Origin of the sequence: Flavobacterium hercynium, assembly GCF_002217285.1 — a bacterium.
In the GTDB taxonomy this organism is placed as follows: Bacteria; Bacteroidota; Bacteroidia; order Flavobacteriales; family Flavobacteriaceae; genus Flavobacterium; species Flavobacterium hercynium.
On sequence record NZ_MUGW01000035.1, the window covers coordinates 1 to 57,671 of the forward strand.

The following is a 57,671-nucleotide window of genomic DNA, read 5'->3' on the forward strand; positions in this document are numbered from 1 at the left end:
ACAATAAACTAGTTTATTGTTTTACAAATGTGCAGTATTATGAATCTCTAGTGTTTATGAGTTTTAATGACAAAGAATATCTTTATTTGTATCCTCATTATTATGGTCGTGTTGGCCCATATATATGGTACGGATTAGGAACCTTGATTGAAATTAAAAAGACTCCAATCATAAAAGAAAAGATAGATCATTTCGATGAAGAAGAACTTGATCAGGCAATTAAATTCAAGAAGTATAAATTAAAAACAACAACAAAAATAGCGTGTAAAAGCTAATTTTTATTCATAAAGCAAGGCTCAACTTATTGGTTGAGCCTTTTCTTTTTTTGAACATCCCGATTTCCTAACAGGTTTCCAAAACCTGTTAGGTATAAAATTAATACAGCTTTCATTCAAAAATTAAATCTTCTAAATTACGATTAAGCAATTCTAATTTTTAAACCACTCCGAAAAAAAAAAGTCTCCATTAGTGGAAAAAATAAAATCTTCAGGTTTTGTTCTAGCTATCTGTAGCGCATGTGGCTGTTAAATAAATGTTTATTTCTTGTTAAAGAATGCTAAAAGCTAAAATAAATACTATTTATTTAAAAAATATTAGCCAATGTTGATGATTATAAGACCAAAGAAATATGCGTATATTGATAGTAGAAGATGACAGCCGAATCGCTAAATTGATTTCCCGAGGATTAGAAGAAAATGATTTTGAAACAACAATTGCCTATGATGGAATGCAGGCCATAACGTTGTTAAGGCAAATTAGTTTTGATTTGCTAATTACCGATATTATCTTACCTCAAATGGATGGTGTCGATTTGTGTAAACAAATTAGAAACGTTAATCAGGATATTCCGGTTTTAATGCTCAGTGCTTTAGGAGAAATTGACAATAAAATGAGGGGTTTCGATGCCGGAGCAGATGATTATATTGTGAAACCTTTTGAGCTCAGAGAGTTGGTGGCGCGTATAAGAGTGCTGCTTAAAAGAAACAGTAATGCCGGCAAGTCGATGGGGAGTACATTGGTTTATGATGATCTGACCTTGTGCTTAGATTCTAAAATTGTAAAAAGAAACGAGCAGAATATCAATTTAACCCCAAAAGAATTTAAACTGCTTGAATACATGTTGCGCAATGCAGAGCGAGTACTTTCTCGAAATGAAATTGCCGAAAACGTCTGGAAGATTGCTCATGATACCGGAACGAACTTTATTGATGTGTATATAAATTATTTAAGAAAAAAAATCGATAAAGAATTCGATCGAAAATTAATTCATACCCGTGCGGGATTAGGTTTTATCTTAAGTAAAGACTAATGAAAATAAGAACACGTCTAACGCTTATTTACTTGTTTAATACGATCCTTATTTTACTCACTTTTTCATTTTTTGTGTATCATTCAGAAAAGACAAACAGAGAAAAAGAATTCTTTATACTCTTAGAAAAAGAGGCTTATTCCAGAGCCAGGATTTTTTTTAACAAGCAGATAATCCCTGAAATACAGCAACAATTTTATCACAACAACAGGAAATTTATCCCCGATGCAAAAGTTGCTATATACAAAACAGATCTTCAGCTTATTTATCATGATACAGTAAAGTCCGATGTTTTAAAAGAGCATAAGCTGATGCTTAAAAACTTTTATGAAGGAGTAGAAAATTATTCAGTCGAAGATGGAAGACAATTAGTAGGAGTTCGCTATAATGTTGGTGATAAAAATTATATTGTTACTGCAATCGCGTACGATGAATACGGTTTGAATAAATTGAGATACTTAAAAGAGAATATCATTAAATACTTTCTGATTTCGATTGTATTCATTTTAGTGGTTGGTCATTATTTTTCAGATAGTGCGTTTGCATTAATTAGAGAAATCATAAAAGATGTCAAGAATATTTCGGCATCGAATCTGCACTCGAGATTGAAAGTAAAAAAAAGCAAAGACGAATTGTTTGAGTTGACCCAAACATTTAACAAAATGTTAGATCGCTTAGAAGATTCTTTTATGGCACAAAAACACTTTGTTGCCAATACTTCCCATGAACTCAGAACGCCGCTTACCAGATTATCCGGTGAATTAGAGATTGCATTGCAAAAGAAACGAAAGAAGAAAGAGTACGTAACAGTTTTGCAAGTCCTTTTTAATGATACTCAAAAATTAATCAGACTTACGAATAGTTTGCTCAGTTTAGCCAAAGTTAGTGGTGATAATTCTGAGCTTTCTTTTGGTGCTGTCAGGATTGATGAAGTTCTGTTAGATGTGCAATATCAGGTTCAGCAAAAAAATGAAGCGTATCAGGTTTGTATTAGTTTTGAAAAGGAAATGGAGAACGAATGCGAAGTAATGGTTTATGGTAATGAAGAATTACTGCAAATCGCTTTTTTAAACATAGTAGAGAATAGTTGCAAATTCTCTCCAGATAGAAAAGCAGAGGTTACGATATCAAAAACGTTGCAGGGAATCGAATTGTGTTTTTCTGATAAGGGAATAGGAATAGCACAGGAAGATTTAAAAGCTGTTTTTACTCCTTTCTACAGAGGAAATAACAGGTATTTTGCCGAAGGGAGCGGAATAGGTCTTGCGCTTACGCAAAAAATAATAAAGTTGCATAAAGGTGCTATAAAAGTAGATTCACAACTACAAATAGGAACGATATTTACCATAACCATGCCTTGGACTTACAAGGTATAATAAGGTTTTATTTCTTTTTCTAATTTTTTTCTAATTTTTTTTTATAGGATTTCTAATACAGTTGCTTTGGGTAATTAGGCATCTTTGTTTGAACAAGTTAAAACAAAACTTTGTAAGAGGTTAATATTTTTATTTGTTTAAAGGGATAAGCCGAAACCCTCAAAAGTAGGTATAACTAAAAAAACCAAAAAAATATGAAAAGAAAAATTACCAGTTATTATTTATTAGTGGTTATTGCGTCGTCATTATTAGTGTCGTGTAGTAATGATGAGGAAGTTACGCCAGTAAATAGCGAAATTCCTAAAGAAAAAAAGTTTGAAAATGTTGTTCTTGAAAAAACTACATTAAGAGAGTTGGGTTTTAATTCTATTGAAGAATTTCTGGCGAGTGAAATGGTTAAAGAAAAATTAAGTGTGACACCTACTGCTTCGCAAAAAAAATCAACAACTGGAAAATCAGCTGGTTTTTATGTTCCCGGAGAACCTACCTTTGGAGCAGATGCTGGATCAAATTCTGGATCAAATTCTGGATCAGGTGAAAATTTTAAGCAAAGAGAATTAATGACCTCTGCTCAAGTAGAGCAATTGCATCTAGGTCATTCGAAAATAAAAGAGCTCTATAAATTAAATGGAAATACACCAGATGGAGTTACGATTAATAAATTTACAACCAGGGGTGCGTTTTCAGAATATAATCTTTCTGACGAATATGGCTGGTATACTTATGTACAAGCTGGAAGTCCTAAAGTAACTGAATTAGACAGGTTAAAAGAGGATGATTATCATGTATATAAATTTCAAGTTTATAATTATAGTAGCGTAGACGATAGTGCTTGGCGTACTTTTGGTTACAGTAAAGGAACTACTATTTCTACTAGTATAAGTTTTTCAACAGGTTTAAATGTTAAAGGAACGTTAGGAGTTGAAGGTGTTGCTTCTGCGAGTGTTGAGCGCACTTTTCAACTTACTCTTGGTGCTGAATATTCTCAATCAACTATTGTGAATCACGAGGAAAGATATGTTGCTACATTACCTGCTCATTCTAAAAGGACGATATATGTTATTCAAAGAAAGATAAAAAGTCAGTTTGAATATAAGGTTCCAGTGGTAATTGATGGCTTAGTGGGGGTTAATTTTGCAAAAAAAGTAAATGGTCATTATTTTTGGAGTCTTCCTGCTTCGTGGTTAATGCAAGGTAAGGATATGGCTGAGTTAGGAGACATATTTGTTAATGAATATTTTGATATAACAATTTATGGAGGGCCAGACGAGAAAATAACTGATCCTTTGCCTTTTGACAAATAATTTATAGCGTAAAATGAGCAATTGATTTTTTAATATTATTGCTAGTCGAAAAAAGACCGAGTTGGATTATGTTAATCTAACTCGGTTTTTGGTTGTAATAATTTGTAAGTTAATAATTATAATTTAACGCAAAATACAAACGTTATATAATTTAAAATAAGTACTTTAGATTTTAATTTAAAAATTTGTGCTGTTTAGTGAAAACTACAAAATGAAATTGTACGTAAATTAAGAAGACAAGAGGGTATAAAATAGTAATAAGTAAGACTTATTACCACTGTAAAAAAAATAGCAGTTTATTACAAAGGTTTTTTTATTTAAAAAATTGTAATTGTGTGAAAATCTTATACATTTGCCAAATAATTAAGTGTAAAGACTTGTTTTTGTGCGAATTATAGTAGTGATCAATAAATTTAACAACCTACCTTGTTGTATTTCAACATGTTAAAATTATGAAAAGAATAAAATCCGTTTTTTTAGTATTTTTTGTATCCTTGATTTTTGTATCAAGTTTCGCTGCCGCTCCAACTCCGCCGGAGCCAATGACGTCTCAAGCTGTATCAGCTGCAGCATGTGATGATTGTCCGCCGCCGCCGCCGCCGAAAGATACACCTATTAATGCAAACATAATTTTATTGCTGGTTGGAGGATTAACTCTCGGAATGTCTGTTATATATAAAAATAAAACAAAAAAAGCTTTAATTTAATTAAAGCTTTTTTTGTGTCTGGTTTATTTCTTCTTTATTTGTTAATGGAGTAAAGACGTGAAATGTATTTACCCACAACATCAAATTCCAGATTTACTTTTGTTCCCGTTTTGAAGTTTTTGAAATTGGTATTTTCAAAAGTATAAGGAATAATAGAAACGCTAAACTGATCTGTTTTAGAGTTTACTACAGTAAGACTTACTCCGTTTACCGTTATCGATCCTTTTTCAATAGTAATATTGTTTAAGCTTTTGTCATACTCAAAAGTATAATTCCAGCTGCCATGAGCTTCCTCAATAGCGATACAGGTAGCCGTTTGGTCTACGTGACCTTGTACAATATGTCCGTCAAGGCGATCACCAAGCTTCATTCCTCTTTCCAGATTTACAATATCGCCCTCTTTCCAGTCACCAATATTGGTTTTTAAAATTGTTTCCTCAATAGCCGTTACGGTATAGAAAGAATCTTTTATAGCGACAACTGTTAAGCATATTCCGTTATGCGAAACACTTTGGTCGATTTTTAATTCGTTTGTAAAAGCAGACGCTACTGTAACATGCAGATTGTTTTGATCTTTTCGTATTTCATGAACCCTTCCCAGGGTTTCTATAATTCCTGTAAACATTGTTGTTTTATTTTACTAAATTTGCACATCAAAATTACTAATAAATAATTTGAGCTCATGAGTAAAAAGGCAGAAAATATAATTGTTGGAATTTCTATAGGAGATTTAAACGGTATTGGAAGCGAAGTTATAGTAAAAACATTCGAAGATCCTCGCATGTTAGAACTGTGTACGCCGGTTATTTTCGCAAATGCCAAAATACTTTCCTTTGTTAGAAAGAGCTTTCCTTCGACAGTTCAATTTCATGGAATTGATAAATTAGATCAAATTGTACCGGGAAAAGTCAATGTGTTTAATCTTTGGAGAGAAGGCGTTGATATTAATTTAGGGAAAAATGACGAAAAAATAGGAGCTTATGCTATTAAATCTTTCGTAGCAGCGACCAAAGCTTTAAAAGAAGATTTGATAGATGTTTTGGTAACGGCACCTATTAATAAATACAATATTCAGTCAGACGATTTTAAATTTCCGGGACATACTGATTACCTTGATCAGGAATTAGAAGGAAATGCTTTGATGATGATGGTTCAGGACAACTTAAGAGTTGGTTTGCTAACAGATCATGTGCCCTTAAATGAAGTAGCTTCTCATTTAACAGAAGAGCTTATTGTTCGAAAAATAGAAACGATACGAAAATCCTTAATAGAAGATTTTAGTATTGTGAAGCCAAAAATTGCAGTTTTAGGACTAAATCCACATTGTGGAGACGGCGGCGTTATCGGAAAAGAAGATGATTTGGTTTTGAAACCGGCATTAAAGAAAATTTTTGACGGAGGAACAATGGTTTTTGGACCTTTTCCTGCTGATGGCTTTTTTGGAAGCGGTCAGTACGAAAAATACGATGCTGTTGTGGCAACTTACCACGATCAGGGATTGATTCCGTTCAAAACATTGTCGTTTGGAAAAGGTGTTAACTACACAGCAGGTTTAAATAAGGTACGAACATCTCCGGATCACGGAACAGCCTATGATATTGCAGGAAAAGATATGGCAGATTTCAATTCATTTAAAGAAGCTGTATATCTGGCAATTGACGTTTTTCGTTCCCGAAATGTGTACGAAGAGATCAGTAAAAAACCTCTTAAAATAAAAGAAAAACAGTTATAAACAAAAAAAGGTGAATAAGATTATTAGTTTTATAATAATTTTATATCTTTGCACCCCAATTCAGATATCTATATTTAGATGTGAATGAGGCAAATTGATGTTGAAATGAGCAAAACAAAAGAATTTTTAATTCCATTTATTGGGTTAAAGCTAGGAAAACACCATTTTGAGTATCAAATAAGTAATACGTTCTTTACGAACTTTGATTACGATGAATTTCAAAGTTCAGATATCAAAGTGAGTTTGGTTTTAGATAAGAAAAGCAACATGTTAGAGTTGGAATTCAAACACAAAGGAACTGTAAATGTACCTTGTGATCTAACAAGCGAAGATTTTGATTTACCATTGAAGGGTAAAATGAAATTGATTGTTCGTTTTGGAGATGAATTCAATAATGATAACGAAGAGTTACTGATCTTACCACACGGAGAGCATGAAATAGATGTAGCACAATACATTTATGAAATGATTGCACTTTCGGTACCATTAAAAAGAATTCATCCAGGAGTGTTAGACGGAAGTTTACAGACAGAAGCCTTAACAAAACTAAATGAGTTAACAGTAAAAGAACAAAAAGAAGAGAGTAAACAAGAAGAAGATATTGACCCGCGCTGGGATAAATTAAAGAAACTATTAACGGATAAATAATATAGTAAAATGGCACATCCTAAGAGAAAAATCTCGAAAACAAGAAGAGATAAGAGAAGAACACATTACAAAGCTACTGTAGCTCAAATCGCTACATGTCCTATTACTGGAGAAGCGCATTTATACCACAGAGCTTACTGGCATGAAGGTAAAATGTATTACAGAGGGCAAGTTGTTATCGATAAATCTGTAGCGGTTGCTTAATACGTTTTTGTAAATGATACTGGAACTCTCACATAGTGAGAGTTTTTTTTGTTGGTTATAATTTTCTTTTTTTAAGAAATTATCTACAAATTAATTTCGTTTTTTTTTGTAATTTTCAAGTCTTTTAAAAATTTTTCGAATACGCTGTATTTGAAAGGAAATAATAAAATATAATGAATACAATCACAGCCGCAATAACCGCTGTTGGAGCCTATGTTCCGGATTATGTACTTTCAAACAAAGTACTGGAAACTATGGTCGATACTAATGACGAGTGGATTACCACCCGTACAGGAATCAAAGAAAGAAGGATTCTAAAAGATACTGATAAAGGAACATCGTTTCTTGCTATAAAAGCAGCTCAGGATCTAATTGCTAAAGCCAATATTGATCCTTTAGAAATTGATATGATTATTATGGCAACAGCAACAGCTGATATGCCAGTAGCAGCAACAGGAGTTTATGTTGCAACAGAAATTGGTGCTACAAATGCTTTTGCATACGATTTGCAGGCAGCATGTTCTAGTTTCTTATATGGTATGTCTACCGCTGCAGCTTATGTGCAGTCAGGACGTTACAAAAAAGTATTACTAATTGGTGCAGATAAAATGTCATCGATTGTAGATTATAAGGACAGAGCAACTTGTATTATTTTTGGAGATGGAGCGGGTGCCGTTTTATTCGAACCAAATAACGAAGGCTTAGGTCTGCAAGACGAATACTTGCGAAGTGATGGTGTAGGACGCGATTTTCTTAAAATTCCTGCCGGAGGTTCTCTAATACCTACTACAGAAGAGACCGTAAAAAACAGACAGCACAATATTATGCAGGACGGTAAAACCGTTTTTAAATATGCAGTAACCAATATGGCTGATGCAAGTGAATTGATCTTAAAAAGAAATAACCTGACGAATGAAGATGTTAATTGGTTAGTTCCGCATCAGGCAAACAAACGTATCATCGATGCTACTGCCAGCAGAATGAACCTTGAAGATTCAAAAGTATTAGTAAATATTGAAAAATATGGCAATACTACTTCAGCAACGTTACCATTAGTGTTAAATGACTTTGAACACTTATTCAAAAAAGGAGATAATATTATTTTTGCCGCTTTTGGTGGAGGATTCACTTGGGGATCTATTTACCTAAAATGGGCTTACGATAAAAAATAAATTAAAACTAAAAACGAATCATTATGGATTTAAAAGAAATTCAAAACCTAATCAAATTTGTAGCAAATTCGGGAGTTGCAGAGGTAAAGTTAGAAATGGATGATGTAAAAATCACGATTAGAACAACTTTAGAAGGAAACGTTACTGAAACTACTTATGTACAACAATTACCTGCTCAGGCTGCATTGCCACAAGCAGTTGCTCCTCAACAAGCAGCGCCAGTAGTTGTAAACGTAAATAATGAAGCTACAGCTGCTGCTGAAGATTCGAAATATATTACTATAAAATCACCAATCATTGGAACTTTTTATAGAAAACCATCTCCGGACAAACCAGTATTTACTGAAGTAGGAAGTACTATTGCTAAAGGTGATGTTCTTTGTGTTATTGAAGCAATGAAATTATTTAACGAAATTGAATCAGAAGTTTCAGGTAAAATTGTAAAAATTCTAGTAGACGATATGTCTCCTGTAGAATTTGATCAGCCTTTATTCTTAGTTGATCCATCATAATTTTAGATCGTTAGATTGTTAGATTTTCAGACTTTTTTGAAAGTGTTTAAAATCTAATCATCCAATTGTCTAATTATCTAATTATCTAATTTTAAAAAGATGTTTAAAAAAATATTAATTGCGAATAGAGGAGAAATTGCACTTCGTGTAATTCGTACATGTAAAGAGATGGGAATCAAAACTGTAGCAGTTTACTCTACAGCTGATGCAGAAAGTCTACATGTTAAGTTTGCTGACGAAGCGGTCTGTATTGGTCCTCCTCCAAGTAACTTATCGTATTTGAAAATGTCAAATATTATTGCAGCTGCAGAAATTACAAATGCAGATGCAATTCATCCAGGATATGGATTTCTTTCAGAGAATGCTAAATTCTCTAAAATTTGTCAGGAACACGGAATCAAATTTATTGGTGCTGCCCCTGAAATGATTGATAGAATGGGAGATAAAGCTTCTGCAAAAGCAACAATGAAAGCGGCAGGAGTTCCATGTGTACCAGGTTCAGACGGATTATTAGAGTCTTTTGAGCAAACACAAAAATTAGCTAAAGAATTTGGTTACCCGGTAATGCTTAAAGCTACTGCTGGTGGTGGTGGAAAAGGAATGCGTGCGGTTTGGAAAGAAGAAGAACTATTGAAAGCATGGGAAAGTGCGCGTCAGGAAGCTGCTGCTGCATTTGGAAATGACGGAATGTACATGGAGAAACTTATTGAAGAACCACGTCATATCGAAATTCAGGTAGTTGGAGATTCTTACGGAAAAGCATGTCACCTTTCTGAAAGAGATTGTTCTGTACAACGTCGTCACCAAAAACTGACTGAAGAAACACCTTCGCCTTTCATGACAGACGAATTACGTACTGCAATGGGAGCGGCGGCTGTAAAAGCAGCAGAGTTTATTAAATATGAAGGAGCTGGAACTGTAGAGTTTTTAGTAGACAAACACAGAAACTTCTATTTCATGGAAATGAACACCCGTATTCAGGTAGAGCACCCAATTACGGAACAAGTAATTGATTACGATTTAATTCGTGAGCAAATTATGGTAGCAGCCGGAATTCCAATTTCAGGTAAAAACTATTTACCGGAATTACACGCTATCGAATGTCGTATCAATGCCGAAGATCCTTATAATGATTTTCGCCCTTCACCAGGAAAAATTACGACACTTCACATGCCAGGAGGTCACGGAGTACGTTTAGATACTCACGTATATTCTGGTTATACTATTCCTCCAAATTACGACTCAATGATTGCGAAGTTAATTACGACTGCACAATCACGTGAAGAAGCAATAAGCAAAATGCGCAGAGCTTTGGATGAATTTGTAATCGAAGGTGTGAAAACTACAATACCTTTCCACAGACAATTAATGGATGATCCAAGATACATTGCAGGAGATTATACTACTGCATTTATGGATACTTTTAAGATGAATCCAATAGAATAATACTAAGGCTGCCTTTTTAGGTAGCCTTTTTTAGTTTTTACAATATTTAAAACCCGATAAGTTGATAAAACTTGTCGGGTTTGTTTTTTTTTAAAACACCTCCAGGTAACACAATTGTGTTTACTTTTTACACACTATTTCAGTGAATTACACACTTTTTTCAATTTTTCAATTTTGGCATAATATGTCCTAATCTATTATAAAATAAGCTTTTAAAGGGTTATTCGGGTCTATATTCGATTACGGCATAATAATTTCATTATCTAAAGCGTAAACAACTATTAACAATTTTAAATATATACACGTTATGAAAAATTTATTTTTATCAGCCGCAATCGTTTTGGGAAGTTTAACAACATTTGCTTCTACTTCACCAATATCTAATACAATCGTAAAATCTATTTCTATTGTAGAAGAATATACTGAAATTCAACTTTCAGAAGTACCAGCTCCAATTAATGAAGCTTTGAAAAAAGCATATCCGGATGCTGTAATTGACAAAGCATACAAAAATGAAAAAGCAGAGTATAAAATTGAAATCACAGTAGGAGACAAAGTAGGTTCTCTTTACGCTAATGCAGATGGAAGCTGGATTAAAAAATAATCCAATAGCAAATATTCAATTTTACAATACTAATTAACTAAATACAACTATTATGAAAAATTTATTTTTATCAGCCGCAATCGTTTTGGGAGGTCTAACAACATTTGCTTCGACTTCACCAGTTTCAAATACAATCGTTAACACAATTTCTTTTCAGGAAGAATATACTGAAGTAAAAGTTGTAGAAGTTCCTGTAGCAATTACAGATGCACTTAAAAAAGCATACCCGGATGCAATCCTTACGAAAGCATTCAAAAATGCAAAATCAGAATATAAATTAGAGGTTACAGTAGGAGACAAAGTAGGTTCTCTTTATGCTAATGCAGATGGATCTTGGATTAAAAAATAGGCATTAGATAATCTAAGACAGTAATCAAAAAATTATTCGAATTAACCAAAAAACTATTATTATGAAAAATTTATTTTTATCAGCCGCAATCGTATTGGGAGGTTTTACAGCAGTTGCTTCAACTTCGCCAATTTCAAATACAATCGTAAACACAATTCCTTTTCAGGAAGAATATACTGAAGTACAACTTTCAGAAATACCTGCTCCTATCACAGAAGCGCTTAAAAAAGCGTATCCGGATGCAGTAGTTACAAAAGCATATAAAAATGCAAGTTCACAATATAAGCTGGATGTTACCGTTGGAGATAAAGTAGGTTCTCTTTTCGCAAACGCAGATGGATCTTGGATCAAGAAATAATCTGTCTGGTAACAGTCTAATTTATTAAATAACAATTTAAAATTTACTATTATGAAAAAGTTAATCTTATCAGTGGCAATCGTTTTAGGAGGTTTGTCAATGCACGCAGGAACTACTGATGAAACAAATCAATCAGTAGTAAAATTTCAGGATGATTATAAAGAAGTAGATGCTGTTCCGGCAGCAATCAAAACTTCACTAGATAACGAATATCCAGGTGTTAAACTTGAAAAAGCGTATGTAAACGCTAAAAAGGAATATAAAATTGAGATCAGTGTAAGAGATGTAAAATCTGTTGTGTACACAGATGTTCAGGGTAAAATCCTTAAAAAGTAATTTAATCCTTTAAAAACATAATACTATGAAAAAGCTAATTTTATCAGCTGCAATTCTTTTGGGAGGTTTAACCGCTCAGGCAGCAACAAGTACAGAGGTAATAGTTAAGACACAAACAGTTGTGGCGCAAGACGGATTTACTGAAGTTACATTAGATGCTGTTCCGGCAGCAGTGAAGTCAACTGTTGAAAAATCTTTTCCGGGTACGAAATTAGAAAAAGCGTACAAAAACGATAAGAACGAGTTCAAATTAGAAATCGCAACAGGCGACAAAAAGTATACTGTATTTACAGATGCTTCAGGAAACATTATCAAAAAATAATCCTTAATTTTATCAGCTAATAGTAATTAAAAAAAATCTATTCATTATGAAAAATTTAATCTTATCAGCTGTTATTATTTTAGGAGGTTTATTTATGAATGCAGAAGCTGCAACAGCAGAGAAGTCAATTTCGGCTGTTGTTAGTTTTCAGGATACATATAAAGAGATTAAACCTGAAGCGCTTCCTGCAGAGGTAAAAGCTACTCTGAAAGAGTCTTTTCCAAATGCAAAGCTTTTAAAAGCTTATGTTAATGCAAAAAAGCAATATAAATTAGAATTAAATTCTGGAGGAGAGCTTGATAGACACTTTGTTTTCACGGATGCAAAAGGAGTTATCGCCGAGAAATTTTAAAAAAAGAAATTATGAAAAAATTAATGTTATTGACAGTTATTGCTTTTAGTAGTATGTCAACTTATGCGATTTCAACTCCGGCTGCTAACCATGTACAAAGTGTTGCGAATGTTCAGAATGACTATACAGAAGTAAGTGTTGAAGCTGTTCCGGCAGCCATCAAAACTGCTTTGCAAACTGCTTATCCAGGTGTAAAACTGGAGAAAGCGTATGTAAATGAAAAAAAAGAATACAAATTAGATATATCAGTTGGTGACCAAAAGGCTACTGTGTATTCAGATGTCAATGGCAATTGGTTGAAAATATAATTAGGTGAATTAGATTTATGTTTTGGTAAAAAAGAGATTGTTGTCCGACAATCTCTTTTTTTTTGCAAAATTTTGTGAAAATAAAACTTTAATAGTGTTAATTTAGCAAAAAAGACTACTACACGAAATAATGCCAAAGATACTACTAATAGAAGACGATATTTCATTTTGCAAATTGTTAGAAAAATTTCTAATTAAGAAAGCCTATGAAGTAACTATCGCATTTTCAGCAGCCGAAGCAAGATTAGCCATCAAAAAAGAATCGTTTGATTTGATTTTGACAGATCTTCGTTTGCCTGATTCTGACGGTATCGTTTTAATGTCTGAAATTAAGAGTTCTTTTCCGCAAACACCCGTTATATTGATGACTGGTTATTCTGATGTAAATACGGCCGTAAAAGCGATCAAAAACGGTGCATCAGATTATATTTCGAAACCGTTTAATCCGGATGAGGTTTTGCTCGTAATTACGAATGCACTGCAAGCCGAACAAATTGAAGAGAAAGAACAAGCCCCTGTCAAAGGAAAAAAAGCCGTTAAAAAGCAAGCTAGCGCTGAAAACGAATTTGTAAAAGGTATTTCGGTAGCTTCAAAAAAATTACTCGATCATATTCAGCTGGTAAGTCCTACGGATATGTCGGTTCTAATTATTGGTGAAAGTGGAACAGGAAAAGAAATCATTGCAAAAAGCATTCACCAGCAGAGTAATAGAAAAGACAATAATTTTATTGCAGTCGATTGTGGAGCCATTCCAAAAGAATTGGCAGCAAGTGAATTCTTCGGTCACTTAAAAGGATCTTTCACAGGAGCTATTAGCGATAAAATGGGTTATTTTGAGGCTGCTAACGGAGGAACACTGTTTTTAGATGAAATAGGAAATCTTTCGTATGAAAATCAGATACAGTTGCTGCGTGCGCTTCAGGAACGAAAAATCAAACCTGTTGGAAGCAATAAAGAAATAGATGTTGATATTAGAATTATTACGGCAACCAACGAAGATTTAAGAGGAGCAGTAAGCAACGGAGATTTTCGTGAAGACTTATACCACAGGATCAACGAATTTTCGATTCAGTCACCATCTCTTACCGAGAGAGAAGAAGATTTAATGGTTTTCGCTGATTATTTTTTAGAAAAAGCCAATCAGCAGCTTAATAAAGATATCATTGGATTTTCTCCGGAAGTGGTAACGATTTTTCAAAACTACAATTGGCCCGGAAATTTACGTGAACTTCAAAATTGCGTAAAACGTGCTACTTTATTATCACGAGGAAATTTTATCGAAAGCGATGTTTTGCCTGCAGAATTTTTTCAGATTCAAAAACAAAACACAAGAGGTGACTTTTCTTTATCAGAAAACGAAAAAGAAGCTATTATTCATGCCTTATCAAAAGCACAGAATAACAAATCTGAGGCAGCAAAACTACTTAAGATCACCAGAAAAACACTTTACAATAAGCTTAAGCAATACAATATAGACTAAGCGATTTCTTGTTTCAATGATTTGAAAAGTACTTTTGTTTGGGTTTTTAAACTATCGTACATGTTGTCCAGATCATCGTTTTCAAATTCGTTACGCTCTAAATCCTTTAATATTTTACCAATTTCATTTGCTTGTATTTGCTTAAACATTGGCGCAATTCTGTGTGCAATTGCATTTATTTCAGCGATATTTCTTTCTGCTATCGCTTTTTTCATAAATACCAGATTTTCTTTAGTGCTGTCTATAAACGATCTTATAACGTCGTGCAACGCAACGGTATCATTTCCTAAAAATTCTTTCAGCGTATCCAGTGAATACAGTTTTGAAGATAAAACTTCCTCATCGTCCTGTATGTTGATACTTGGTATTGCTTCATTTTCAATAATATGATGAATGGTTTCCAATAATACTTTAGGAGAATAAGGTTTTTTGATAACAGTTGTAAAACCAGCTTCGGTATAAACCGAAAAATCCAGATCAGTACGTCCTGTAAGCGCTATTATAGGCTGGTTCTTGTAAGTTGAATTTTTAGCTTTTCGCAGATTTTCAACAAACATAAAACCATCCATTTCCGGCATTTGTATGTCTGTAATAATAAAATCAAAAGGAGTTTGTATAATAACTTCTAATGCTTTTGCTGCACGGTCAAAAGATAATACCTGATGTTTTTCCTGTTTTAAAACACCGCTTGTAAGGTTTAGTAAATTGATATCATCATCAATTACAATAAAAGTGTAAGTGTTGTTATTTACAAAAGTTGTTGTTTTAGTTTCTGAAACCGAATTGTCACTCGTATCAAACAATAACGGAAGCGTGATTTCAAATGTACTTCCTTTTCCGTACGTACTTTCAAGTTGCAATGAACCTCCCAAAATGGAAATTATTTTCTGGCATATCGATAATCCAAGACCTGTTCCTCCGTATTTTTTTTCAATGTTTTCATTGGCTTGTGCAAATTCTTCAAAGACCAGTTTTTGATTTTCTTTTTCAATACCAATTCCGCTATCTTCGATCGTAATCACAAAAGAGTTGTTGTCTGCAGAATAAGCACTTATTTTTATAAAACCTTTTTCGGTAAACTTATACGCGTTACCAATTATATTGGTCAGAATCTGTTTTAAACGAAACGGATCTCCAACAATTTTACTGTTTAGTTTATCATCAATATTAATAATAAGATCGATGTTTTTATTCTTGTAAACCGTTTGTATGTTTTTAGCCGTATCATTTACAATTTCAGGCATTGAAAAAGGTACTTTTTCAATCGTAATTTTCCCTGCTTCAATTTGAGAGAAATCCAATAAATCCTGCACCAGCTGTGTAATGTATTCGGATGAGTTTTTGATGTTCTTAACGAAATACGATTGCTTCGGATTTACATCAGAATTATTCAGCAGTTCCGTGTAACCCACAATTGTACTCAAAGGTGTTTTTAAATCGTGACTTACCGTCGAAATCAGCTGTTCGCGGCTTTTTAGTAAATTCTTAGTTTTGAAATTGGCAATTTCCAATTGTTTTTTATACAAATTAGATTTAGAATAATCGCTGACAATTAAAACAGAAAAAAACAATGTTAGAATCAAACCAGCAATTGCCGAAGCCGTTACGATATCATTTACTTTTTTAAGTGATTTTTCTTTTAAGGAATTGTTCTTTATAGAATTAATGATAATCTCTCTTTCGATAATGCGAAGTACTTTACGAAGCTGTTCCGAGATGGCGATTTCATTTTTAAGTAATTTGTTCTCTTCGAAATTCAACGATTCTTTTTTCTTTTCCGCCTTTAGTTTTACATTATTAAGGAGCTTTTTAGAGTTCGCTAAAATAGAATCCGATGCTTGTTTACTCAGCGTATTAGTACTGTCATCAGGAATATTCTGATTGAGGTAATCAACATATTTTTGCAATACATTACGCTGGTAACTTCCTAGATCATTTGGGTTTTGAGTAAAATCCTGCAATTCAAGCTTTCGAAGTTTAAATTCCATTTTGGTAATTTCGTCAATAGCCGTATTTACAGATACTTCATCATCTGCCTTATTCTTTATGGTTTTAAGCTGTCTGATGTTCTCTGTTTTCTCGGATAAAAAGTAGGTAACACTATCCAGTAAAACTTTCTGATATTCTGTAGTAACAATTTGTTTGAGAGTATCGATTCTGGCTTTTAGAGAATCAGTTTCGTTGAGGTAACTTTTAAAGTCGCTTTCAGAATTGGTCTGAATTGTTTTTCGGGCTAAACTTTCTGTTTTGTAAACATTGGAAAAAAGTTTACTAACGCGTAAAATTTTAGTTTTTTCGTGCGCAATCTTATCTTCCAGTTTATTGTAAACCACATTTTCAGAATACAAAAACCAACCAACGGTAACAACTAAGCCCAGTAATGCAATATAACTGAAAAGCACTTTAATAGGCATATAACTTTTTTTACTCTCCATATATAATTGCTGAAAATTGGCTGTCTATTTTACATTCGAAATTGGCGCAATTTATTTAAAATTTTCCTATTTAATCCTATAAAACAAAACCATTATGTTATATAATTTGAATTGAAAGTTACAAAAAAGCCACAGACTCTAAAACGAAATGTTCTAAGAATCTGTGGCTTATACTGTTTTATATGTTGTGACTATAATGTTTCTTTTAACCATTTAAAAAATTCACCTTGCCAAACCTGCGCATTTTGTGGTTGTAACACCCAGTGATTTTCTTCAGGAAAATAAACAAATCTGCTTTTGATTCCTCTAAGCTGAGCAGCCTGAAAAGCTTCTTGTCCTTGCCCGATTGGTACACGGTAATCTTTTCCTCCCTGATAGATTAAAATAGGTTTGTTCCATTTTTCTACCATAGTTGCCGGATTAAAAGTAGTGTAGGCTTTTTGCGCTACAGCATTGTCTTTTTCCCAGTAAGCACCACCAAAATCCCAGTTGTTAAAGAAAACTTCTTCAGTAGTTCCTAACATACTTACCGTGTTAAAAACACCATCGTGAGCGATAAACGTTTTAAAACGGTTGTTGTGAATTCCGGCTAAATAAAACACAGAATATCCACCATAACTTGCACCTACGCAACCTAAACGGCTTTTGTCTACATAATTTTCTTTGGCAACATCATCAATCGCAACAAGATAATCATCCATCACTTGTCCACCCCAGTCTTTGCTGATTTTTTCATTCCATTCTACACCGTGACCAGGCATTCCGCGACGGTTTGGTGCTACAACAACATAACCTTGAGAAGCCATTAATTGAAAATTCCAACGGAACGAATAACTTTGCGTCAAAGCAGATTGAGGTCCGCCTTGGCAATACAATAAAGTTGGGTATTTTTTAGCAGGATCAAAGTTAGGAGGTAATATAACCCAAACGAGCATTTGTTTGCCATCTGTAGTTTTTACATAACGTTTTTCTGTTTTGCTTAACGCTAATGTTTTATACGTTTCTGTATTTACATTCGAAAGCTGAGTCCAAGTATTTTTCTTCAAATTATAAGAGAAAATCTCTGAAGCATGATTCATATCTGATCTTGTTGCGATAATATTATCACCAGCAAAACCAACTAAATCATTCACGTCAAAATCACCTTTTGTAAGCTGACGAACCTGAATTGCAATTCGTGTTACACCCGGAAAGTTAACCGTAAAAAGTTGTTTCGTTCCGTCAACAGGAGCAACAAAATATACATTTTTACCATCTTTACTCCAGATAAAATTATCTACAGTTCCATCCCAATTCGCTGTTAAGTTCGTTTTGATGCCTTTAAATTCAACAATAATGTCATTTTTATCCGCTTCATAACCGTCACGCTTCATTTGCAGCCAGCTCAAATTTCCTGTTGGAGAAAATTGCGGTGCCATATCGTAACCTAAATTGTCTTCGGTTCTGTTTGTAGTTTTTTGAGTTTCTAAGTTGTACTCATAAATATTGGTGTTGGTAGAAATTGCATAATCTGTACCTGCTTTTTTCTTGCACACATACAAAATGCTTTTTCCATCAGGCGACCAGATATAATCTTCATCACCGCCAAATGGTTTTTGCGGGCTATCAAAATTTTCTCCTTTTAAGATGTCGATTCCAACAGCATCAGTTTTATTTTCTTTATAAAAAACGTGATTAAATTTTCCTTCATTCCAGGTATCCCAATGACGGTAATCAAGACCATCGTAAATTTGAGCATCAGATTTAGTTAGTTTTGGATAAAAATCTTTCCCCAGAACTTTGTCAATTTTCACCTCTTCATTGTACACTAAAAATTTTCCGTCAGGCGAAATGTTTTTATCTTTTAAAAGGTCTTTTGTATTGGTTACTTCTGTCGCATTTCCTCCATTTACAGGAATCGTGTAAAACTTAGAATGTGATTTGTTCTCTTCTATTGAAGGAGTAGAAACCTTAAAAACTACATTCTTTTCATCTTTTGAAAGTCCGAGTGCGCTCACTCTTCCTAATTTCCATAACAATTCCGGAGACATCACATTTTGTCCGATAGCGTTTAAACTCATCATTATTAGGGTTGTAAATAATACTTTTTTCATAATATAATTCTAATATTCGTGAGGCTAAAAATACAACTTTTAAAACACATCTTTTAAATTCCAAATTCCAATTATTGTTAAAGTTTTTTTAGCAAATTCATAATTCAAGTCTTATTTAAAAGTTTTCTGCCACGAATTCACGAATTTTTAAAAAGTAATTTATGAATTGTTGACTTATGAAAATTCAAGACAGCGGTTTTGAATTTAAAAAAATCTTATTTTTATAAAAAATTGACGGATGGAATTAAGTTACTGGGAACTTAAAAATTGGTTCACAAATGTTGATTATACCATTGTAGGCAGTGGCATCGTGGGATTACATGCAGCATTGCGCTTACGCGAAAGATTTCCGGCCTCGAAAATTCTGGTGTTAGAAAAAGGAATGCTTCCGCAAGGCGCCAGTACCAAAAATGCCGGTTTCGCTTGTTTCGGAAGTCTGTCTGAAATTATAGATGACCTTAAAACCCATTCAGAAGATGATGTAGTGCAATTGGTAGAGAAGCGCTGGAAAGGTTTGCAATTGCTCCGAAAAAGATTAGGCGATGCTGCCATAGATTTCAAACCGCATGGTGGATATGAACTTTTTTTGAAAGAAGACGAAAGAGGTTTTAACGATTGCATAGCACGATTACCCTTTATCAATGAGATTCTAAAACCACTTTTTAAAACCGATGTATTTACCAAAGAAGTAGATCGATTTGGATTTGAAAACATTCAGGAATATCTCATTTTTAATCCGTTTGAAGCACAAATTGATACAGGAAACATGATGCAGGAATTACTGAAACAGGCAATCGCTGCTGATATTCTTATCCTGAATCAGCAAACGGTAACCTCTTATGCCGATTTAGGCAACCAAGTTGAAATTGTGCTCAGCGATTTTAGTTTTAAATCAAAGAAAATATTCTTCGCCACCAATGGTTTTGCCAATACGCTGACCAATGGTGCTGTACAACCGGCAAGAGCACAGGTTTTGATTACAGAACCAATTCCGAATCTTGACATCAAAGGAACCTTTCATTTAGACAGAGGCTATTATTATTTTAGAAATATCGGCGATAGAATTTTGCTTGGAGGAGGTAGAAATCTTGATTTTGAAGCCGAAAAAACAACTGAATTTGGACAGACCAAAATTGTGCAAAATAAATTGGAGGATTTACTTAAAAATGTAATTTTACCGAATCAAGATTTCCAGATCGCCCATCGTTGGAGTGGTATCATGGGAGTGGGAAACAGTAAAACGCCTGTTGTCTCGCAATTGTCTGAAAACGTGTTTTGTGGAGTACGTTTAGGAGGAATGGGAGTTGCAATAGGAAGTTTAATAGGAACAGAATTAGCAGATTTAATATAATGGCAACCAAAAAACCAGCACCAAAAAAAGCACCCGCAAGTAAACCAAAACAACCCGCTAAAAAGAAATCACGTTCTTTTGGGGATAAAGTGAAATGGTTTTTTATAAAATTAATGTTATGGTTCTTCGGACTTTCGATTGGCTCTGTCATATTTTTTAAATACATCCCGGTTCCATTTACGCCATTGATGTTAATTCGTGCTATCGAAAATAAATTGGGAGGTAAAGAAGTTTATTTTGATCATGACTGGGAACCAATCGAAAAGATTTCGATGAATTTGCAAAAAGCTGTCATCGCCAGTGAAGACGGAACTTTCCTGAAACACAATGGTTTTGATTTTAAAGCACTTCAGAAAGCATATAAAAGCAACGAACGTGGTCGCAGAATTCGTGGCGGAAGTACCATTTCGCAGCAAACAGCCAAGAATGTATTTTTATGGCAGGGAAAAAGTTATTTGCGTAAAGGTCTGGAAGCGTATTTTACCGTTTTAATCGAATTGATTTGGGGTAAAGAACGTATCATGGAAGTGTACTTAAACAGCATCGAAATGGGAGATGGGGTTTACGGAGCGTATGCCGCTACAGAACATTGGTACCGTCGCGATGCTTCGAGTTTAACACCAATGCAAGCTGCCGGAATTGCGGCTATTTTACCAAATCCGAGAAAGTTTAAAGCAACAGGATCTTCCAGTTACATAAACAGAAGAAAAGAAAGAATCGTTCGTGAAATGCGTTTCGTTGGAAAAATAAATTACGATGGGAAGTAAAAAAGTTCTCTTCGTCTTCTTGCTTCTCACAACGCTGACCTTTGGGCAGGGAAGGACTTCTGAGATTGGATTCATTACTGATAATGATTTATACACATCCTCTAAAAACGATATGTATTACACCAACGGATTGGAGCTCTTTTACCGATTTCTGTCTAAAAATGACAACGAAAAGATCAGCAAAAAAATCACCGAATTTCGAGTTGGACAATATATTTATAATCCAAGGTACATTAATTTTGCAGCACGCGATATAAACAATCGTCCTTTCGCGGGTTACTTGTTTGCAGAGGCTGGTCGTGGCTATTTTTATAAAAGTGAATCCATTTTAAAAACAGATTTCCAATTAGGTTACATGGGACCCAATGCTTTTGGAGAAGAGATGCAGGAAACCTTTCATAAAACAATTGGATATAAGAAAGTGTATGGCTGGGAGAATCAGGTTACAAATGCTTTAGCAGTTCAGGTACATGTATTGTACTCCAAGAAATTATTCCCAAACAAACACAATGACTTTGTAGATTTGCATTTTCAGTCCGAAGCTAATTTAGGAACTATTTTTACAGGCGTTTCTACAGGATTTCTAAGCAGAATTGGTTTTAAAAAATTACTTCCTGTTTACGATTCGAACCTGCATGATGCCTCAGTAAGTGCAATACCACAATCGAATATCAGAGAATTTTACTTTTACGCAATGCCAAGTGTTAATTATCAATTGTATGATGCTACAATAGAAGGAAGTTTATTTAATGATAAAAGCCCAGTAACTTTCGATTTGATTCCGCTTCGCTTTAATGCAGAATTTGGCTTAAAGTACAGACATAATAATTGGAACCTTTCGTATTCTTTTATCTATCACGGCAAGGAACTGAAAAGTCATGATATGACCGGATCTTTTTACGGTTCAATACGTTTAGGGTATTTGTTGAAGTAACACGATTGAATAAAATAAATTATAATAATCCAAAGTTAGTGTGACGCTTGCTTTGGATTTTTTTGTTTTCTTTTTTGAATTGAATTATGATTTTTTTCTTGAAAATAGGTATCAGCTTCAATTTTAGTGTAATAAGTTGTTGCTTGATGATTCTGGTAGTATTTATATCTGTCACATAAACAATAGTTTAAGATTTTTGCCAGGAGTAAATAACGATAAGTAAAATATTTACTACACAAATAATTTGCAGTGCTCAGTATTATTTATAAATTGCACGAAAATTAAAACAATTTCCTAAAAACAACTTTTCTCTTTGGCATTCTTCGTGCCTGGCTGTATTGCTATAATTTTAAAGAGTTTAGTAACCAAAATGCTGATTTGAAAATTCCCTTTCAAGTTTGATTATCCTTTAATCAAACCATTTTATTTATTACTTACACTGCACCCATCTGGCTTTTGCTTATTCAGCGTTAGTCCGGAAGCTTCGCAACGTATTTCTTTTATAACTCTAAATCATCATACTTAAAATTCTGCTTATGCTGAGTTTATAGTTATGAATTGAAATTAATGCTACTGTCGGGAATGTGAACAAAAAAAAGAAGTGAATTCACGAATACCACTTTTAGTATGAAATTTTAATTTTTAATGAGTTATGAGTAAAAAACATGTAGTAGTTCAAGGTGCAACCTTGAAATGTAAATTTAGTGAGGATCCACAAGCAACTGATATCCTAAAAGTAAAATCACAAAGTAAACATTATGCCAACGACAAAGATTCTGATAAAAAACTAATTGCCACGACCAAAGAAATTGGTCAGACTTTAGAAAAAAACACCTTTGGCAATTGTAAGATGCAACCTTTAGGCAACAGCTTCAAACCTTGTCAGGCGATGATTCAGCAATGGTCAGGTTTTTACGAAAAAGTTACACTTAGTAATCAAGGTAAAATGCTTATTGAAGACAGTAAAGCAACCTGCCCATTTGGAGGACCTGATTGTATCGAAATTAAAAAACACGGACAAATTGCAGAAATAAGTCAGCAACAAATAGATGATGAAGATGAAGAATTATTAGAACAAATTTGCCCACTGCTGTTTGATGAATTGGCAAGCCAAGGTATTTTTTATAAATGATGAGAACTAAAAAATGGAAAAAGAAATAAATATAAAAATAATTGGAACCTTAACTCCAGAAGTGGGAGTTGCTGAGAAATATACTGTAAAAAAAGAGAATGAACCTTTTGAAATAGAACCCATAACACTGGGTTCAGATTGGAATGATTCGGAGATAGAATGGTTTGTTCATGTTAGAGATGCTGGTAAATGGCGTTTTATTAATGATGGAAAGAAAATAGGAAAAACTGTAGATTTTACATTTTCAGAAATTAGTCAGGATTGGGAAGAAATAGTAATAATCGTTCATGCTTATGGCGGAAAAGATATAATAAATATTTCTCCCCAACCGGCAGCAAAACCAAAAATTACCTTTATCGAGCTTCTTGATGAGAACAAAAAAACACCAAAAAAATCCTTTACTTATGGGAACTGGATCATTGCCCGCGTACATTGTGTAGGTATGGAGTTACGCCCGATTGTAGTGACTTTATGGGAAAATGATGGTGATAAATACAAATTGAACACAAAAAATCTTAAAGTAAACACACAAAAAAAATTCGTAAAGCGTGGTTTCGCAGATATAAAATTTTATTTAGACCCAATGCATGCGAATTTAGCCAATAGTAAAGCTGATAAAGGAGAATCAGACGAAGGAAAGTTTCATGAATATTATGTGACAGCCGAAATTGCAGGAAAAGAAGAATCTCGAAGAGCAACTTTAGATACGCATGTTGCCAATCCTGACTATGTGGAGAAAAAACTTGTAGTAAGCCCAACGATCGGTTTTCCAGTTCGGGAAGTTATCAATAGTTTAATGATGGTTGATATGTCTCCACAAAGTTGGTGGCCGTTTAAGGAAACACATGGTAAATGTAAAAATTGTGAAAAAGACATTACGCTTAATGATATAGAAAATGCATTTGGGACTTACATAAACCATAAAATTGCTAGACAAGAGATAGTTAAATATATAAATGAATTTGTAAAATTAAGTAAGGAAAAAGGGAAACCAATACATTTAGATACTTGTTTGAGAAAAGCTCATTTTTTTGCACAAATAGGAACAGAAACATTAGGAATAAATCCTGATTGGATGGTGGAGACAGATGCTAAAAGATATAGTGTTGTCAACTGTAAAACTGTATTTGGTGATAGAGCAAAACATCTTGAAAATGCTGGATTATTAGATGATTATTGTAGTGACAATCCTCAGAAGAGACTTCTTAATTACGTTTATGGTAAAGGAAATGGTTTTGACAATGGAAATGGAAATGAGGCAAGTGGCGATGGATATAAATTTAGAGGGAGAGGTTTAAAGCAATTAACTGGTAGAGGTAATTATAAAGATGCATCAAAAATTTTAAAAGATGTTTTTCCTGAACATTATATTGATTTAGAAGCTAATCCGGATAAAGTTAAAGAACCAAAATATGCTGTATTAACAGCTTTTGCATTTTGGGAAAAACATGAAATTTGGAAAGTAGCTGATTCTTTAAAAGAATCTACAGATGATAATATAAAAAAAATAAGAAGTAAAATAAATCCTGGTCTAGCTGGTTGGAGAGAATGCAAAAAATATTTTGAAAAAGGTTTAGAAGTTTTTAAAGTTAATAAATGTCAACCTGTTGATGTAACTCAGGAGGATAATGGAAAATGGAGATTTCCAATAGATAATCCAATGTTGTGTATGTATTCTCAAGGAGGATTACTCAAACCATGGCACGGTTCATTTGGTAAAAATATAAGGGATGAACTTGCAAATCATACAGGAAATGATTTATTAGCTGAACCAGGAACTAAAGTATATGCTTGCGTAAGAAGTAAAGTTGAAAAAATATATACTTCTTCATCACTGGCAGGAAAAGTGGTTGTATTGAAAGTTTTAGATGTAGAAACGTTTAAAAGTTTAAGAAATGAAAATTATCTTCCGAAATATAAAAATAAAGGTGAAATTTTAGAAAAAGGATTTGATCCAGATGGGGATTTATATCTCACTTTTTGGCATTTAAGTAAAAATAATTTCTTTAATGTAGGTGACGAAGTTGAGTACGATGATATTATTGGTTTGACTGGAATATCAGGATGGAATGGCATTAATTTCAGTACTAGAAATCCTCATTTACATTTTGAAGTTTCAAATGTTGGTTCTGCTCCTGGATTAGAAGGGAAATGTAATCCTTCTGTCTATTTTAAATTCAAAACGGAGGATGAATTATCGCAAAATGAAATAGATTTTCAAAATAGACTAAAAGAAAAAGAATGGAAATAGTTACTTTACGTACAATAAGAAAAATAATTTTTATCTGTTTATTAAGTTCTTTATTTTGTTGTAAAAAACAAAATAAAGAAGAAATTATAGCAAAGAATGTAAAGAATAATAGCTCGATTACAAATAATGTAAGCTGTTTTACTAAACAAGAATATCTTAATGGAAACGATGATAAGGAATTAATATATAAGTTCAAAGATGAAATTTATGAAATAAAAAGGAATCAAAAACAAACTTATGATATCGTATTAAATGGTAAAAAGTATTTAGCAAATTTAAATTTAGAAAGTGCAGGCATTAATTTTTATTATTATAAATGTCATGATAAAAAGATTTTGTTAATTGAAGGGGATGATTATTACAGTTCTGTTTTTTTTATATATCTATTTGAAAATAAAGATTTCTATTATTTAGGTGATTTTTATATTAAACAGCCAACCGTAGAAAAATCAGGTATTTTAAAAAAGGATTTTAATATTTCATTTAATAATAATGAGTTTATTATTGATGTCTTAGTGGAGGATAAATTTTTCAAAACATTTAATTTAAAAGAAAGAAAAAGCATTGACGAAGAATCTCTAGATTCGAATTTAGATATAGATGGGTTATGGAGATTAAATTGTGCTAATTCTTTAACGACATTTGATATTTCGGGCAAAAAAGGGTATTTGTCACTGTATTCAGATAATGCCATTTATATAAATGTCGAAATTATTAACATTGAAAATAAAATAGGAGAATATTATGTAAGATTTATAAATACCGAATCACAACAAAATTACGATGTAGATAAAAAAAGTATTGTTGATAATGAAATTTCCAAATCAGAAAATATTGGAAAACTTGTTTTAAAAAATGATAAGCTCCTATTTTATTGGCGGGGTTTGTATAATAATAAACTAAAGAAAATTGACTTTGAACGTGATTTTGTCTTAATTAAAGAAAACGAAGAAAAAAATCCAATTATTTTATCAAAATGCGAATAAAATAAATACATATTTCTCTATAAAGAGGATTTTTAAAACCCATTACGACAATTTCTAGTAACAAAATTACCTAACAGATCTCCAAGACCTGTTAGGTATAAAATTATATTTGTTGTAACTCCAAAATCTAATAGCCCTGATGGAAGCGGCATCCTTTTGTGGCGGGGTTCGACACAAAAGATATAGCGGACAGCAGGTTTTAGCTCCTGAAAAAAGTCAGGATTGTTTGTACAATAGTTTAAAATTTAATCAATTTTGGTACTTTTAGTTTGCTTTATATTCCAGATCAACATCGGTGGTTAGGTTGTTTCGGGTTAAGCGAACAGAAGTTGGTTTTTCGTTTTCGAAATGAAATTGTAATAGGTTGGGATAATCAACGACTTTAAACGATCCGTTTTTTAGGTACAGTAATTCGTTGTCGTTTTTGCTTTTAAAAAGGTTTAATAACGCAGATTCAATATAGAGGCGATTATTCTTTTCTACGATTTTGGTTTCAACTCCTTGTCCGTATAGGAAGTCGTTGTAGGTGCCAATCAGTTTTTGTTTTAGCGGTAAAGGAATTTCCTGAACAGTATCAGAAGCAATTTTTTTGTTCCAGTTCATTAAAGATAGGATCTTTTTTTGAGCTTGCATAATTACAGGAATGCGATTCGGTTTTTCGCCATTGGCAAGAATTATAAATCCGTTTCCGTCCGTCATCGTCGCAAAAGTATTGCCGCCAACTCCGGTGTTAGAACCATTACACGAAAACCAGTCATAATTGTTGTAGCCAAAAGATTTTTGCCATCCGTACGACCAGCCTCCAACAGCGTTTTTTAGAACGCTAATTTCGGTAACCTTTTTTGCAACGCTATGGGAAATAACCTTATTGTTTTTGTTGCGCAAAGCATTTTGAATCTCAATCGAAATAATAGCCAGATCAGTTGGTGTAGACCATAAACCCGATGCCGAAACTTGTGGCGTAATGGGAATTCCGGTTTTTATGACTTTTTTGTTTTCGTCGTGAACAAGAGCTATATTGGTTAGAAAACCTTTTTCGTTAGGCTGAATCATAGTGGTGTTTTTTAAACCAAGCGGAATAAATAGATGTTCTGCTGCCAGAGCTGCAAACGATTTATTGAATGTATCTTCTAATGCCATTTGAATAATTACATAACCGCCACCGCTGTATTGCCAATTGGTTCCGGGTGTGAATTCGAATTCGATTTCTTTATCGTATCGCGGTATTTGTCCTAAGAGACTTTGTTTGATAGTTGGGATAGTGTCACCTTCGTAATAATCTGCAAATCCGCCTTGAGTGGTACCGGAAGTATGATTAAGAAATTGTCTCCAGGTTGGATTGTGGTTTTCTGTAAACTTACTTTTTGGCAAATGCCAGCGTTTTAAAGATTTGTCTATTGGATCATCTAAATTTATAAGTCCTTTTTCTTCCAGAATATGACAAAGAAACGACGTTATAGGTTTTGAAATCGAGGCTGTAGAAAAAGCGGTGTTTTCATTTATCTTTTCAGTAGCATTAGCCGATTTTAACCCGAATTGATTGGAGTATACAATTTTATAGTTCTCAAAGACGACCAGACTTAATCCTGCAAGTTTGAATTTTTCTAATTGTGGTTCTATGTTTAAACTATCAGTTAGAAAGGAGTAGGAATTATTTTTTGCTAATGTCTTATTGTTGGTCTGCGCAGTAGAGATGGTTGCTACAAGAAGCAGGAAGTAGAACATGTTTTTCATTGTATCGTTATTTAGGTTAAAACTTTATTTCGATACAAATTTGCGGAAGAGTGTTACGTTATGCGACCGAATAAAAACACTCGGACGCATTTGTTTTCAATAATGGGTACGAGTAGTTGAAGATACAAGTACGAATAATTACAAGATTCTGAATTATAGTGCTTTGCGGTATTCGGTTGGCGTATTGCCCGTATGTTTTTTGAAAGCGGTATTAAAAGAAGATTTTGAATTAAAACCAACTTCGTACAATATTTCTAAAACGGTTACTTTGTTTTTGGAAGTATCTTTAAGAATTTCCATGGCACTTTCGATACGATAGGTATTAACGAAATCGTAAAAATGCTGTTCTAGTTTGTGGTTAATTAGAAGCGATAAATCCCGAACCGGAATTGCAATGTCTTTAGAAACATCCTGAATGGTTAGAGAAGGATTCAGAAATGGTTTTTCGGTTGTCATGTAGTGTTTGAGTTTCAATAAATCTTCGCTGTACTCTTTTTCGTTTACAGCAAGTTGCGGATTATTGATTTCTTCTGATATAATATTTTTTACCAGTTTCAGTTTTGAATCGACGTTTCTAAACAATCCTGGATTACTAAGCGCTTTAAACAAATACCAGCAAACGATAAGCAGGTGTAATACTAATCCGTATATTTTTAGTTGTTCCGAAATAGCAGGATAATCAGAAAATTTAAAGACGTTTTTTACAATTGCAATAAAATATAAAAATGTTAGTACACCCGTAAACTGAATAAGCCAATTGTAAGCGTTTAGACTTGTGCCGGAATAATTTTCGAGATAGAGTTTCTTTGCTTTTTTTAAGATCAGAAATACGGCAATGATGTAGGCAATAATCTGAGCGTTTATTAAAGTATGATTGAATTGTAATTCGATCATATCTTGTCGGTTTTGTAAAAAACTGATTTTAGATGCAAGATCTACACTATAATATCGTGGAGTTAAAATTAGATTCGAAATGATAAATGGAAGCAAATGCAGTAAATGTTTCGGTTTCAGCCTGAAATCTGCATAACAAACCGATAATACGTAAAGATAAAAAACAGGAAGCTGCAAAAAAGCAAAGGAAGCCCTGAACATTCCCAGATTTGAAGGTCCGGTCATAAATAAATTAAACAAAGGTTCGCTTGAATCTATAGCACATAGTATCAGAAAAAGAGCAAATAGAGAATTACTGGTTTTGTGTTTTGTCTGAACGGTAAGGAGAAAAAAGGCCAGAAAAAAGGAAATGAACAAAGAGATTATGGTAACAATAAATAATAAATTAATCTTATCCATTCAGTTGGTTTCTTTAGGTAATAGTTTGGTTTTTGGTTGTGCTAAGCCATTCAAAAGTAGTAAAATATTTCTTTATTATGGTGTTTGTGATAGGAGGTTTGAGATCACGAATTTTGTATAGATACAAAAAAACCGTATCACAATTCAGTAATACGGTTTTTGTGGAGAATATCGGATTCGAACCGATCACCTCTTGCCTGCCAGGCAAGCGCTCTAGCCAAATGAGCTAATCCCCCAATGTGATAGCAAATAAAGTCAATTAATTGACAAAAAGCAAATTTCAAATTGCATCGGCAGGATTTATTTTTCAAAACCGTAACTTTACGATCAAATTTATTTTTATGAGTTTAGAAAATCAAAACGGTTCCTTAGTAACCACTTTTCATAATGCTGTTGCAACTGTACAATTTGGACATCCCGCAAGTAATTCTTTTCCGCGTCAGTTATTGGACAGGTTAACAGCTGAAATTAATTCGTTAAGTCTGAATAAAGACATTTCTGTTATTATTTTGAAAAGCGAAGGAGCAAAGGTTTTTTGTTCCGGTGCTTCGTTCGATGAACTTTTGCAGGTAGAGAATGAAGAACAGGGATTAACCTTTTTCTCTGGTTTTGCTCATTTGATAAACGCCATGCGAAATTGTTCTAAACTAATTGTAGGACGTGTTCAGGGTAAAGCTGTTGGTGGCGGTGTCGGAATTGCTTCGGCTTGTGATTATGTTTTGGCAACACCGGAAAGTGCTATCAAACTTTCTGAATTGGCGATCGGAATTGGTCCTTTTGTGATTGAACCTGCTGTTTCGAGGAAAATAGGAAAAACAGCCATGACCCAAATGACATTGGCGGCGCACGAATGGAAATCGGCAGAATGGGCATTGCAAAACGGACTTTACAGCGCGCTTCATCAAGCCGAAGATTTAGACGTTGCCGTTGAAGAATTTGCTCAAAAGCTTAGTTCATACAATCCCGAAGCGTTATTCGAAATGAAAAAGATGATTTGGGAAGGAACAGAACATTGGGATTCGCTTCTGGTTGAACGTGCTGCGATTACAGGAAAATTAGTTTTGTCTGATTTTACCCGAAAAGCGTTGACACAATTCAAAAAATAAGGAAGGTTCGCAAGTCACAAAAGAGTATTTGAAGTCTAATTTTGTAAAGAATGTATAAAATGAAAATCATTTCATTGTTGCAGCAAGTAGATGTTGCAGAGAAAATTAAGAATGCTCCGGACGAAAGTTATCAGATAGGAGTAGTGATCGGATCGTTTATTCCGTTTGTTATTTTAATCGGAATTGCATATTGGATGTATAACAGAGCCAAAAAAAGGGAGTAAAACGGTTATTAATTTGTAAATTTGCAACCTAAAATTCAAATCGATGAGTAATATCAGAATTACAAAGCAATTTAGTTTCGAAACCGGGCATGCTTTATATGGTTACGACGGAAAATGCAAAAACGTTCACGGGCACAGTTATAAATTATCGGTAACGGTTATTGGTTCACCAATTACAGACCGGTCGAATGTGAAATTCGGAATGGTGATTGACTTCTCTGACCTAAAGAAAATTGTAAAAGAAGAAATCGTCGATCAGTTCGATCACGCGACTGTTTTTAACGAAACTACACCACATATCGAATTGGCAAATGAACTTAAAAGCCGTGATCATCACGTAATTTTAGTCGATTACCAGCCAACAAGTGAAAACATGGTCGTTGATTTCGCTAACAGAATAATGAAACGTTTACCAGCCGGAATTTCTTTGTTCTCTCTTAAACTTCAGGAAACAGAATCTTCGTTTGCAGAATGGTACGCGAGTGACAATTAAGTTTAATTAGTCAAAAGTTTGAAAGTCGAAAGTCAAAAGTCTTTTTTTTATTCTTTTATCTAATTGATCTAGTGTATAAAAATCTAAGGATCTAACAAATCCAGCATCTAAGAAGTCTAACAATCCAGTAATCTAAAGATCTAACAAATCCAGCACCTAAGAAGTCTAATGTCTAAGAAGTCTAACAATCCAATAATCTAAGGATCTAAAAAATCTAACAATCTAAATGAAAAAAAAAGTATATTTTGCTTCTGATCAGCATTTTGGAGCACCGACTGCTGAGTTGAGTATGCCTCGTGAACAAAAATTTGTGGCGTGGTTAGATGTCGTGAAACACGATGCAGAAGCGATCTTTTTATTAGGTGATTTATTTGATTTTTGGTTTGAGTACAAAACCGTTGTACCAAAAGGTTTCGTACGTGTTTTAGGTAAATTGGCTGAGCTTCGTGACAGTGGAATTCCAATTTACTTTTTTGTTGGGAATCATGATTTATGGATGGACGATTATTTTGAAAAAGAATTGAATATTCCGGTGTATCACGATAACAAAGAATTTACGTTTAACGGAAAGACCTTTTTGATTGGCCACGGCGACGGAAAAGGACCTGGAGACAAAGGATATAAGCGAATGAAAAAGGTGTTTACAAATCCGTTTTCGAAATGGCTTTTCCGCTGGCTGCATCCTGATGTTGGTGTAAGTCTGGCACAATATCTATCGGTTAAAAATAAACTGATTTCAGGCGATGAAGATGTGAAGTTTTTAGGAGAAGAAAACGAATGGTTGGTTTTGTACGCCAAACGTAAGCTCGAAACCAAACATTACAATTACTTTATTTTTGGACATCGTCATTTACCCATGATTATTCCTGTTGGAGAAGATTCCAATTATGTAAATCTGGGAGATTGGATTGGCTATTTTACGTATGGTGTTTTTGACGGAGAAACTTTTGAGCTTCAAAAATTCGAACAATAAACATTTCAAAATTTACTTCTTATTCGGTGGATAAACTGCTATTTTGTGTGTTCTTAAGGAATAACTCGACATTGCACCACCATTTGATTTCTGAAAACGTATTGCCTTAGAATCCTGTTTTGGCATGTGACATTCTACACAATTCGTAAGCAAAGATTTTCCTGCTGTTTTTATTGTTGCAGGTGTATGCTCTATGCCTTGATGGCAACTAATACACATTGACGAATAAGTAGCCAGATTTTTGGAAGCATCTTCATGCGGATTGTGACAAGTCATACAATCCATAGCTTCACTTTTCTTAAAACATTTACTCTGAGCAAGTAAACCTAATTGATTTCCGTGCACATCATAATTAATGCTGTCATTCGAAGCAGGAACTCCTCTAAAATAATTTAACAAATCATCACCGGGTTTGTACTGAAAACGCGATTTTATCTTTAGTTTATCATTTCCAGAATGACATATTGCACAGGCATCTATTCTTTGCTGTCTTTTTAAATCTTTAAAAGCAACAATGTTTTGGGCTTTTTTAAGATCAGGAAATTTTAAATGCGTTCTAACATGTTGTTTGGCTGGTCCGTGGCAACGTTCACAGTCGATTCCATAAATAAGCGTTCTTTTGCTCATGAAATCTTCGACTTCCATCGTCATAAAAGTAATGCTGTCGGAACTTGTTGTAACATACCTGCTGGCAATGTTGGAACTATGACAGCCAAAACATTCTTTGTCTATTTGTCTTTCGAAATTAGGAACCGTAGCCGAATAACCAGGACTTGTTGCCCAATCATTTATTGATTTGTAATAGGAAATAGGTAATTCAAAAGTATAGTGGTTTTTCCAGTACGCGCTTGTTTGTGCATGTTTGATCCCAAACAGAATTTCGAACGGATAAGCCTGAACTTCTTTTCCGTTTTTGTACAAAACCTGATACAATGTATCTCTGCGTTCTTCCATCACCAATTTGGTGTTCGCATCATAGACAAAAGTATTTTTGCCATTTTTAAAATGACCTAAGATGTTTTCTTTGGTTGCGGGAGAAGAAGCTTTGAAATGGGAGCTATGAAAAGCAGATTCAGATTGTATTTTATGGCATTGAATACAGCTTTCAGAACCAGCGTAATCAGTTCCGCGTGGATCAATGTAATTATCGGATTCCTTTTTACAACTTGTAAAAAGAATGATTAATGCCAATATGAAGAATAGAAATTTTGCTTTTTTCATTGCTGTAAATATACTTGTTTTTGTAGGAAAACAAAATATATTTCAATAATGAAAAAAGAAATCCAAAATGTTCAGTAAGTCTAGTTTAAACCCACTCCGTAAACGTATTCGTCTAAGTCAATTCTAAATAAAGAACCTTCTACCAAGTCTTTAATCGATTTTAATTCCGTCATAGAGACTGCAAGATCAATCTGACTGCAAGGTGTTTTAAGTAAAAATTTATGGCAGGAATGTTTTAATTCGCAAGCTTCACAACAAGTATTGTCAAGAATACTGTCCTCAATTAAAGAACAAAACTGGTTTAGTTCCTGAACAGTAAAATAAAAACCGGTTTCCTTAAAAACCAATTGCACTTTATCAAGGATAGTTTCTTTTCCGGTTTTCCAGTAAAAGGCGATTCCGAAATTATTATGATATATCTGCTCTATTTCTCTCATTGCAAAATTTTTTATTCCAACAAATATAAATATTATTTATATTAATTCTAAATAAAAAATTCATAAAAATATCAAAAAATGTTATTAAAACCACTTTTTCAATTGGGCTAAAAATTGATTTTGCTGGTCTACGAATAAATAATGAGAGCAATTTTCAAGCAAAACAAAATGGTTCTGCCCTGCAATGGTTTCAATTGAGTGGAGCTGTTTGGTAGAAAATACGCCATCTTCTTTACCGTAAATAGCATAAATAGGGATTCCGTTTTCTTTTATTTTACGAAGTACAGGTTGCGTATCGATATTGTTTCGGCTTTCATTTTGATAAAAAAGCAAGGGAGCATTTTTATTTCGGATGTTGGTTTTGCCAAAAATACTTGTCTCATAATCCTGATACAGTTTTTTTGAAGCTTCCGTTGGGTTTGGCATTTTAAAATATCCATTTTCACCCGCGAGATTGTAACATTGTTTTCTGTAATCGGCTGAATTTTTATCTAATTGTGCAACAGCTTGTATTTTAGAAAGCATTTCCTGATTCAGATTGTCCGTATATTTTTTTGTCAAAGAATTTAAAATATGATCGTACGTTTCCTGTTGAGAGAAAAGAGCTGCCGTCAAAACGAGTGCACTGACACGTTCAGGATATTTTTCGGTATAAAGTGTTGCCACTAAACCGCCAAAACTATGCCCCATTATAATCGCTTTCTTTAAATGTTCGTCTTTATAAATGGTATTTAAATCCTGAAAAGCTTCTTCGTACGTAAATGTTGCATTAGGATCAACGGATCTTCCTTCGCCTCTGCGATCGTACACAAGAACATAAAAACCTTTGTCTGCTAATTTCTGAGCCGTTGTACCTTCAAATAAAGTAGCATTTCCGCTTGGTCCGCCGTGAATAAAAATGAGGGCTTTATTGGCTTTGTTTCCGTATGTCTTTACGTAAAGATGCTGACCATTCATAAAAGAAAAAAGGATCAGAAAAGAAATCAATAGTAATCGCTTCATTTACTCCATGTTTTGATGATCTTCCAAATCTTTTTGAAGGTCTAAGTTTCGGAATGTTGATGAGGTTACACCAGTTCCTAAAGCGGTTAAAAGCGTCATGCTTCCCCCAAAGATTACTGAAGTTACCGTTCCCATTAATTTCGCTGTTAAACCGCTTTCAAAAGCACCCAATTCGTTTGATGATCCCACAAACATAGAATTTACAGCTGCAACACGTCCGCGCATGTGATCCGGTGTTTTAAGTTGTAAAATCGTCTGACGAATAACAACCGAAATTCCGTCAGCTAGTCCGCTTAAGAATAAAGCCGCAACCGAAAGCCAGAAAATGGTGGAAACACCAAAAAGAATAATAGACAAACCGAAAACAAATATGGCTCCCAAAAGTTTCATTCCTGCTTTTCTGTAAAGTGGAACGTAGGCTGAAATAATCATCGTAAGGAATGCACCAATTGCAGGAGCTGCTCTTAGAATACCAAAACCTTGCGGGCCTACTTTTAAGATATCCTGAGCAAAGATTGGTAATAAAGCAACTGCACCACCAAAGAGTACCGCAACCATGTCTAACGAAAGCACGCCAAGAATGGTTTTGTTATTGAAGACAAATTTTAATCCTTCTTTTAAACTTTCCATTACGGGTTCGCCGATTTTAGGATTAAGAATTGGTTTTGTACTGATCTGCGATAAAGCAATTAACGCAAATAACGAACAGGCAAAAACAGAACACATTGACCAGTGAACGCCAATAAAGTTAATGGAGAATCCTGCAATTGCAGGTCCTAAAACTGAACCAATCTGCGAAACAGAGCTACTCCATGTTGCCGCGTTGGGATATACTTTTTTAGGTACGATTAAAGATAAAAGAGAAAATATAGTTGGACCAAGAAAGGCACGAACTAATCCGCCCAGAAAAACCAAAAAGTAAATTGAATATAAAATTGCATTAGTGGTTAAACCGCTAACAACTCTTGGCCACGTTAGCAAAAACAATCCAAAACTAATGACCGAAAAACCAAGTATACATTTTATCAATAATCCTTTTTTCTCTCTTTGGTCGACCATGTGTCCGGCAAATAATGCCATGGAAACAGCCGGAATAACTTCCATTAAACCAATAAGTCCTAACGAAAGCGGATTTTTGGTAATGCTATATACTTCCCATTCAATTACAATGAATTGCATCGACCAGGCAAAGACCATCGCAAAACGTAATAATAAAAACACATTAAATTCTTTATAACGTAATGCCTGATAAGGATCTCGTTTATTGGTTTTAGTTGTCATTTGTTCGAATATCTTTAAGCATGAGTTGAGTAGAAACAGTTCCGTTCCATTCGTTTTCTGATAATGAATACGCTAATTGAAAAGGATTTTGATCCTTTGCAAGATCTAGTTTTTTTCCAAGGCCAAAACCAATGGCAGCAATCCCGTCTGAATTATTTTGTTTTACAAAAAGTCTCAAATGTTCTTCATCTGCACCTAACGTTTTAGCGTAACCTGTGTCTTTTACGTTTTTAGTCATAAAAACAGGCGTCATATTTAGTGGTCCAAAAGGTTCAAATTGTTTTAAGATTCGGGTAAATTTTGGTGTTATATCACTAAAATTAATTTCAGCGTCGACTTCTATTTCAGGAGTTCGCATTTCAGGCAAAATAGTTTCTGAAACTTGTTTTTCAAAAGCTTTTTTAAAAATAGGATAGTTTTCAGGTTTTATGGTCATTCCAGCTGCATACATGTGTCCTCCAAATTGTTCCAGATGTTCAGCGCAGGCATCTAAGGCATTGTAAACATCAAATCCTTTTACAGATCGTGCCGAAGCCGCATATTTGTCACCACTTTTGGTAAAAACTAAAGTAGGACGATAATAGGTCTCAATTAATCTTGAAGCAACAATTCCAATAACACCTTTGTGCCAGTCTTCCTGGAAAACAACAGTGGAGAAACGATCTTCTTCGCTATTGGTTATAATTTGCTGAAAAGCTTCTTTGGTAATTTGTTTGTCCAGATCCTTTCGGTCTGAATTGTATTTTTCAATTTCAGAAGCGAATTGCTGTGCTTGTTCAAAATTAAATTCGGTTAACAATTCAACCGCATGATTACCGTGTTTAATTCTTCCCGCAGCGTTTATTCGTGGTGAAATGATAAAAACGACATCCGTAATATCGAGTGTTTTCTTTTTTACCTGATGAACCAAAGCTTTAATTCCGGGTCTCGGATCTGAGTTGATGACCTGAAGTCCAAAATAAGCCAAAACTCTGTTTTCACCTGTGATCGGTACAATATCTGCTGCAATTGCTGTAGCGACTAAATCCAAATACGGAACTAAATCCTGTATGGTTTCATTTCGATTGCGTCCTAAAGCCTGAATAAGTTTAAAACCCACACCGCAACCGCACAATTCATCGTAAGGATAAAAGCAATCATCTCTTTTTGGGTCCAAAATGGCGACTGCATTCGGAAGTGATTCTCCGGGTCTGTGGTGATCACAAACAATAAAATCAATGTTTTTTGATTTTGCGTAAGCAATATGATCTATGGATTTGATACCGCAGTCTAAAGCGATAATCAACGAAAATTCGTTGTCGTCTGCAAAGTCAATTCCTTTATAAGAGATTCCGTAACCTTCGTCGTAACGATCCGGAATATAAGTGGCAACATTGGGATAATACGATTTTAAATACGAAGAAACCAAAGAAACCGCTGTTGTTCCGTCGACATCATAATCACCAAAAACTAAGATGTTTTCCTCGTTTCGAATAGCCGTTTCAATTCGGTCAACAGCTTTATGCATGTCTTTCATCAAAAAAGGATCATGAAGATGCTCTAATGATGGACGAAAGAAATTCTTAGCCTGATCAAAGGTTTCGATGCCACGCTGAATTAAAAGTGTTGCTACAAAATCTTCTACATTCAAGGCCTGTGCTAAATGTTTGATTTTATCTTCAGAAGGTTTTGTTTTTAATTTCCAGCGCATTTTTATTTGATTGGCTTTAAAATTTTAGATTTCAGACTTTAGATTTTAGATTCATGAAATCGTTTAATTGGGATGTTTTTCTTGCTGTTCTCAGTATTTCTAATTATTAGATTTTTTGAAGATTTTAAATAAGACAATAAAGCTCAAAAAATTTAAAATCTAAACTCTGAAATCTAAAATCACTTAACTTCAAGTGCATTTCCTTCAAACTGAATTCCGTCCCAACCTGAAGTGATAAAATTTCTAATGTTTTGGTGATTTGTTCCGTTTGGATCTCCCAGAACTTCTTCAAAGTAAAAAGCGCCAAAGCAAGCTAACGTTTCTTCTTTGCTTAGATTTTGTAATTTGGCGAAAGAGAATAATTTGCAAGAACCTGAATTTTCTCCGGCTGCATTATGTTGTGTTCCGTTTTGAAAAGCGGTAGGAGTAAAGTTGTAGTTTTCCTCAATTACGGCTATTGTTTCCGGGAATGTTATTTCGTTTGGTGTTTGTTTTACTTTTTCTAAAAAGGCTTGAATGCTCATAATTTTAATCTTTCTTAATCTGTATTGAATTACAGAATGTTTTTATTCTTCATCATCATCCTTCGAAAATTTACTTTTCTTAGGTTCTTTGGTTATTGTTTTTCCGGCTACGACTACGACAATTTCGCCACGTGGCGCCGTTTTTTCGAAATGGGCTAAAACTTCTTTGGCAGTTCCACGTACATTTTCTTCATGGAGTTTAGATAATTCACGCGAAACGCAAACCTGTCTGTCTTCTCCAAAATAGGTGATAAACTCACTTAATGTCTTAACGAGTTTATGTGGAGAAACATACAGAATCATTGTTCTGGTTTCTTCGGCTAAAGCCAAAAATCGCGTTTGACGTCCTTTTTTATCAGGCAGGAAACCTTCGAATATAAATTTATCGTTTGGTAATCCGCTGTTTACTAAAGCGGGAACAAAAGCTGTTGCACCCGGTAAACATTCTACTTCGATTTTATTTTCAACACAGGCACGCGTCAATAAAAAGCCTGGATCTGAAATGGCAGGAGTTCCTGCGTCAGAAATCAGGGCAATGGTTTCACCTGCTTTTAAACGTGCTATTAAATTTTCTGTTGTTTTGTGCTCATTGTGCATGTGATGGCTGTGCATGTGCGTGCCGATTTCAAAATGCTTCAATAGTTTTCCACTCGTTCTGGTGTCTTCGGCCAAAATCAAATCGACTTCTTTCAGAATCCTAATCGCACGAAAAGTCATGTCTTCGAGATTGCCAATTGGCGTTGGAACGATATATAATTTAGACATATTTTTTTAATGTTATAACACGAATTTCACGAATTAGCACAAATTATAATTGCTTTTTAAATTTCACAAAGATTAATTCTTGTTAGTTCTTGAAGTTTATGAAATCAATTTTTTTAAATTTAAAACACGAATTTCACGAATTAGCACAGATTGTAATTGCTTTTAAATTTCACAAAGATTAATTCGTGTTAATTCGTGAAATTCGTGTTTTATGAAAATTTCTTCTCTACAATTCCCAAGAAACGCTCAGCATAATCGTCTTTTCCTTCCCAGTTGTTATAGTCAGGTTTTACCATTTCTTCAATAAAATCTTTTGCTTCCTGATAGTTGTCAAAAGTCAGTAACTGATTCAAAACACGACTGTAGTCTTCAGTACTGTTACTAAAAAGATTTTTAGTAAAAGCAATTCTGTCATTTAGATCGATATGAAAACCTTTGGCTAGTTTTTCGTTTAGCGGAACCGTTTTTGGTTTCACAGGTTCTGTTACAGCCGTTTCTACTTCTGTTTTTTTCTCCTGAAATTCGTTTATTGCCGGAGTTGGAGTAGGGCTTACGTTTTCAAAACTCTCTACTTTTATAAATTGAGGATCTGCGTAGTTGTTTCCTTTAATTCCAAGAATGTCTTCCAGAGAGAAAGATAAAGGTTCTTGTTTAGATGGTGTTTCTGTTTTTGGTGTTTCAACAACTTCTATTTCTTCAGCTGTTAATTCAAAAGCAGGTTTAAAATCAGGAATTGGTTTTAAATCGTTTGTTGTTCTAAACGAAAGTTCGTCAGCAATTTTGGTTTCTTCTTTAACTTCTTCCGGTGCTTCTTCAGATGTCTGTACTTCGATTTCAGCTACAGGAGTTGGAATCGTTTCTGTTACAGGTTCTGAGAATATCGTTGCCGGAATTTCAATTGGCGCGGCTTCTTGTACCGGTTCTACAATTTGATCTTCGGGAATAATTTCTATAGGAGTTGCTTCTATTGTTTCTTCTTTAATTTCCGCAACAGGTTCCGGTTCAGAAACAGTAGCAACAGGCGCTATTTCTTCTGTCACAACAGGTTCGTTAGCAGGAATTACAGTTGCAGCTGTTTCTTCAGTATCAAAAATAACAGCAAGTTCAGCGCTTATTTCACTATGATTGATGGTCGGTTTTACAGTATCGAAGTTTTCATCTACAAACTTAAGTATAGCTAGTTTTTCGTATAATTTCTGCGTCTCAAGATACAATTGATTGATATCGGATTTATTTTTAAGCTTTAAAATTCGATGTGCAATGCTGATTAAATCGGCTTCCAATTTTTTTTTCATAACAGTTGAAATTATAGTGAATACGGTATTTTAGTATGTTTTGTGTTGAATGTCTTTATTTTCGGCAGAAATCAAAGCGGTAAATTTTTATTTCTGTTAATAAGCGTTCGCGAATCTTTGATTTGATAAAAATTTTCTACTTTTGAAAAACGTTAAAAACAGTAATTTTTGACGCCAATTTTATTACCAGTACAAAGTAATAAAAACTATTCATCTTTAAAGGTAGAAAAATACAAAATGTTTCTCGAAAATACAGTAAATCACAAAGAACAGTTTGGTTGGATTGAAGTTATTTGTGGATCAATGTTTTCGGGTAAAACCGAGGAGTTAATTCGCAGATTAAAACGCGCTCAGTTTGCCAAACAAAGAGTCGAAATTTTTAAACCTTCTATTGATACGCGTTATCATGACGAATTGGTCGTATCTCACGATGCTAATGAATTTCGCTCAACTCCGGTTCCCGCAGCTGCTAATATCGCACTCCTTGCACAAGGTTGTGATGTTATAGGCATTGATGAAGCACAGTTTTTTGATGATGAAATTGTTACGGTTTGTAATGATCTTGCCAATCAGGGAATTCGTGTTATCGTGGCAGGATTGGATATGGACTTCAAAGGAAATCCTTTTGGGCCAATGCCGGCACTTATGGCTACAGCAGAATATGTTACGAAGGTTCATGCGGTTTGTACCAGAACTGGAAATCTTGCTAACTACAGTTTCCGTAAAACGGATAATGATAAATTAGTAATGCTGGGTGAAACAGAAGAATACGAGCCACTAAGTCGTGCCGCTTATTATAATGCGATGAAAAAAAGCCAGGAAAAATAAAGCTATATTTTTATAACTAAAAACTACAGGATGCAGGAACCAAAAACGAAAAAGAAATTAACCGCTACCATTATCATAGCAGTAGTAATTGCTGCAGTGTCAGTAAGTCTAATTCAGTATTTCTTTTTTAAGGATGCTGCAAAAGATACCGAAGTAATAGAATTGGTCGCAAAGTACAATAAAAGTTGTCCGTTAGAAATTCAGCCGGGTATTCGTTTAGATAGTGTTAGTCTTCCTGAGGGACACACAATTCAGTACAATCAGACTTTGGTAAATGTAGAAAAAGCAACTGCCGAAATTGATACTATAAAACAAAACATCCAGCAAAGCCTTATTAGCACTGTAAAAGCAAATCCCGGACTTCAAATCTTTCGGGATAAAGAGTTTGTCTTAATTTATCATTATAATGATAGAAAAAAAGACTCTTTATTTCAGATTGCCATTACTCCGGAGCAATATAAATAAGTTAAAGAATTAAAAATTAAAGATATTTGACCTAACGACTTATTAAGCTGTTAGGTCTTTTTTTATTTTAATGATTAATGTAATCTTGATAGTAGTCTTAGCTTTTACTACACTGCATAAAAAAACCTAACAGGTTTTGGAAACCTGTTAGGTTTGTAAAGTTGATATGTTATTGCGAAGATTTGAAAAATTAAATCTTCTTTCTCATTCTCGCTACCGGAATATCAAGCTGTTCGCGGTATTTGGCAATTGTTCTTCTGGCAATAGGATATCCTTTTTCCTTTAGAATTTCTGCCAATTGATCGTCTGGTAAAGGTTTCTTTTTATCTTCTTCTTCAATCGTATTTTGTAGAATCTTTTTAATTTCTAATGTCGAAACATCTTCTCCCTGATCATTTTTCATGGCTTCAGAGAAAAACTCTTTAATAAGTTTTGTTCCGTACGGCGTTTCAACATATTTACTGTTGGCAACACGCGAAATTGTCGAAATATCCAAGCCAACCATATCCGCAATGTCTTTTAAGATCATGGGTTTTAATTTGGTTTCGTCTCCGTCTAAAAAGAATTCTTCCTGATAATGCATAATAGCATTCATGGTTACAAACAGCGTTTCCTGACGTTGTCTGATCGCATCAATAAACCATTTTGCAGAATCCAGCTTTTGTTTGATAAACTGAACAGCATCTTTTTGAGCCGATGATTTATCGCGGGAATCTTTATACGTCTGCATCATTTCCTGATAATCCTTAGAAACGTGCAGAGAAGGAGCATTTCGTCCGTTTAAGGTCAATTCCAGTTCGCCATCGATAATTCTGATTGCGAAGTCGGGAACCACATTTTCGGTTACTTTATTATTTCCTGTAAAAGAGCCGCCTGGTTTTGGATTCAGTCTTTCGATTTCGTGAATTGCTTTTTTAAGCAGCTCATTCGAAACCCCCGATTTTTGCAATAGCTTATCGTAATGTTTTTTAGTAAAAGCATCAAACTGATTTTCGATAATATCAATTGCTAAATCAACATAATCCGTTGGTGTTTTATGCTTCAATTGCAATAACAGACATTCCTGCAAATCACGTGCTCCCACACCCGAAGGTTCAAGCTCATGAATCACATGCAGCATTTTTTCGACCATCGCATCATCCGTATAAATACCTTGCGTAAAGGCCATGTCATCAACAATATCAGCAATGCTTCTGCGGATGTAACCCATATCATCAATACTTCCAACAAGGAATTCAGCTATTTCGCGTTCTTCATCGTTTAAAATAAAAGTATTCAGCTGATTGATTAAATCCTGGTGAAAACTGATTGGAGACGCAAAAGGAGTTTCGCGTTCCTCGTCTTCACTATAATTATTTACCTGAGTTTTGTAGTCAGGTGTATCATCGTCGCTTAAGTATTCGTCTATATTAATGTCGTCAGCTTCGATTCTGTCTGATTCGGCATCATCATAATCGTCGTAGTCTTCATTAGCGAATTCATCAGCTTCGTATTCGTCTTCTTTACCTGCTTCTAAAGCCGGATTTTCGTTCATTTCTTCCAATAAACGTTGTTCAAAAGCTTGCGTAGGCAATTGAATTAACTTCATCAGCTGAATTTGCTGTGGAGATAATTTTTGTGATAATTTTAAATTTAAAAATTGCTTTAGCATTTAGAATGTTTAATCGTTTATTTGTTTAATCGTCAATTTGTTTAATCGTTAAAATCGGCTAACCGAATTAACGATTAACCGATCTAACGTTTGATCTTCTATTCGTTTCTTTGTGAAAAAACGGTTAACCGAATGAACGATTAACCGATTAAACTTTTTTTAAAATTCAGCACTTCCAGGAGTTCTTGGGAAAGGAATCACGTCTCTAATGTTTGTCATTCCTGTTACAAACAATACCAAACGCTCAAAACCTAAACCAAAACCGGCGTGAGTTGCAGAACCAAATCTTCTGGTGTCTAAATACCAGTATAATTCTTCTTCATCGATTTCGAGAGCCTTCATTTTTTCGATTAGAACATCGTAACGTTCTTCTCTTTCAGATCCACCAACGATTTCTCCAATTCCAGGGAAAAGGATATCCATAGCACGAACTGTTTCTCTTCCTGGTTCTGTATTGTCATTCAAACGCATATAAAATGCTTTGATGTTTGCCGGGTAATCAAATAAAATTACCGGACATTTAAAGTGTTTTTCAACTAAGTAACGTTCGTGTTCTGATTGTAAATCAGCTCCCCATTCGTTAATGATATATTGAAATTTCTTCTTTTTATTTGGAGTAGAATCTCTTAAAATGTCAATCGCTTCTGTATAAGAAACACGTTTAAAGTTGTTTTCTAATACAAAGTTCAATTTTTCCAACAAAGCCATTTCGCTTCTCTCCGCTTGTGGTTTTGCTTTTTCTTCTTCTAAAAGTCTTCCTTCCAGGAATTTTAAATCATCCTGACAGTTTTCTAATGCATATTTAATTACGTACTGAATAAAATCTTCAGCCAAATCCATATTGTCATCTAAATTGTTGAAAGCAACTTCCGGCTCAATCATCCAGAATTCTGCAAGGTGACGTGATGTATTTGAGTTTTCTGCTCTAAAAGTTGGTCCAAAAGTATAAATCTGCCCCAAAGCCATTGCAAAAGTTTCTCCTTCTAATTGTCCAGAAACCGTTAAGTTCGTATGTTTTCCAAAGAAATCTTTTTTGAAATCGATGTTTCCGTCTTCTGTTTTAGGCAAATTGTCAAGCGGTAAAGATGTAACCTGAAACATTTCTCCTGCACCTTCAGCATCAGCTCCGGTGATAATTGGCGTGTTAACATACACAAAACCTTTTTGCTGAAAATAGCTGTGAACTGCAAACGAAAGTACAGAACGCACACGCATAATTGCTCCAAAAGCATTTGTACGTACACGTAAATGTGCATTTTCACGTAAAAATTCTAAAGAGTGTTTTTTAGGCTGCATTGGAAATTTCTCTGCATCAGAATCTCCTAAAATTTCAATCTTAGTAACCTGAATCTCGTATTTCTGACCTGCACCTTTGCTTTCTACCAAAGTTCCAATAACAGAAACTGCAGCTCCAGTTGTAATTCTTTTTAGCGTTTCTTCCGGTGTATTTTCAAAATCAACAACACATTGTATATTATTAATTGTAGAACCATCATTAAGCGCAATGAACTGATTATTTCTAAAAGTTCTTACCCATCCTTTTGCATTCACTTCCTGTAGCGTCGTCGTACTGTTTAATAAGTCTTTAACCTTTGTGTGTTTCATTTTTCTGTGTAAAATTGATATTTAATAATAGTATTTCAATTGAAATGCAAATATAATTGATTTGTTTGAAATTGTACTGTTTAAGTTTTTTTTAGCGGTTCTCAGATTGTAAGTTACTAAGATGCTACGTTTTTTGAACTAGTTTCTATATATTTTTTAACAAGTTAAAAATCGTTATAATACAATTATGGCAATGATAATTAAGATCACTACAATAGCGCAAACGATTTGAAATACTAAACTAGTAGGGCTTTCGCCGTAAATTTTTCCATTTCTGCCGTTGATGTAAAAATGATAGATCTTTTCTTTGTAGCGGTACGAGCTCACATATACAGGTACCATAATATGCTTGAATTGAATGTCATCGTATTGTGTATCACAGGTATATATCCTTTGGCGATCTCCACCTATTTCTTCTCTAATTGCTTTGCTGATACGGTTTTCCATTCTTGTTTTTGCATCTGTAAAGCCTTGCTGTAGCGGAATGGTATATTTTTCCGTTATAAAACCAGAAAGATATTGATCGTTTACTTTAACAAGTTCTCTGAAATCCCAAGGTTCGAGTTCTGCTAATCCTTCCGGGCTTATGTTTCCGGACGCAGGCGTAATAATGTCATCAAAATCAACACGAACGGTGCCAAATGTATTTGTCCAGGACGTTTTGGTTACCTCTCTTTCATCGTCACCACTTCCCTCTGTTACGGTATAATCGTCACCGCTTGCACCTGTATAAGCAGAAACTGATTTAGCGTCAAATGTCCAATAAGGGACATAAATTCCTCTTAAATCTATAGGAGTAGGCGCAAATTTTTTAAAATCGCTTGGTGTCAGCCAAAGACTATTTTTCCATTTTTCCAGAATAACAATTGTTTTCTTTTCGTCGATATTAAAGGGCAGTAAATATCCTGGTTTAATAAGACGCTGCTCCGAAATGTCGTCCTCAACCAGAGGATTGGTGCAGTACGAACAATGTAAAGATTTTAAATTCTCATCCACAGAAGAACTCGCTCCGCAGCTTTTGCACGAAATGATTTTCTCTGTTTGTAAATTGAGAGCTTCAAAATTTTCAATGTAGGCATTAAAATCAAGTTCTTCAATAAACGTTTCTTCTTCGTGAATTTCATTCGTAGAAGAACAATAATCGCAAGCCATTGTTTTAGTACCGGGCTTGTATTTTAGCCCGGCACCACAATTTGTACACAAAAAACCTTTGAATGCTGCAACGGTAGTATCTGGATTTTCCATTTATTTTAAATTCCCGGAAGCGGAGGAGGAGATTGCGTTAGTAATTTTTGCAAATGTTCAACAGAACCAGCTTTTTGCCAATCGCTCATGCCTTGATTCCATACTAATGTTTCAGTAGAAAGTTGTCCGTTTTTTACCAGATCAGCAAGTTGCGCGTCGTTAAAAGGTCCTGCTTGTTGATTGTTTATAGCCACAAAAAATGATACGCCATTTGACAAAGGAGGTGGCGATTGCTGATTCTGAGTTGTGTTTAATGACTGTGCCATTTGGTTTGCCATTGCGATACCAGCTCCAAAACCAACACCTGCTCCCGCAGCTCCCGATGGATTATTAGCAGCAATTTCAATAGACTTTGCGGCTTTATATTGTGCAAATTTGTTTAAATCGATTTTATTAAGACGGCTTAATTCAAAAATTTCTTTTTTGATTTCTTCCGGCATTGAAACGTTTTCAATAAGAAATTTGCTAACATCTAATCCGTAAGCGGTGAAATCATCCTTCATGAAGTCGAAAATAACCTTCGAAAGTTCATTTAGATTTGCAGCATAATTTTCAACCGGCAAATTCGCTTCACCAATCGCGTCAGTAAAACGGGTAACAATATTACTTTTTAATTGTTCCGATATTTTTTCAGTTGTGAAATTTCCGTCAGTGCCCACAATTTCTCTAAGGAATATGGCAGCATCACCAACTTTAAAAGTATAAGTTCCAAAAGCTCTGATTTCAAGCATCCCAAAACGGTCGTCGTTTAGTATAATCGGACTTTTAGTTCCCCATTTCTGATCTGTAAAAGTTTTGGTGCTAATAAAATAAACTTCCGCTTTAAAGGGACTATTAAAACCGTATTTCCATCCTTTAAGCGTAGTTAAAATCGGTAAGTTTTGTGTGTTTAGCGTGTAAGTTCCTGGAGTAAAAACATCTGCAATTTGTCCTTCACTTACAAATACAGCTTGTTGTCCTTCTCGAACAATTAATTTTGCATCATTTTTAATTTCATTCTGATACCTTTCAAATCTATAAACTATAGTATTACTGCTATTATCTAGAAATTCAATGATATCGATAAACTCATTACGTAACTTATCAAATATTCCCATGTTTATTTTTGTTTATTTTGAAAACCAAATGTAGGGATATTTACCTTTTTTCAAAATAAAAACTTATGTTTTGGTGCAATATATTAATAAGGAGCTATTTCCCGCTATCCGCTATATCTTTTTGTTTTTAAAGAAAAAACAAAAAGGATGCCGCTGCTATCGGGGCTAGGGGAAAGCTATTTATTAATAGAGGGAAATATTTAGAATGGGAAAAAAAGTAATAAATTAAATGACGTAAATAGAAACGTTTTTTTTAACTATCATTTAGGTGTAAATTGATCTTTTACTTCTTGTGGAATTACATCTTTTTCTTTAATTTTTTCATAAAAATTAAATGCTTTCTTTTTCATTTTATCATCTTTTTTGGTTTCAGAGACTTTTAAAAGAGATAATGAATAATGAATTTTAAAATTAAAGTCCTTTTTATACGAGGAATAAGCATTATCTAAGTGTACTAACGCTTCATCATAATTTTTATTTAATGAAAGCAATATTCCTTTTATATAGAACACGTCGCTTTTTAGCTTGAGATTAATGAGTTTGTATTTATCTATGGCAAGATTTATATTTTCTAATCCATTATCATAGTCTCCCAAAATTGGAGATGTCACTGCAATTCCATAATATCCTTCGGGGCTATCAGGATATAATTTAACTATTTCTTCGTATTTTTTTCTTGCAACTTCAATTGCTTTTTCATTTCCATACTTTAAGCATTCTGCAGCTAAATTTGTTTTAAATTCTATAGATTTGTCATAACTTTTGTCTGCTAACATATAGAATTTAAGTGCATCTTTATCATCTAATAATCTTAAAGTGTAACCAGTGAAAAATAGCGCATCACAAAAAGTAGTGTCTTTTTTATAGGCTTCAAAAAAAACATTTGCAGTTATAGTGAGATATTTTTTATTTAAAGAGGTGTTTAAATAAAGAAACTTTACACCATCATTGAAGAGTTGTAATGCTTCAAGATTTTCCGACTTGCAGTACAGGTTTTTTCCCTCAAAATAATTTTGAGAAAACATTATATTAAAATTCAGTACAAAAAGTATTAGTATCGTTTTTTTCATAAATTAAAATGGAATTTGGATGGAAAGTTTTGGCAACTTTTACTCCTCTAACTCCTCTAACTCCGCTTCTTGTTTCTTCGTTTTCTTCTTCTCGAAAGACAATACCAGCGAAGGTAAAACCACTAAGTTAGCAAACATCGCGAATACCAAAGTACAAGAAATTAATCCTCCTAATGCGATCGTACCACTGAAACTTGATAATGTAAACGTTGCAAAACCTAAGATTAAAACAATAGAAGTATAAAAAGTACTCACTCCCGTTTCTCTTAAAGCACTGAAAACTGACTTTTTAATTTTTCCACGGCTTTGAAGCAGATCATGTTTGTATTTTGCCATAAACTGAATTGCATTATCTACAGAAATTCCAAAAGCAATACTGAATACCAAAATAGTAGAAGGCTTAAGCGGAATTCCAAAATAACCCATTAATCCGGATGTAATACAAAGCGGTAAAATATTTGTGATTAAGGAAGCCAAAACCATTTTGAACGATCTAAATAAATACAAAATAAGAATTGCAATCGTCAGAATAGCAAAAAACAAAGACTCGATTAAGTTATGTGCTAAGTATGAAGTTCCTTTTTGAAACACCAAAGCTTTTCCGGTAATCGTAACTTCGTAACGGTCTTTTGGGAAAATTTCTTTAATTTTTAATTTCAGTTTATTTTCGACTTTCGCCATTTCATCAGTTCCAATATCTTTCATGAAAGTAGTGATTCTGGCATATTGACCAGTCGAATCAACATAAGCTTTCATTAGATTTTCTTTGCTGTTCTTAGTCGCATTTTTAGCATAACTCAAGATGAAAGTCTGCTCCTGCGAAGTAGGTAATTGATAGTACTCCGGATTTCCGTTATAGAAAGCTTGTTTAGAATATTTAACCAGGTTTACAACAGAAACAGGTTTTGCCAGTTCCGGTATTTCAGAAATAGTAGTTTGCAGCTCATCCATTTTGCGAATGGTTGATGCTTTCATAACCCCTTTTTTCTTCTTGGTATCGATCATGATTTCAAGCGGCATTACACCGTTAAATTCTTTCTCGTAGAATAAAATATCTTTAAAGAACGAAGCCGTTTTTGGCATTTCACCAATTAAACTTCCCGAAACTTTCATTTGGCGTACACCATTGATACTGATTAATAAAAGTACAGCATAGATAATGTAAACGATTTTTCGTTTGTTTTTAACCAAGTTCTCAACTCCGTTTAATAAAGTCGAAATATAAGTTTTGGTTAAATGATATAAGTGTTTTTCTTTTGGTAAAGGTAGAAAGCTGTATACAATTGGAACAATAAAAAGTGTCAGCATGTAAACTGAAAGAACATTTATTGAAGTTACCAATCCAAATTCAAAAAGCAATTCGTTACCCGTAATCATAAGCGTTGCAAAACCAATTGCAGCCGTAAGATTGGTCATTAATGTAGCATGCCCAATTTTTGAAATAACACGCTGTAAAGCTTTTGCCTGATTGTTGTGTAATCTGATTTCCTGCTGGTATTTATTAATCAGGAAAATACAGTTTGTAATACCAATTACAATAATTAGCGGAGGAATAATCGCCGTTAGAATTGTGATTTTATAACCAATCAATCCAAGAGTTCCAAACGACCAGGTTACACCAATTATTAAAATACAAATCGAAATAAAGGTTGCTCTGAACGAACGGAAGAAGAAAAAGAAAATCAAAGAAACCGTCAATAATGCAGCACCAATGAAAAGAGCAATTTCGCCTTTCATGTTATCAGCATTGATCGTACGGATGTAAGGCATTCCCGAAACACGTAAATCAATTCCCGTTGTTTTTTCAAACTTAGCAATTTTCGGAACCAGATTATTAAGGATAAATGTTTTTCTCTCAGCCGTATTTACAATCGCTTTGTTGATGTAAACTGCTGAACGGATACTTCCGCTTTCTTTATTAAAAAGTAAACCTTCGTAAAAAGGTAAATTATGAAACAATTCGTATTGAATTCCTTTTAAATATTCGGGATCTATTGCTTTACTTTGGTCAATAAACGGAGTAAGAACAAATTTTTCGTTTACAGTATCTTTTTCTAATTTTTTTAAATCATTTAAAGAAACGACTAAATCAACCTCTTTAGATTTTTTTAATCCCGTCATCAACTCATTCCACGCAGCGTAGTTTTTTGGGGTAAAAAACTTTGGGTCTTTAAAACCAATTACAACCAGATTTCCTTCTTCACCAAACTTATCCAGAAACTTTTGATAATCTTTATTAGCACTATGATCTTTAGGAAGCAAATTGGCTTCGGTATACGTCATAGAAAGATTTTTCCATTGAAAGGCAAGGAAAATAGTAATGGCAGATACAAGAATCAGGATTGTAATTCTATTTTTAAGTATGATTCGGGCTAATTTTTCCCAAAATCCAACGTGTACGGTATTTTTCATAATCTTTAAAATGGATGCAAAGGTAATGAAAAGTGCTAGAAACTAATAATTAATAGGTTAGGTTTTTACCATTTGTTAAACATAAATTAATACCTCTGTTTCGGTAAAATTTCATTTTTTAGGTCAATTTCTATGGTAGCTTTTCTCATATTTGTAGTTGAATTTAAAAAGTAACAAAAAAATGAATTGGATTTTATTAGTAATAGCAGGTCTTTTTGAAGTTGGATTTGCATCATGTTTAGGCAAAGCCAAAGAAACAACAGGAATAATATCGACGTATTGGATGGTCGGTTTTTTCGTTTGTCTTTCAATTAGTATGTTTTTATTATACAAAGCAACTCAGGTTTTACCAATTGGTACCGCTTATGCAGTTTGGACAGGAGTTGGAGCTGTTGGGTCTGTAGTAGTTGGAATCCTTGTTTTTAAAGAGCCGGCGACTTTCTGGAGAATATTTTTTCTGGTAACGTTAATTGCTTCTATCGTAGGATTGAAGTTTGTTTCCAGTCATTAAAAAAAGATTCAGATTGCAGGCAAGTCATTAATTCTTTATTAAATCTTTACCAAACATGCAGGAGAACAACACGATTACTTTTATTTTTTTGGCGATACTGCTTTTGCTGGTCATTATCATTTGTTTTTTGATGTACCAATTGCTGCAATTCAAAAAATCAAAAGAGGATGCAGAAAAAAGTTTTTATGCACTCGAAATGAAAGTGAATGATTTGCAACTGGAAACGTTAGAATCAAAACTGAATCCGCATCTTTTTAAAAATATTCTAAATTCAATTCAGTCTCATGCTTATCAGACGTATTTTGCATTAGACAAACTAGCAAATGTTTTAGATTATATTCTGTACGAAAGCAAAAAGAAATTTGTTACCGCAAAAGAAGAGATTGACTTTGCCTTGAATTTAATCGAGATCAATAAAATAAAAATCAGTCCGCTTTTTGAGTTGAAGATAAAAACCAATATCAACAAAGAAGATAAATTGTATGAACAGCCTTTATTGGCACCATTAATTTCGATTGATTTAATTGAAAATGCGTTCAAACATGCCGATCTTCAAAGTGCAGACGCATTTATTTCTGTCGTATTTGAATTTAGAGACAATGCTTTTTTTATGACGGTTTCGAATAAAATATCAGATAAAAAAGTATTAAAAAAAGAGCGTAGCGGTTTTGGTCACACTACATTAGAACACCGATTACGCATTATCTACAAAAATAATTTCAAACTTGATAAGTTTATAGAAAACGATATTTACATTGCTCATCTTAAAATAGACCTCCTTGAATACAAAACTGAAATGCTTGCTACTGGACGATGAGCTTCCGGGATTAACGTACCTGAAAATGCTCTGCGAACAAATTCCGGAACTGGAAATTGTAAAAACATTTAACAATCCTGAAAAGCTATTGACAGAAATTCCTAATCTCGATTTTGATCTGCTTATTTCAGATATCGAAATGCCGGGAATGGATGGATTGCATCTGGCAGGAATGTTAGAGAACAAGCTGGTCATTTTTTGTACAGCTTATAAAGAATATGCTGCAGATGCTTTTAATATCGATGCAGTAGACTACATTACAAAACCTGTAAAACTGGACCGTTTGCAAAAAGCCGTTTCAAAAGCTTTTGAACGTTTTACTAAACCACCAAAGGCAAAGCAATTCATTCAGCTAAATACAGACAAAGGAAAAACCTTGTTGCATTTTAATGAAATTGTATACATCAAAACAGCGGTTAGCGACAGCCGTGACAAAACCGTTTTACTTACAGACGGCAGTTTTCTGAATTTAAAAAACGTGAAATTCGATACACTTTTGAATGAATTGCCTGATTCAGAATTTTGTCGCATCAATAAAAAAGAAATTGTCGCCGTAAAAGCCATTAAGTTTTTTAATCATACCGAAATTGTTTTACATCAATTAGATAAAAATGATAAGAACAGTACACTAATTCTCAGTGAAACCTATCGTGCTGATTTTTTGAAAAAAGTCAAAATCTAATGTGTCTTTTTTTTTGATATTGGAAGGGATAGTGTCTTGAAAGCATTCCATTTCTGTTGTCAAAATATACTTGTTTATTACATTTAGGGAACTTATTACAAAGTTTTTCGGACTTGTTACATACATTATAAATTAGCCCTAAAAATGCTTTTTCACTTCGCTTTCAGTTTAGATATTTGCGCAATAAATTAAAAAATGAGTTATGAATAATATTAAAAACTCTTTGTTTTACGTAACAATTATTGGAGGTTTTGGAGCGCTTATATATTGGATAATTTCAAAAGGTGCCGCATTAGAAGTAGGACGTGGTATTATCCAGAAAAAAATAGAAAGCAATCACTGGAATGATTTTCTTCATTCTATGGTTGACAACCTGAAACATCCACTAGCTATTTTACTGGCTCAAATCGTAACGATTATTTTAGTTGCCCGTTTGTTTGGGTGGGTTTTTAGAAAAATAGGGCAGCCATCTGTAATCGGAGAAATGATTGCCGGTATTGTTTTAGGGCCATCATTAGTAGGGATGTATTTTCCGGAATTTTCGGGAGCTTTATTTCCAAAAGAATCTTTAGGGAATTTGCAATTCTTAAGCCAGATAGGTTTAATTCTTTTCATGTTTGTTATTGGTATGGAACTGGATTTAAAAGTGCTTAAAAATAAAGCGCATGAATCTGTAGTTATTAGTCACGCCAGTATTGTAATTCCATTTGCCTTAGGATTAACATTTGCTTATTTTATTTACGGAACATTTGCTCCGCAAGGTGTAGAGTTTTCTTCGTTTGGTTTATTTATGGGTATTGCGATGAGTATTACGGCATTTCCGGTTTTGGCCAGAATTGTGCAGGAACGCGGCATGCAAAAAACAAAACTGGGAACGATTGCTATTACTTGTGCCGCTGCAGATGATATTACAGCTTGGTGTATTTTGGCGGTTGTAATTGCAATTGTAAAAGCTGGTTCACTATTAAGTTCTTTATATGTTATCGGTTTAGCTATTATTTATGTTATAGTGATGCTGAAAATAGTTCGCCCTTTCCTTAAACGTGTTGGGGATTTGAACTCAACTCGTGAAAGTCTTAACAAACCTGTTGTGGCTATTTTCTTTTTGACATTATTGTTCTCAGCGTATGCATCTGAATTAATTGGAATTCATGCTTTGTTTGGTGCTTTCTTAGCCGGAGCAATTATGCCGGAAAACAACAAATTCAGAAACATTTTTATTGAAAAAGTAGAAGACGTTTCGATAATCGTTTTATTACCATTATTCTTTGTGTTTACAGGATTACGTACACAAATCGGGTTGTTGAACGATCCTTATTTATGGAAAGTTACCGGAGTAATCATTGTAGTTGCTGTAGTTGGAAAATTCTTTGGTAGTGCATTGGCTGCGAAATTCGTTGGTCAGAACTGGAAAGACAGTTTGGCTATTGGAGCATTAATGAATACACGTGGTCTGATGGAACTTGTGGTATTAAATATCGGATACGATTTAGGCGTGCTGTCTACTGAAATTTTCACCATGATGGTTATTATGGCATTGGTTACCACGTTTATGACGGGTCCGGCTTTAGATTTTATTGGTTATATTTTTAAAGATAAAATGACTGTCATCCCTCAGGAAATCGGAAATAAAAGTAAGTACAAGATTTTGCTTTCGTTTGCAACACCTGAAAAAGGAAAGAAGTTATTGAAAATCGCCAATAGTTTGGTGAAAAAACAAGGAGATAATTCTATCGTTACAGCAATGCACTTGTCATTGAGTACCGAAATACACTCTTTTGATGTTAAAGATTATGAGCGAAAAATGTTGGTGCCTGTAATTGAGGAATCAGAGAAGCTCAACCAGAATATGGTTAGCATTTTTAAAGTAACAAATGATATCGATACAGACATTATAGATGTTACCAATCAAGGAGAATACGATCTGTTATTGGTCGGTTTAGGACAATCAATTTTTGACGGAACTTTACTCGGAAAGATTCTTGGTTTTACAACGCGGATCGTAAATCCGGATCGTTTAATCGATAAGTTCACCGGGAAAGAAGGTTTATTCGAGAATTCTCCATTTGATGAGCGAACACGTCATATTATTGCGAAGTCAAAAACACCGGTCGGAATTTTTATTGATAAGGATTTAGATGAAGTAAATCAGGTTTTTATGCCCGTGTTTGGTAAAGAAGATGCTTTCTTAATTGAATATGCTAAAAAGCTAATCAATAATAATGGTTCTCAAATCACAGTTTTAGATGCAAGTGGCGAAGTAAAAAACACACGCGATATTCAGGAAACCATACGATCGATAGAGCAAATTGCACCAAATCATATTATGATAATGAATGACAGAACAATTAAGAAAGAATTTTTAGAAAGTCAGAACTTAATGATCATAAGTTTAGACAGCTGGAAAAAACTAATTGAGTCGCAAAGCACATGGTTGAATAATACACCATCGGTATTGATTTTAAAACCTTAAAAAAAAGAATCCCAAGTTTCAAAAAACTGAAACTTGGGATTTTTTTTAATTGTGAATTGTGAGTTGTGAATTGTAAGTTGTGAATTGTAAGTTGTGAATTGAGTTGCGATCTATATATGCTATTTTCTAACGATCGCAAGTCTAAAGCCAACGTGATGATAATCTTTGTCGAGTTTCTCATGGAGATCTCAAGATTGGGCTTAAAGCATAACAATCCAAGAATCTAAGAATCCAACAATCTAAAATCTAAAATCTGCAATCTAAAATCTCTTAAATCCCCAAGTCAAGTATATAAGAAATCTTAACAGAAAGATTATCTTCGAATTTTAATAATTGGTTAGGACCATAGCGATAGAATCCGCTTAGACCAAATCCTTTGTAAATTTTGTTTAGTTCAATACCAGATTCAAAATAGCCTTTTGTCAGTGTTTTGTAAATTGGTCCAACATGTTGTTCCGGATTTTTCATGTCTCCCCATGCCATACGTGAAACCAATACCAAAGACGGACGAACTTTTCTGAATAGTTTAATGCGTTCGAAGCCGTGTTTCACCTGAAAGAAAACATATTCACTAGAGAAGAACTCATTAAAATACATGGTTTCAAAACTGTTTCTACCAGAAAAAGTAATACGCTGTATCAGGGTTTCTTTCGTTAGGTTGTTTGGAGCAGTATTGTATAAATGCGTTAGAGGAATGTCACCCAAAGCATAACCACCTTGCAAAAGTAAACTTGTTCTTTGACCGTTCAGGAATTTTTTCTCATATTCAGTCTTGAAATCTATTTTACTAAACGTAAAGTCATTTTGTAAAACGTCTGGTAATGATTGCGTGTATTGTAATGTAAATCTCGGAAATCGTTTGTCAGCTTCATTTCTTCCTGTTGGTGTCTGCATAAAATCGCTAAACGGCGCCCAGACAATCGACAACATTGCTGTAGTCATGACATAGTTAGAATACAATCTTCCGTGTAGATAGTACAGATAATCGAATTTTGGTTCAATATAATTTCTGGACAATTCTAAAACTGCTTCCGTTTTCGGTATAATTTTAGTCTGAAGATTCGTCTTCCAGCTAATATACTCGTAAAAAGTACTGATGTTAATCGGACGTGGATCATAGATTTTGAAAACACGTTTGTCAACAGCAAAAACAGTACTCGCGATTTCTCGTACATCATCTGTAAATGATCCATTAATCCAGGTATTGGTATTTTTATCGAGTAAAAAACCTGTTCCCACGCTATATTTTAAAACCCCGTCTTTTGTACCGTAGGCAGTATAAGATTCTATTCTGAAATTTTTCGAAAAGCGATCGTTGGTAATACCGCCAAGTCCTAATCGAAAACCTTCATAATTATTAAAACTAATTACTTTTTTTAGATCGAGATCAACAGGTCCTATCGGAATATAACCATTTATGATTTTTCGCCCAAAACCAAGTCGTTTTTCGACTCTTTTCTTAACCGAAATACTATCGAGCAGCTGATATGTTTTTTGTCCTTTTAAATCAAGAGTTTCAGTTCGGTTGTCATTCCAGAAAGCTTCCGGTTTTTTATGAGCATCCTCTTTGATCTCGATATAAAGTGCCGGGTTTTTAATATCCGGATTTGTATTGTAATGAATGTCGTAATTGTTACTTGCAGAAAGTAAATAGGTAAAATCAGAAGCCGCTTTTTTTCTGGACTCATTGTATTCTTCAGCATCTGCGTCAAATTGAATTGTACCGCCCAGAATTTTGATGTCTTCGTCGTTTTTTCCTTTTACAATTTTAAAAGTCGTATTGCTTTGAAACCATACTTTTTCCTCAGGAACATATTCAAATTCGTGAATCCCGCTAATATCCAAAACACCTTTAATTCGCATAACCGCTTTGGCTACTGCAAAACTTTCAGGATCGATATACAAAACACCTTCTAATCCGGTTGATTTCTTTTTCTTGAAATAAATCATGTAGGTACTGCGGCCTTTTATGGCAACCGTATCTAATATCTTGTAATTATAATCTTTTAGCGCACTATTAGAAATAGGACTTTCATATTTGGTTTCCAGTAATTCGTATTTTGAATCGTAAATCGAAATGGATTGCAAATTGAATGCGATTATTTCATAAACAGGCAGTTTAAAACCGGCCATTTTAGTACCCAGAATTGTTTCTTTAAGTTTTCGATTGTTGAATTGATACTGCGATATCTTTTCAGTTTGAAATAAATGCTGTTTGGTGATTATTTCTTTAAACTTATAATCGGAGGAATCAATATTGGTACGTTTCTTTTTCAGATCCTTGTAAACTGCTGAGGTGTCGATTCTGC

The 57,671-nt window shown here is 34.0% G+C and carries 55 protein-coding genes and 1 tRNA gene (1 of these 56 running past the window's edge); 35 read left to right on the forward strand and 21 right to left on the reverse strand.

Annotated features, from left to right (window positions below; genetic code table 11):
* The 5 genes from B0A66_RS16235 to B0A66_RS16255 form a co-directional block, all read left to right on the forward strand.
* A partial coding sequence (locus B0A66_RS16235) for a hypothetical protein (RefSeq protein ID WP_208862596.1) occupies positions 1 to 275 on the forward strand: 275 nt, incomplete at its 5' end.
* Positions 276 to 628: 353 nt separating this feature from the next.
* Entirely contained in the window at positions 629 to 1,309 is a 681-nt protein-coding gene (locus tag B0A66_RS16240; protein ID WP_089050910.1) for a response regulator transcription factor, read from the forward strand.
* Entirely contained in the window at positions 1,309 to 2,685 is a 1,377-nt protein-coding gene (locus B0A66_RS16245; RefSeq protein ID WP_089050911.1) for a HAMP domain-containing sensor histidine kinase, read from the forward strand. The genes B0A66_RS16240 and B0A66_RS16245 overlap by 1 nt, the downstream gene beginning before the upstream one ends.
* A gap of 194 nt (positions 2,686 to 2,879) precedes the next feature.
* Positions 2,880 to 3,989 (forward strand): hypothetical protein, encoded by a 1,110-nt coding sequence (locus B0A66_RS16250; RefSeq protein WP_089050912.1) that lies wholly within the window; start codon positions 2,880 to 2,882, stop codon positions 3,987 to 3,989.
* A 452-nt stretch (positions 3,990 to 4,441) separates the two neighbouring features.
* Positions 4,442 to 4,696: a hypothetical protein gene (locus B0A66_RS16255; RefSeq protein WP_089050913.1), complete on the forward strand. Its 255-nt coding sequence runs from the start codon at positions 4,442 to 4,444 to the stop codon at positions 4,694 to 4,696.
* A gap of 34 nt (positions 4,697 to 4,730) precedes the next feature.
* Here the strand turns inward: B0A66_RS16255 and B0A66_RS16260 are convergent, their stop codons facing one another.
* Positions 4,731 to 5,321 carry a riboflavin synthase gene (locus B0A66_RS16260; RefSeq protein WP_089050914.1) on the reverse strand — a complete coding sequence of 197 codons (591 nt, stop codon included), beginning with the start codon at positions 5,319 to 5,321 and terminating at the stop codon, positions 4,731 to 4,733.
* A gap of 57 nt (positions 5,322 to 5,378) precedes the next feature.
* On the opposite strand from B0A66_RS16260, the gene pdxA reads away from it, so the two are divergent.
* The 14 genes from pdxA to B0A66_RS16330 all read left to right on the forward strand — a co-directional run bounded on the left by pdxA (position 5,379) and on the right by B0A66_RS16330 (position 14,519).
* A complete protein-coding gene (gene pdxA, locus B0A66_RS16265) occupies positions 5,379 to 6,428 on the forward strand; it encodes a 4-hydroxythreonine-4-phosphate dehydrogenase PdxA (protein ID WP_089050915.1) in 1,050 nt (349 codons plus the stop codon).
* A gap of 105 nt (positions 6,429 to 6,533) precedes the next feature.
* Positions 6,534 to 7,076: a YceD family protein gene (locus B0A66_RS16270; protein WP_089050976.1), complete on the forward strand. Its 543-nt coding sequence runs from the start codon at positions 6,534 to 6,536 to the stop codon at positions 7,074 to 7,076.
* Between the two features lie 9 nt (positions 7,077 to 7,085).
* On the forward strand, positions 7,086 to 7,280 hold the full coding sequence (gene rpmF, locus B0A66_RS16275) for a 50S ribosomal protein L32 (RefSeq protein WP_007137315.1): 195 nt from the start codon (positions 7,086 to 7,088) through the stop codon (positions 7,278 to 7,280).
* Between the two features lie 173 nt (positions 7,281 to 7,453).
* Positions 7,454 to 8,452: a beta-ketoacyl-ACP synthase III gene (locus B0A66_RS16280; RefSeq protein ID WP_089050916.1), complete on the forward strand. Its 999-nt coding sequence runs from the start codon at positions 7,454 to 7,456 to the stop codon at positions 8,450 to 8,452.
* Between the two features lie 23 nt (positions 8,453 to 8,475).
* Positions 8,476 to 8,964: an acetyl-CoA carboxylase biotin carboxyl carrier protein gene (gene accB / locus B0A66_RS16285; RefSeq protein ID WP_089050917.1), complete on the forward strand. Its 489-nt coding sequence runs from the start codon at positions 8,476 to 8,478 to the stop codon at positions 8,962 to 8,964.
* A gap of 99 nt (positions 8,965 to 9,063) precedes the next feature.
* Positions 9,064 to 10,410 (forward strand): acetyl-CoA carboxylase biotin carboxylase subunit, encoded by a 1,347-nt coding sequence (accC, locus tag B0A66_RS16290; RefSeq protein WP_089050918.1) that lies wholly within the window; start codon positions 9,064 to 9,066, stop codon positions 10,408 to 10,410.
* A 307-nt stretch (positions 10,411 to 10,717) separates the two neighbouring features.
* Positions 10,718 to 11,014, forward strand: a complete 297-nt coding sequence (locus B0A66_RS16295) for a hypothetical protein (RefSeq protein WP_089050919.1) — start codon at positions 10,718 to 10,720, stop codon at positions 11,012 to 11,014.
* A 52-nt stretch (positions 11,015 to 11,066) separates the two neighbouring features.
* Positions 11,067 to 11,363, forward strand: a complete 297-nt coding sequence (locus tag B0A66_RS16300; RefSeq protein WP_089050920.1) for a hypothetical protein — start codon at positions 11,067 to 11,069, stop codon at positions 11,361 to 11,363.
* Between the two features lie 61 nt (positions 11,364 to 11,424).
* Positions 11,425 to 11,721, forward strand: a complete 297-nt coding sequence (locus B0A66_RS16305) for a hypothetical protein (RefSeq protein WP_089050921.1) — start codon at positions 11,425 to 11,427, stop codon at positions 11,719 to 11,721.
* A 51-nt stretch (positions 11,722 to 11,772) separates the two neighbouring features.
* Positions 11,773 to 12,057 (forward strand): hypothetical protein, encoded by a 285-nt coding sequence (locus B0A66_RS16310; RefSeq protein ID WP_089050922.1) that lies wholly within the window; start codon positions 11,773 to 11,775, stop codon positions 12,055 to 12,057.
* A 25-nt stretch (positions 12,058 to 12,082) separates the two neighbouring features.
* Positions 12,083 to 12,379, forward strand: a complete 297-nt coding sequence (locus B0A66_RS16315; protein WP_089050923.1) for a PepSY-like domain-containing protein — start codon at positions 12,083 to 12,085, stop codon at positions 12,377 to 12,379.
* 46 nt (positions 12,380 to 12,425) lie between these two features.
* Complete coding sequence (locus tag B0A66_RS16320) at positions 12,426 to 12,731, forward strand: hypothetical protein (protein ID WP_089050924.1); 306 nt, start codon at positions 12,426 to 12,428, stop codon at positions 12,729 to 12,731.
* Between the two features lie 11 nt (positions 12,732 to 12,742).
* Positions 12,743 to 13,039, forward strand: coding sequence for a hypothetical protein (locus B0A66_RS16325; protein ID WP_089050925.1), 297 nt, complete (start codon positions 12,743 to 12,745; stop codon positions 13,037 to 13,039).
* A 130-nt stretch (positions 13,040 to 13,169) separates the two neighbouring features.
* Positions 13,170 to 14,519: a sigma-54-dependent transcriptional regulator gene (locus B0A66_RS16330; RefSeq protein WP_089050926.1), complete on the forward strand. Its 1,350-nt coding sequence runs from the start codon at positions 13,170 to 13,172 to the stop codon at positions 14,517 to 14,519.
* Here B0A66_RS16330 and B0A66_RS16335 read toward each other — a convergent pair.
* Both B0A66_RS16335 and B0A66_RS16340 read right to left on the reverse strand, forming a co-directional pair.
* Complete coding sequence (locus B0A66_RS16335) at positions 14,516 to 16,954, reverse strand: hybrid sensor histidine kinase/response regulator (protein WP_089050927.1); 2,439 nt, start codon at positions 16,952 to 16,954, stop codon at positions 14,516 to 14,518. The two genes, B0A66_RS16330 and B0A66_RS16335, sit on opposite strands and share 4 nt — an antisense overlap.
* A 191-nt stretch (positions 16,955 to 17,145) precedes the next feature.
* The gene (locus tag B0A66_RS16340) at positions 17,146 to 19,047 is read right to left on the reverse strand and encodes a S9 family peptidase (RefSeq protein ID WP_089050928.1); all 1,902 of its coding nucleotides are present in this window, start codon (positions 19,045 to 19,047) and stop codon (positions 17,146 to 17,148) included.
* 238 nt (positions 19,048 to 19,285) lie between these two features.
* Here B0A66_RS16340 and B0A66_RS16345 point away from each other — a divergent pair, with 238 nt between their 5' ends.
* The 6 genes from B0A66_RS16345 (at position 19,286) to B0A66_RS16370 (ending at position 26,468) form a co-directional block, all read left to right on the forward strand.
* On the forward strand, positions 19,286 to 20,398 hold the full coding sequence (locus B0A66_RS16345) for an NAD(P)/FAD-dependent oxidoreductase (RefSeq protein ID WP_089050929.1): 1,113 nt from the start codon (positions 19,286 to 19,288) through the stop codon (positions 20,396 to 20,398).
* A complete protein-coding gene (gene mtgA, locus B0A66_RS16350) occupies positions 20,398 to 21,165 on the forward strand; it encodes a monofunctional biosynthetic peptidoglycan transglycosylase (RefSeq protein WP_165766628.1) in 768 nt (255 codons plus the stop codon). Before B0A66_RS16345 ends, mtgA begins: the two co-directional genes overlap by 1 nt.
* Positions 21,155 to 22,099, forward strand: a complete 945-nt coding sequence (locus tag B0A66_RS16355; RefSeq protein ID WP_089050930.1) for a lipid A deacylase LpxR family protein — start codon at positions 21,155 to 21,157, stop codon at positions 22,097 to 22,099. The genes mtgA and B0A66_RS16355 overlap by 11 nt, the downstream gene beginning before the upstream one ends.
* Positions 22,100 to 22,751: 652 nt before the next feature.
* The gene (locus tag B0A66_RS16360; RefSeq protein ID WP_089050931.1) at positions 22,752 to 23,231 is read left to right on the forward strand and encodes a DUF4280 domain-containing protein; all 480 of its coding nucleotides are present in this window, start codon (positions 22,752 to 22,754) and stop codon (positions 23,229 to 23,231) included.
* 13 nt (positions 23,232 to 23,244) lie between these two features.
* Entirely contained in the window at positions 23,245 to 25,482 is a 2,238-nt protein-coding gene (locus B0A66_RS16365; protein ID WP_089050932.1) for a hypothetical protein, read from the forward strand.
* Complete coding sequence (locus B0A66_RS16370; protein WP_089050933.1) at positions 25,473 to 26,468, forward strand: hypothetical protein; 996 nt, start codon at positions 25,473 to 25,475, stop codon at positions 26,466 to 26,468. Before B0A66_RS16365 ends, B0A66_RS16370 begins: the two co-directional genes overlap by 10 nt.
* A 264-nt stretch (positions 26,469 to 26,732) precedes the next feature.
* Here the strand turns inward: B0A66_RS16370 and B0A66_RS16375 are convergent, their stop codons facing one another.
* The 3 genes from B0A66_RS16375 to B0A66_RS16385 form a co-directional block, all read right to left on the reverse strand.
* A complete protein-coding gene (locus B0A66_RS16375; protein WP_089050934.1) occupies positions 26,733 to 28,202 on the reverse strand; it encodes a serine hydrolase domain-containing protein in 1,470 nt (489 codons plus the stop codon).
* Positions 28,203 to 28,355: 153 nt separating this feature from the next.
* Positions 28,356 to 29,495: a helix-turn-helix domain-containing protein gene (locus B0A66_RS16380; protein WP_089050935.1), complete on the reverse strand. Its 1,140-nt coding sequence runs from the start codon at positions 29,493 to 29,495 to the stop codon at positions 28,356 to 28,358.
* Between the two features lie 162 nt (positions 29,496 to 29,657).
* Positions 29,658 to 29,731: transfer RNA gene (locus B0A66_RS16385), tRNA-Ala, on the reverse strand.
* Between the two features lie 105 nt (positions 29,732 to 29,836).
* On the opposite strand from B0A66_RS16385, the gene B0A66_RS16390 reads away from it, so the two are divergent.
* The 4 genes from B0A66_RS16390 (at position 29,837) to B0A66_RS16400 (ending at position 32,291) form a co-directional block, all read left to right on the forward strand.
* Positions 29,837 to 30,601 carry an enoyl-CoA hydratase/isomerase family protein gene (locus tag B0A66_RS16390; RefSeq protein WP_089050978.1) on the forward strand — a complete coding sequence of 255 codons (765 nt, stop codon included), beginning with the start codon at positions 29,837 to 29,839 and terminating at the stop codon, positions 30,599 to 30,601.
* 59 nt (positions 30,602 to 30,660) lie between these two features.
* On the forward strand, positions 30,661 to 30,825 hold the full coding sequence (locus B0A66_RS22915) for a hypothetical protein (protein WP_165766629.1): 165 nt from the start codon (positions 30,661 to 30,663) through the stop codon (positions 30,823 to 30,825).
* Positions 30,826 to 30,868: 43 nt separating this feature from the next.
* Positions 30,869 to 31,318, forward strand: coding sequence for a 6-pyruvoyl trahydropterin synthase family protein (locus tag B0A66_RS16395; protein ID WP_089050936.1), 450 nt, complete (start codon positions 30,869 to 30,871; stop codon positions 31,316 to 31,318).
* Between the two features lie 226 nt (positions 31,319 to 31,544).
* The gene (locus B0A66_RS16400) at positions 31,545 to 32,291 is read left to right on the forward strand and encodes a UDP-2,3-diacylglucosamine diphosphatase (RefSeq protein WP_089050937.1); all 747 of its coding nucleotides are present in this window, start codon (positions 31,545 to 31,547) and stop codon (positions 32,289 to 32,291) included.
* 12 nt (positions 32,292 to 32,303) lie between these two features.
* Here B0A66_RS16400 and B0A66_RS16405 read toward each other — a convergent pair whose 3' ends face one another.
* The 8 genes from B0A66_RS16405 to B0A66_RS16440 all read right to left on the reverse strand — a co-directional run bounded on the left by B0A66_RS16405 (position 32,304) and on the right by B0A66_RS16440 (position 40,506).
* The gene (locus tag B0A66_RS16405) at positions 32,304 to 33,512 is read right to left on the reverse strand and encodes a cytochrome c3 family protein (protein ID WP_089050938.1); all 1,209 of its coding nucleotides are present in this window, start codon (positions 33,510 to 33,512) and stop codon (positions 32,304 to 32,306) included.
* Positions 33,513 to 33,592: 80 nt separating this feature from the next.
* Complete coding sequence (locus B0A66_RS16410) at positions 33,593 to 33,949, reverse strand: hypothetical protein (RefSeq protein ID WP_089050939.1); 357 nt, start codon at positions 33,947 to 33,949, stop codon at positions 33,593 to 33,595.
* 84 nt (positions 33,950 to 34,033) lie between these two features.
* Entirely contained in the window at positions 34,034 to 34,951 is a 918-nt protein-coding gene (locus B0A66_RS16415) for an alpha/beta fold hydrolase (RefSeq protein WP_089050940.1), read from the reverse strand.
* The gene (locus tag B0A66_RS16420) at positions 34,952 to 36,232 is read right to left on the reverse strand and encodes an MFS transporter (RefSeq protein WP_089050941.1); all 1,281 of its coding nucleotides are present in this window, start codon (positions 36,230 to 36,232) and stop codon (positions 34,952 to 34,954) included.
* Complete coding sequence (gene recJ / locus B0A66_RS16425) at positions 36,222 to 37,922, reverse strand: single-stranded-DNA-specific exonuclease RecJ (protein WP_089050942.1); 1,701 nt, start codon at positions 37,920 to 37,922, stop codon at positions 36,222 to 36,224. Before recJ ends, B0A66_RS16420 begins: the two co-directional genes overlap by 11 nt.
* 179 nt (positions 37,923 to 38,101) lie before the next feature.
* Positions 38,102 to 38,446 carry a HopJ type III effector protein gene (locus B0A66_RS16430; protein WP_089050943.1) on the reverse strand — a complete coding sequence of 115 codons (345 nt, stop codon included), beginning with the start codon at positions 38,444 to 38,446 and terminating at the stop codon, positions 38,102 to 38,104.
* Between the two features lie 42 nt (positions 38,447 to 38,488).
* Positions 38,489 to 39,211 carry a 16S rRNA (cytidine(1402)-2'-O)-methyltransferase gene (gene rsmI, locus B0A66_RS16435; RefSeq protein WP_089050944.1) on the reverse strand — a complete coding sequence of 241 codons (723 nt, stop codon included), beginning with the start codon at positions 39,209 to 39,211 and terminating at the stop codon, positions 38,489 to 38,491.
* A 209-nt stretch (positions 39,212 to 39,420) separates the two neighbouring features.
* Positions 39,421 to 40,506 (reverse strand): hypothetical protein, encoded by a 1,086-nt coding sequence (locus tag B0A66_RS16440; RefSeq protein WP_089050945.1) that lies wholly within the window; start codon positions 40,504 to 40,506, stop codon positions 39,421 to 39,423.
* A gap of 237 nt (positions 40,507 to 40,743) precedes the next feature.
* Here B0A66_RS16440 and B0A66_RS16445 point away from each other — a divergent pair, with 237 nt between their 5' ends.
* Together B0A66_RS16445 and B0A66_RS16450 are read left to right on the forward strand one after the other, a co-directional pair.
* Complete coding sequence (locus B0A66_RS16445; protein ID WP_089050979.1) at positions 40,744 to 41,334, forward strand: thymidine kinase; 591 nt, start codon at positions 40,744 to 40,746, stop codon at positions 41,332 to 41,334.
* Between the two features lie 30 nt (positions 41,335 to 41,364).
* Complete coding sequence (locus B0A66_RS16450; RefSeq protein WP_089050946.1) at positions 41,365 to 41,799, forward strand: hypothetical protein; 435 nt, start codon at positions 41,365 to 41,367, stop codon at positions 41,797 to 41,799.
* A 190-nt stretch (positions 41,800 to 41,989) separates the two neighbouring features.
* Here B0A66_RS16450 and rpoN read toward each other — a convergent pair whose 3' ends face one another.
* The 6 genes from rpoN to B0A66_RS16480 all read right to left on the reverse strand — a co-directional run bounded on the left by rpoN (position 41,990) and on the right by B0A66_RS16480 (position 50,879).
* On the reverse strand, positions 41,990 to 43,450 hold the full coding sequence (gene rpoN, locus B0A66_RS16455) for an RNA polymerase factor sigma-54 (protein ID WP_089050947.1): 1,461 nt from the start codon (positions 43,448 to 43,450) through the stop codon (positions 41,990 to 41,992).
* 159 nt (positions 43,451 to 43,609) lie between these two features.
* Positions 43,610 to 45,055 carry an asparagine--tRNA ligase gene (gene asnS, locus B0A66_RS16460; protein ID WP_089050948.1) on the reverse strand — a complete coding sequence of 482 codons (1,446 nt, stop codon included), beginning with the start codon at positions 45,053 to 45,055 and terminating at the stop codon, positions 43,610 to 43,612.
* 174 nt (positions 45,056 to 45,229) lie between these two features.
* Complete coding sequence (locus B0A66_RS16465) at positions 45,230 to 46,300, reverse strand: hypothetical protein (protein ID WP_089050949.1); 1,071 nt, start codon at positions 46,298 to 46,300, stop codon at positions 45,230 to 45,232.
* Between the two features lie 5 nt (positions 46,301 to 46,305).
* Positions 46,306 to 47,397: an SPFH domain-containing protein gene (locus B0A66_RS16470; protein WP_089050950.1), complete on the reverse strand. Its 1,092-nt coding sequence runs from the start codon at positions 47,395 to 47,397 to the stop codon at positions 46,306 to 46,308.
* A gap of 260 nt (positions 47,398 to 47,657) precedes the next feature.
* Positions 47,658 to 48,467, reverse strand: a complete 810-nt coding sequence (locus B0A66_RS22920) for a tetratricopeptide repeat protein (RefSeq protein ID WP_165766630.1) — start codon at positions 48,465 to 48,467, stop codon at positions 47,658 to 47,660.
* Positions 48,468 to 48,506: 39 nt separating this feature from the next.
* Positions 48,507 to 50,879: an efflux RND transporter permease subunit gene (locus tag B0A66_RS16480; RefSeq protein ID WP_089050952.1), complete on the reverse strand. Its 2,373-nt coding sequence runs from the start codon at positions 50,877 to 50,879 to the stop codon at positions 48,507 to 48,509.
* A 181-nt stretch (positions 50,880 to 51,060) separates the two neighbouring features.
* On the opposite strand from B0A66_RS16480, the gene B0A66_RS16485 reads away from it, so the two are divergent.
* The 4 genes from B0A66_RS16485 (at position 51,061) to B0A66_RS16500 (ending at position 55,362) form a co-directional block, all read left to right on the forward strand.
* On the forward strand, positions 51,061 to 51,390 hold the full coding sequence (locus B0A66_RS16485; protein ID WP_089050953.1) for a DMT family transporter: 330 nt from the start codon (positions 51,061 to 51,063) through the stop codon (positions 51,388 to 51,390).
* A 55-nt stretch (positions 51,391 to 51,445) separates the two neighbouring features.
* On the forward strand, positions 51,446 to 52,207 hold the full coding sequence (locus B0A66_RS16490; protein WP_089050954.1) for a histidine kinase: 762 nt from the start codon (positions 51,446 to 51,448) through the stop codon (positions 52,205 to 52,207).
* Positions 52,170 to 52,889 (forward strand): LytR/AlgR family response regulator transcription factor, encoded by a 720-nt coding sequence (locus tag B0A66_RS16495; RefSeq protein ID WP_089050955.1) that lies wholly within the window; start codon positions 52,170 to 52,172, stop codon positions 52,887 to 52,889. Before B0A66_RS16490 ends, B0A66_RS16495 begins: the two co-directional genes overlap by 38 nt.
* Before the next feature lie 202 nt (positions 52,890 to 53,091).
* Positions 53,092 to 55,362, forward strand: a complete 2,271-nt coding sequence (locus tag B0A66_RS16500; RefSeq protein WP_089050956.1) for a cation:proton antiporter — start codon at positions 53,092 to 53,094, stop codon at positions 55,360 to 55,362.
* Between the two features lie 270 nt (positions 55,363 to 55,632).
* On the opposite strand, the gene B0A66_RS16505 is transcribed toward B0A66_RS16500, so the two are convergent.
* Positions 55,633 to 57,671: the 3' portion of a DUF5686 family protein gene (locus B0A66_RS16505; protein ID WP_089050957.1), read on the reverse strand. It continues 448 nt past the right edge of the window; the window shows 2,039 of its 2,487 coding nt (coding positions 449-2,487); its start codon lies beyond the right edge, outside the window — the gene reads right to left on this strand; the stop codon is at positions 55,633 to 55,635.

Excerpts from the sequence above, each read along its gene's own strand:
- B0A66_RS22920 (WP_165766630.1), bottom strand. The coding sequence starts at position 48,467 with ATGAAAAAAACGATACTAATACTTTTTGTACTGAATTTTAATATAATG.
- B0A66_RS16405 (WP_089050938.1), bottom strand. The coding sequence starts at position 33,512 with ATGAAAAAAGCAAAATTTCTATTCTTCATATTGGCATTAATCATTCTT.
- B0A66_RS16280 (WP_089050916.1), top strand. The coding sequence starts at position 7,454 with ATGAATACAATCACAGCCGCAATAACCGCTGTTGGAGCCTATGTTCCG.
- asnS (WP_089050948.1), bottom strand. The coding sequence starts at position 45,055 with ATGAAACACACAAAGGTTAAAGACTTATTAAACAGTACGACGACGCTA.
- B0A66_RS16485 (WP_089050953.1), top strand. The coding sequence starts at position 51,061 with ATGAATTGGATTTTATTAGTAATAGCAGGTCTTTTTGAAGTTGGATTT.
- B0A66_RS16335 (WP_089050927.1), bottom strand. The coding sequence starts at position 16,954 with ATGGAGAGTAAAAAAAGTTATATGCCTATTAAAGTGCTTTTCAGTTAT.
- B0A66_RS16415 (WP_089050940.1), bottom strand. The coding sequence starts at position 34,951 with ATGAAGCGATTACTATTGATTTCTTTTCTGATCCTTTTTTCTTTTATG.
- B0A66_RS16395 (WP_089050936.1), top strand. The coding sequence starts at position 30,869 with ATGAGTAATATCAGAATTACAAAGCAATTTAGTTTCGAAACCGGGCAT.
- B0A66_RS16365 (WP_089050932.1), top strand. The coding sequence starts at position 23,245 with ATGGAAAAAGAAATAAATATAAAAATAATTGGAACCTTAACTCCAGAA.
- B0A66_RS16360 (WP_089050931.1), top strand. The coding sequence starts at position 22,752 with ATGAGTAAAAAACATGTAGTAGTTCAAGGTGCAACCTTGAAATGTAAA.
- B0A66_RS16430 (WP_089050943.1), bottom strand. The coding sequence starts at position 38,446 with ATGAGCATTCAAGCCTTTTTAGAAAAAGTAAAACAAACACCAAACGAA.
- B0A66_RS16240 (WP_089050910.1), top strand. The coding sequence starts at position 629 with ATGCGTATATTGATAGTAGAAGATGACAGCCGAATCGCTAAATTGATT.
- B0A66_RS16445 (WP_089050979.1), top strand. The coding sequence starts at position 40,744 with ATGTTTCTCGAAAATACAGTAAATCACAAAGAACAGTTTGGTTGGATT.
- B0A66_RS16410 (WP_089050939.1), bottom strand. The coding sequence starts at position 33,949 with ATGAGAGAAATAGAGCAGATATATCATAATAATTTCGGAATCGCCTTT.
- B0A66_RS16315 (WP_089050923.1), top strand. The coding sequence starts at position 12,083 with ATGAAAAAGCTAATTTTATCAGCTGCAATTCTTTTGGGAGGTTTAACC.
- rsmI (WP_089050944.1), bottom strand. The coding sequence starts at position 39,211 with ATGTCTAAATTATATATCGTTCCAACGCCAATTGGCAATCTCGAAGAC.
- B0A66_RS16470 (WP_089050950.1), bottom strand. The coding sequence starts at position 47,397 with ATGGGAATATTTGATAAGTTACGTAATGAGTTTATCGATATCATTGAA.
- B0A66_RS16325 (WP_089050925.1), top strand. The coding sequence starts at position 12,743 with ATGAAAAAATTAATGTTATTGACAGTTATTGCTTTTAGTAGTATGTCA.
- B0A66_RS16440 (WP_089050945.1), bottom strand. The coding sequence starts at position 40,506 with ATGAAAAAAAAATTGGAAGCCGATTTAATCAGCATTGCACATCGAATT.
- B0A66_RS16370 (WP_089050933.1), top strand. The coding sequence starts at position 25,473 with ATGGAAATAGTTACTTTACGTACAATAAGAAAAATAATTTTTATCTGT.
- B0A66_RS16420 (WP_089050941.1), bottom strand. The coding sequence starts at position 36,232 with ATGACAACTAAAACCAATAAACGAGATCCTTATCAGGCATTACGTTAT.
- B0A66_RS16480 (WP_089050952.1), bottom strand. The coding sequence starts at position 50,879 with ATGAAAAATACCGTACACGTTGGATTTTGGGAAAAATTAGCCCGAATC.
- B0A66_RS16320 (WP_089050924.1), top strand. The coding sequence starts at position 12,426 with ATGAAAAATTTAATCTTATCAGCTGTTATTATTTTAGGAGGTTTATTT.
- B0A66_RS16355 (WP_089050930.1), top strand. The coding sequence starts at position 21,155 with ATGGGAAGTAAAAAAGTTCTCTTCGTCTTCTTGCTTCTCACAACGCTG.
- accC (WP_089050918.1), top strand. The coding sequence starts at position 9,064 with ATGTTTAAAAAAATATTAATTGCGAATAGAGGAGAAATTGCACTTCGT.
- B0A66_RS16330 (WP_089050926.1), top strand. The coding sequence starts at position 13,170 with ATGCCAAAGATACTACTAATAGAAGACGATATTTCATTTTGCAAATTG.
- B0A66_RS16295 (WP_089050919.1), top strand. The coding sequence starts at position 10,718 with ATGAAAAATTTATTTTTATCAGCCGCAATCGTTTTGGGAAGTTTAACA.
- B0A66_RS16390 (WP_089050978.1), top strand. The coding sequence starts at position 29,837 with ATGAGTTTAGAAAATCAAAACGGTTCCTTAGTAACCACTTTTCATAAT.
- B0A66_RS16490 (WP_089050954.1), top strand. The coding sequence starts at position 51,446 with ATGCAGGAGAACAACACGATTACTTTTATTTTTTTGGCGATACTGCTT.
- B0A66_RS16375 (WP_089050934.1), bottom strand. The coding sequence starts at position 28,202 with ATGAAAAACATGTTCTACTTCCTGCTTCTTGTAGCAACCATCTCTACT.
- B0A66_RS16345 (WP_089050929.1), top strand. The coding sequence starts at position 19,286 with ATGGAATTAAGTTACTGGGAACTTAAAAATTGGTTCACAAATGTTGAT.
- B0A66_RS16465 (WP_089050949.1), bottom strand. The coding sequence starts at position 46,300 with ATGGAAAATCCAGATACTACCGTTGCAGCATTCAAAGGTTTTTTGTGT.
- B0A66_RS16255 (WP_089050913.1), top strand. The coding sequence starts at position 4,442 with ATGAAAAGAATAAAATCCGTTTTTTTAGTATTTTTTGTATCCTTGATT.
- B0A66_RS16400 (WP_089050937.1), top strand. The coding sequence starts at position 31,545 with ATGAAAAAAAAAGTATATTTTGCTTCTGATCAGCATTTTGGAGCACCG.
- accB (WP_089050917.1), top strand. The coding sequence starts at position 8,476 with ATGGATTTAAAAGAAATTCAAAACCTAATCAAATTTGTAGCAAATTCG.
- B0A66_RS16245 (WP_089050911.1), top strand. The coding sequence starts at position 1,309 with ATGAAAATAAGAACACGTCTAACGCTTATTTACTTGTTTAATACGATC.
- rpoN (WP_089050947.1), bottom strand. The coding sequence starts at position 43,450 with ATGCTAAAGCAATTTTTAAATTTAAAATTATCACAAAAATTATCTCCA.
- B0A66_RS16500 (WP_089050956.1), top strand. The coding sequence starts at position 53,092 with ATGAATAATATTAAAAACTCTTTGTTTTACGTAACAATTATTGGAGGT.
- B0A66_RS16300 (WP_089050920.1), top strand. The coding sequence starts at position 11,067 with ATGAAAAATTTATTTTTATCAGCCGCAATCGTTTTGGGAGGTCTAACA.
- recJ (WP_089050942.1), bottom strand. The coding sequence starts at position 37,922 with ATGCGCTGGAAATTAAAAACAAAACCTTCTGAAGATAAAATCAAACAT.
- B0A66_RS22915 (WP_165766629.1), top strand. The coding sequence starts at position 30,661 with ATGAAAATCATTTCATTGTTGCAGCAAGTAGATGTTGCAGAGAAAATT.
- pdxA (WP_089050915.1), top strand. The coding sequence starts at position 5,379 with ATGAGTAAAAAGGCAGAAAATATAATTGTTGGAATTTCTATAGGAGAT.
- mtgA (WP_165766628.1), top strand. The coding sequence starts at position 20,398 with ATGGCAACCAAAAAACCAGCACCAAAAAAAGCACCCGCAAGTAAACCA.
- B0A66_RS16340 (WP_089050928.1), bottom strand. The coding sequence starts at position 19,047 with ATGAAAAAAGTATTATTTACAACCCTAATAATGATGAGTTTAAACGCT.
- B0A66_RS16310 (WP_089050922.1), top strand. The coding sequence starts at position 11,773 with ATGAAAAAGTTAATCTTATCAGTGGCAATCGTTTTAGGAGGTTTGTCA.
- rpmF (WP_007137315.1), top strand. The coding sequence starts at position 7,086 with ATGGCACATCCTAAGAGAAAAATCTCGAAAACAAGAAGAGATAAGAGA.
- B0A66_RS16450 (WP_089050946.1), top strand. The coding sequence starts at position 41,365 with ATGCAGGAACCAAAAACGAAAAAGAAATTAACCGCTACCATTATCATA.
- B0A66_RS16250 (WP_089050912.1), top strand. The coding sequence starts at position 2,880 with ATGAAAAGAAAAATTACCAGTTATTATTTATTAGTGGTTATTGCGTCG.
- B0A66_RS16270 (WP_089050976.1), top strand. The coding sequence starts at position 6,534 with ATGAGCAAAACAAAAGAATTTTTAATTCCATTTATTGGGTTAAAGCTA.
- B0A66_RS16380 (WP_089050935.1), bottom strand. The coding sequence starts at position 29,495 with ATGGATAAGATTAATTTATTATTTATTGTTACCATAATCTCTTTGTTC.
- B0A66_RS16305 (WP_089050921.1), top strand. The coding sequence starts at position 11,425 with ATGAAAAATTTATTTTTATCAGCCGCAATCGTATTGGGAGGTTTTACA.
- B0A66_RS16260 (WP_089050914.1), bottom strand. The coding sequence starts at position 5,321 with ATGTTTACAGGAATTATAGAAACCCTGGGAAGGGTTCATGAAATACGA.